The organism is Helicobacter mastomyrinus (assembly GCF_039555295.1).
GTDB classification, from domain to species: domain Bacteria; phylum Campylobacterota; class Campylobacteria; order Campylobacterales; family Helicobacteraceae; genus Helicobacter_C; species Helicobacter_C mastomyrinus.
The window spans coordinates 1,953,405-2,011,075 of sequence record NZ_CP145316.1 but is presented as its reverse complement, the minus strand read 5'-3'; the positions used below and the strand labels follow the sequence as shown (position 1 = coordinate 2,011,075).

General features: G+C 38.0%; 66 protein-coding genes (2 of these 66 cut by a window edge). 59 read left to right on the top strand and 7 right to left on the bottom strand.

Annotation, left to right across the window (positions count from 1 at the left end; genetic code table 11):
- The 26 genes from V3I05_RS10220 to neuC (V3I05_RS10095) form a co-directional block, all read left to right on the top strand.
- Positions 1-394: the end of an HAD-IIIC family phosphatase gene (locus V3I05_RS10220; RefSeq protein WP_343353552.1), read on the top strand. 719 nt of this gene lie to the left of the window's left edge; the window shows 394 of its 1,113 coding nt (coding positions 720-1,113); the start codon falls outside the window, past its left edge; the stop codon is at positions 392-394.
- 124 nt (positions 395-518) lie between these two features.
- Positions 519-1,013 (top strand): hypothetical protein, encoded by a 495-nt coding sequence (locus tag V3I05_RS10215; RefSeq protein WP_343353549.1) that lies wholly within the window; start codon positions 519-521, stop codon positions 1,011-1,013.
- A 12-nt stretch (positions 1,014-1,025) separates the two neighbouring features.
- Positions 1,026-1,766 carry an acyltransferase gene (locus tag V3I05_RS10210; RefSeq protein WP_300732885.1) on the top strand — a complete coding sequence of 247 codons (741 nt, stop codon included), beginning with the start codon at positions 1,026-1,028 and terminating at the stop codon, positions 1,764-1,766.
- Positions 1,763-2,851 (top strand): 3-oxoacyl-[acyl-carrier-protein] synthase III C-terminal domain-containing protein, encoded by a 1,089-nt coding sequence (locus V3I05_RS10205; protein WP_343353548.1) that lies wholly within the window; start codon positions 1,763-1,765, stop codon positions 2,849-2,851. The genes V3I05_RS10210 and V3I05_RS10205 overlap by 4 nt, the downstream gene beginning before the upstream one ends.
- A 20-nt stretch (positions 2,852-2,871) precedes the next feature.
- Positions 2,872-3,102: an acyl carrier protein gene (locus tag V3I05_RS10200; protein WP_300446941.1), complete on the top strand. Its 231-nt coding sequence runs from the start codon at positions 2,872-2,874 to the stop codon at positions 3,100-3,102.
- Between the two features lie 62 nt (positions 3,103-3,164).
- The gene (locus V3I05_RS10195; RefSeq protein ID WP_343353547.1) at positions 3,165-3,908 is read left to right on the top strand and encodes an SDR family oxidoreductase; all 744 of its coding nucleotides are present in this window, start codon (positions 3,165-3,167) and stop codon (positions 3,906-3,908) included.
- Positions 3,905-4,543 (top strand): galactoside O-acetyltransferase, encoded by a 639-nt coding sequence (locus V3I05_RS10190; RefSeq protein ID WP_343353545.1) that lies wholly within the window; start codon positions 3,905-3,907, stop codon positions 4,541-4,543. Before V3I05_RS10195 ends, V3I05_RS10190 begins: the two co-directional genes overlap by 4 nt.
- Positions 4,537-5,094, top strand: coding sequence for a hypothetical protein (locus V3I05_RS10185; protein ID WP_343353543.1), 558 nt, complete (start codon positions 4,537-4,539; stop codon positions 5,092-5,094). The genes V3I05_RS10190 and V3I05_RS10185 overlap by 7 nt, the downstream gene beginning before the upstream one ends.
- A 20-nt stretch (positions 5,095-5,114) precedes the next feature.
- Positions 5,115-5,438, top strand: a complete 324-nt coding sequence (locus V3I05_RS10180) for a hypothetical protein (protein ID WP_343353541.1) — start codon at positions 5,115-5,117, stop codon at positions 5,436-5,438.
- Between the two features lie 11 nt (positions 5,439-5,449).
- The gene (locus tag V3I05_RS10175; protein ID WP_300933198.1) at positions 5,450-5,668 is read left to right on the top strand and encodes an FkbM family methyltransferase; all 219 of its coding nucleotides are present in this window, start codon (positions 5,450-5,452) and stop codon (positions 5,666-5,668) included.
- A gap of 57 nt (positions 5,669-5,725) precedes the next feature.
- Complete coding sequence (gene neuB / locus V3I05_RS10170) at positions 5,726-6,733, top strand: N-acetylneuraminate synthase (RefSeq protein WP_343353540.1); 1,008 nt, start codon at positions 5,726-5,728, stop codon at positions 6,731-6,733.
- 9 nt (positions 6,734-6,742) lie between these two features.
- Positions 6,743-8,428, top strand: coding sequence for a hypothetical protein (locus V3I05_RS10165; RefSeq protein WP_343353539.1), 1,686 nt, complete (start codon positions 6,743-6,745; stop codon positions 8,426-8,428).
- A 43-nt stretch (positions 8,429-8,471) separates the two neighbouring features.
- Positions 8,472-9,629, top strand: a complete 1,158-nt coding sequence (gene neuC / locus V3I05_RS10160; protein WP_300450993.1) for a UDP-N-acetylglucosamine 2-epimerase — start codon at positions 8,472-8,474, stop codon at positions 9,627-9,629.
- A 48-nt stretch (positions 9,630-9,677) separates the two neighbouring features.
- A complete protein-coding gene (locus V3I05_RS10155) occupies positions 9,678-10,346 on the top strand; it encodes a formyltransferase family protein (RefSeq protein ID WP_295700441.1) in 669 nt (222 codons plus the stop codon).
- A complete protein-coding gene (locus V3I05_RS10150; protein ID WP_295700439.1) occupies positions 10,339-10,617 on the top strand; it encodes a hypothetical protein in 279 nt (92 codons plus the stop codon). The genes V3I05_RS10155 and V3I05_RS10150 overlap by 8 nt, the downstream gene beginning before the upstream one ends.
- 40 nt (positions 10,618-10,657) lie before the next feature.
- Positions 10,658-10,831, top strand: a complete 174-nt coding sequence (locus V3I05_RS10145; protein ID WP_295700436.1) for a hypothetical protein — start codon at positions 10,658-10,660, stop codon at positions 10,829-10,831.
- On the top strand, positions 10,828-11,619 hold the full coding sequence (locus V3I05_RS10140; RefSeq protein WP_343353537.1) for a class I SAM-dependent methyltransferase: 792 nt from the start codon (positions 10,828-10,830) through the stop codon (positions 11,617-11,619). The genes V3I05_RS10145 and V3I05_RS10140 overlap by 4 nt, the downstream gene beginning before the upstream one ends.
- Positions 11,609-12,115, top strand: a complete 507-nt coding sequence (locus V3I05_RS10135) for a hypothetical protein (protein WP_300856735.1) — start codon at positions 11,609-11,611, stop codon at positions 12,113-12,115. The genes V3I05_RS10140 and V3I05_RS10135 overlap by 11 nt, the downstream gene beginning before the upstream one ends.
- On the top strand, positions 12,087-12,548 hold the full coding sequence (locus V3I05_RS10130) for an ATP-grasp domain-containing protein (RefSeq protein WP_343354262.1): 462 nt from the start codon (positions 12,087-12,089) through the stop codon (positions 12,546-12,548). Before V3I05_RS10135 ends, V3I05_RS10130 begins: the two co-directional genes overlap by 29 nt.
- A gap of 30 nt (positions 12,549-12,578) precedes the next feature.
- A complete protein-coding gene (locus V3I05_RS10125) occupies positions 12,579-13,544 on the top strand; it encodes an NAD-dependent epimerase/dehydratase family protein (protein ID WP_295700427.1) in 966 nt (321 codons plus the stop codon).
- Positions 13,541-14,683 carry a DegT/DnrJ/EryC1/StrS family aminotransferase gene (locus V3I05_RS10120; protein ID WP_343353533.1) on the top strand — a complete coding sequence of 381 codons (1,143 nt, stop codon included), beginning with the start codon at positions 13,541-13,543 and terminating at the stop codon, positions 14,681-14,683. The genes V3I05_RS10125 and V3I05_RS10120 overlap by 4 nt, the downstream gene beginning before the upstream one ends.
- Positions 14,676-15,725, top strand: a complete 1,050-nt coding sequence (locus tag V3I05_RS10115; RefSeq protein WP_300446910.1) for an ATP-grasp domain-containing protein — start codon at positions 14,676-14,678, stop codon at positions 15,723-15,725. The genes V3I05_RS10120 and V3I05_RS10115 overlap by 8 nt, the downstream gene beginning before the upstream one ends.
- 25 nt (positions 15,726-15,750) lie before the next feature.
- Positions 15,751-16,392 carry an HAD family hydrolase gene (locus tag V3I05_RS10110; protein WP_295700419.1) on the top strand — a complete coding sequence of 214 codons (642 nt, stop codon included), beginning with the start codon at positions 15,751-15,753 and terminating at the stop codon, positions 16,390-16,392.
- A complete protein-coding gene (gene neuC / locus V3I05_RS10105) occupies positions 16,389-17,555 on the top strand; it encodes a UDP-N-acetylglucosamine 2-epimerase (RefSeq protein ID WP_343353531.1) in 1,167 nt (388 codons plus the stop codon). Before V3I05_RS10110 ends, neuC (V3I05_RS10105) begins: the two co-directional genes overlap by 4 nt.
- The gene (locus V3I05_RS10100; RefSeq protein ID WP_299136357.1) at positions 17,533-18,282 is read left to right on the top strand and encodes a PIG-L deacetylase family protein; all 750 of its coding nucleotides are present in this window, start codon (positions 17,533-17,535) and stop codon (positions 18,280-18,282) included. The genes neuC (V3I05_RS10105) and V3I05_RS10100 overlap by 23 nt, the downstream gene beginning before the upstream one ends.
- Entirely contained in the window at positions 18,230-19,486 is a 1,257-nt protein-coding gene (gene neuC / locus V3I05_RS10095; RefSeq protein WP_300732974.1) for a UDP-N-acetylglucosamine 2-epimerase, read from the top strand. The genes V3I05_RS10100 and neuC (V3I05_RS10095) overlap by 53 nt, the downstream gene beginning before the upstream one ends.
- 13 nt (positions 19,487-19,499) lie before the next feature.
- On the opposite strand, the gene V3I05_RS10090 is transcribed toward neuC (V3I05_RS10095), so the two are convergent.
- A complete protein-coding gene (locus V3I05_RS10090) occupies positions 19,500-20,183 on the bottom strand; it encodes a Crp/Fnr family transcriptional regulator (protein ID WP_343353530.1) in 684 nt (227 codons plus the stop codon).
- Between the two features lie 150 nt (positions 20,184-20,333).
- Between V3I05_RS10090 and mnmG the strand changes: the two genes are divergently transcribed.
- Genes mnmG through V3I05_RS10075 form a run of 3 tightly spaced genes read left to right on the top strand, consistent with a single transcriptional unit; the run spans position 20,334 to position 24,090 of the window.
- Positions 20,334-22,232: a tRNA uridine-5-carboxymethylaminomethyl(34) synthesis enzyme MnmG gene (gene mnmG / locus V3I05_RS10085; protein ID WP_343353528.1), complete on the top strand. Its 1,899-nt coding sequence runs from the start codon at positions 20,334-20,336 to the stop codon at positions 22,230-22,232.
- Positions 22,233-22,267: 35 nt separating this feature from the next.
- Complete coding sequence (locus V3I05_RS10080) at positions 22,268-22,876, top strand: UPF0323 family lipoprotein (RefSeq protein ID WP_343353527.1); 609 nt, start codon at positions 22,268-22,270, stop codon at positions 22,874-22,876.
- Between the two features lie 38 nt (positions 22,877-22,914).
- Positions 22,915-24,090, top strand: coding sequence for a glutathionylspermidine synthase family protein (locus tag V3I05_RS10075; RefSeq protein ID WP_343353526.1), 1,176 nt, complete (start codon positions 22,915-22,917; stop codon positions 24,088-24,090).
- Positions 24,091-24,842: 752 nt separating this feature from the next.
- Here V3I05_RS10075 and nadB read toward each other — a convergent pair.
- Together nadB and V3I05_RS10065 are read right to left on the bottom strand one after the other, a co-directional pair.
- Positions 24,843-26,279, bottom strand: coding sequence for an L-aspartate oxidase (gene nadB, locus V3I05_RS10070; protein WP_343353525.1), 1,437 nt, complete (start codon positions 26,277-26,279; stop codon positions 24,843-24,845).
- A 3-nt stretch (positions 26,280-26,282) separates the two neighbouring features.
- Positions 26,283-26,519, bottom strand: a complete 237-nt coding sequence (locus V3I05_RS10065) for a hypothetical protein (protein ID WP_295700394.1) — start codon at positions 26,517-26,519, stop codon at positions 26,283-26,285.
- Between V3I05_RS10065 and V3I05_RS10060 the strand changes: the two genes are divergently transcribed.
- The 11 genes from V3I05_RS10060 (at position 26,511) to V3I05_RS10010 (ending at position 36,350) form a co-directional block, all read left to right on the top strand.
- Positions 26,511-26,966: a hypothetical protein gene (locus V3I05_RS10060; protein ID WP_295700392.1), complete on the top strand. Its 456-nt coding sequence runs from the start codon at positions 26,511-26,513 to the stop codon at positions 26,964-26,966. The two genes, V3I05_RS10065 and V3I05_RS10060, sit on opposite strands and share 9 nt — an antisense overlap.
- Positions 26,956-28,785 carry an excinuclease ABC subunit UvrC gene (uvrC, locus tag V3I05_RS10055; protein ID WP_343353523.1) on the top strand — a complete coding sequence of 610 codons (1,830 nt, stop codon included), beginning with the start codon at positions 26,956-26,958 and terminating at the stop codon, positions 28,783-28,785. The genes V3I05_RS10060 and uvrC overlap by 11 nt, the downstream gene beginning before the upstream one ends.
- Positions 28,782-30,242 (top strand): hypothetical protein, encoded by a 1,461-nt coding sequence (locus tag V3I05_RS10050; protein WP_295700387.1) that lies wholly within the window; start codon positions 28,782-28,784, stop codon positions 30,240-30,242. The genes uvrC and V3I05_RS10050 overlap by 4 nt, the downstream gene beginning before the upstream one ends.
- On the top strand, positions 30,239-31,696 hold the full coding sequence (locus tag V3I05_RS10045; protein WP_295700384.1) for a sensor histidine kinase: 1,458 nt from the start codon (positions 30,239-30,241) through the stop codon (positions 31,694-31,696). Before V3I05_RS10050 ends, V3I05_RS10045 begins: the two co-directional genes overlap by 4 nt.
- Positions 31,686-32,360 carry a response regulator gene (locus tag V3I05_RS10040; protein WP_300451027.1) on the top strand — a complete coding sequence of 225 codons (675 nt, stop codon included), beginning with the start codon at positions 31,686-31,688 and terminating at the stop codon, positions 32,358-32,360. Before V3I05_RS10045 ends, V3I05_RS10040 begins: the two co-directional genes overlap by 11 nt.
- A gap of 147 nt (positions 32,361-32,507) precedes the next feature.
- Positions 32,508-33,800 (top strand): transcription termination factor Rho, encoded by a 1,293-nt coding sequence (gene rho, locus V3I05_RS10035; protein WP_300446892.1) that lies wholly within the window; start codon positions 32,508-32,510, stop codon positions 33,798-33,800.
- 7 nt (positions 33,801-33,807) lie between these two features.
- The gene (gene murI, locus V3I05_RS10030; RefSeq protein WP_295700377.1) at positions 33,808-34,551 is read left to right on the top strand and encodes a glutamate racemase; all 744 of its coding nucleotides are present in this window, start codon (positions 33,808-33,810) and stop codon (positions 34,549-34,551) included.
- Positions 34,552-34,607: 56 nt separating this feature from the next.
- A complete protein-coding gene (locus V3I05_RS10025) occupies positions 34,608-35,210 on the top strand; it encodes a radical SAM protein (protein WP_343353520.1) in 603 nt (200 codons plus the stop codon).
- Entirely contained in the window at positions 35,203-35,466 is a 264-nt protein-coding gene (locus V3I05_RS10020; RefSeq protein ID WP_343354261.1) for an SPASM domain-containing protein, read from the top strand. Before V3I05_RS10025 ends, V3I05_RS10020 begins: the two co-directional genes overlap by 8 nt.
- Positions 35,467-35,468: 2 nt before the next feature.
- The gene (locus V3I05_RS10015) at positions 35,469-36,116 is read left to right on the top strand and encodes an SGNH/GDSL hydrolase family protein (protein ID WP_343353518.1); all 648 of its coding nucleotides are present in this window, start codon (positions 35,469-35,471) and stop codon (positions 36,114-36,116) included.
- Positions 36,117-36,161: 45 nt separating this feature from the next.
- Positions 36,162-36,350 carry a hypothetical protein gene (locus V3I05_RS10010; protein WP_295702084.1) on the top strand — a complete coding sequence of 63 codons (189 nt, stop codon included), beginning with the start codon at positions 36,162-36,164 and terminating at the stop codon, positions 36,348-36,350.
- A 131-nt stretch (positions 36,351-36,481) separates the two neighbouring features.
- Here the strand turns inward: V3I05_RS10010 and V3I05_RS10005 are convergent, their stop codons facing one another.
- On the bottom strand, positions 36,482-37,357 hold the full coding sequence (locus V3I05_RS10005; protein WP_295702082.1) for a radical SAM/SPASM domain-containing protein: 876 nt from the start codon (positions 37,355-37,357) through the stop codon (positions 36,482-36,484).
- A 9-nt stretch (positions 37,358-37,366) separates the two neighbouring features.
- A complete protein-coding gene (locus V3I05_RS10000) occupies positions 37,367-38,593 on the bottom strand; it encodes a patatin-like phospholipase family protein (RefSeq protein ID WP_295702063.1) in 1,227 nt (408 codons plus the stop codon).
- 143 nt (positions 38,594-38,736) lie between these two features.
- Between V3I05_RS10000 and ccoG the strand changes: the two genes are divergently transcribed.
- From ccoG to V3I05_RS09905, 19 genes are all read left to right on the top strand, one after another.
- Positions 38,737-40,134, top strand: a complete 1,398-nt coding sequence (gene ccoG, locus V3I05_RS09995) for a cytochrome c oxidase accessory protein CcoG (RefSeq protein ID WP_300451043.1) — start codon at positions 38,737-38,739, stop codon at positions 40,132-40,134.
- A 148-nt stretch (positions 40,135-40,282) separates the two neighbouring features.
- A complete protein-coding gene (locus tag V3I05_RS09990) occupies positions 40,283-41,092 on the top strand; it encodes an oxidoreductase (protein ID WP_425531737.1) in 810 nt (269 codons plus the stop codon).
- Positions 41,092-42,039, top strand: coding sequence for a hypothetical protein (locus V3I05_RS09985; protein ID WP_300446884.1), 948 nt, complete (start codon positions 41,092-41,094; stop codon positions 42,037-42,039). Before V3I05_RS09990 ends, V3I05_RS09985 begins: the two co-directional genes overlap by 1 nt.
- Positions 42,029-42,976 carry a hypothetical protein gene (locus V3I05_RS09980; protein WP_300733252.1) on the top strand — a complete coding sequence of 316 codons (948 nt, stop codon included), beginning with the start codon at positions 42,029-42,031 and terminating at the stop codon, positions 42,974-42,976. Before V3I05_RS09985 ends, V3I05_RS09980 begins: the two co-directional genes overlap by 11 nt.
- Positions 42,973-43,689 carry an FkbM family methyltransferase gene (locus V3I05_RS09975; protein WP_343353515.1) on the top strand — a complete coding sequence of 239 codons (717 nt, stop codon included), beginning with the start codon at positions 42,973-42,975 and terminating at the stop codon, positions 43,687-43,689. The genes V3I05_RS09980 and V3I05_RS09975 overlap by 4 nt, the downstream gene beginning before the upstream one ends.
- Positions 43,686-45,188 (top strand): hypothetical protein, encoded by a 1,503-nt coding sequence (locus V3I05_RS09970; RefSeq protein WP_343353513.1) that lies wholly within the window; start codon positions 43,686-43,688, stop codon positions 45,186-45,188. Before V3I05_RS09975 ends, V3I05_RS09970 begins: the two co-directional genes overlap by 4 nt.
- Positions 45,181-46,569 carry a hypothetical protein gene (locus V3I05_RS09965; protein ID WP_343353511.1) on the top strand — a complete coding sequence of 463 codons (1,389 nt, stop codon included), beginning with the start codon at positions 45,181-45,183 and terminating at the stop codon, positions 46,567-46,569. Before V3I05_RS09970 ends, V3I05_RS09965 begins: the two co-directional genes overlap by 8 nt.
- The gene (locus V3I05_RS09960) at positions 46,566-47,558 is read left to right on the top strand and encodes a hypothetical protein (RefSeq protein WP_343353509.1); all 993 of its coding nucleotides are present in this window, start codon (positions 46,566-46,568) and stop codon (positions 47,556-47,558) included. The genes V3I05_RS09965 and V3I05_RS09960 overlap by 4 nt, the downstream gene beginning before the upstream one ends.
- 124 nt (positions 47,559-47,682) lie before the next feature.
- Positions 47,683-48,462 carry a glucose-1-phosphate cytidylyltransferase gene (gene rfbF, locus V3I05_RS09955; protein ID WP_300451059.1) on the top strand — a complete coding sequence of 260 codons (780 nt, stop codon included), beginning with the start codon at positions 47,683-47,685 and terminating at the stop codon, positions 48,460-48,462.
- Positions 48,462-48,626, top strand: a complete 165-nt coding sequence (locus V3I05_RS09950) for a hypothetical protein (RefSeq protein ID WP_295702046.1) — start codon at positions 48,462-48,464, stop codon at positions 48,624-48,626. Before rfbF ends, V3I05_RS09950 begins: the two co-directional genes overlap by 1 nt.
- Before the next feature lie 31 nt (positions 48,627-48,657).
- Positions 48,658-49,479 carry a radical SAM/SPASM domain-containing protein gene (locus V3I05_RS09945; protein WP_343353508.1) on the top strand — a complete coding sequence of 274 codons (822 nt, stop codon included), beginning with the start codon at positions 48,658-48,660 and terminating at the stop codon, positions 49,477-49,479.
- Positions 49,472-49,897: a hypothetical protein gene (locus V3I05_RS09940; protein ID WP_343353507.1), complete on the top strand. Its 426-nt coding sequence runs from the start codon at positions 49,472-49,474 to the stop codon at positions 49,895-49,897. Before V3I05_RS09945 ends, V3I05_RS09940 begins: the two co-directional genes overlap by 8 nt.
- Positions 49,860-50,456: a hypothetical protein gene (locus V3I05_RS09935; protein ID WP_300446865.1), complete on the top strand. Its 597-nt coding sequence runs from the start codon at positions 49,860-49,862 to the stop codon at positions 50,454-50,456. The genes V3I05_RS09940 and V3I05_RS09935 overlap by 38 nt, the downstream gene beginning before the upstream one ends.
- 272 nt (positions 50,457-50,728) lie before the next feature.
- The gene (locus V3I05_RS09930) at positions 50,729-52,825 is read left to right on the top strand and encodes a methyl-accepting chemotaxis protein (protein WP_343353506.1); all 2,097 of its coding nucleotides are present in this window, start codon (positions 50,729-50,731) and stop codon (positions 52,823-52,825) included.
- Positions 52,826-53,221: 396 nt separating this feature from the next.
- Positions 53,222-53,524 (top strand): hypothetical protein, encoded by a 303-nt coding sequence (locus V3I05_RS09925; RefSeq protein ID WP_343353504.1) that lies wholly within the window; start codon positions 53,222-53,224, stop codon positions 53,522-53,524.
- A 20-nt stretch (positions 53,525-53,544) separates the two neighbouring features.
- Complete coding sequence (locus V3I05_RS09920) at positions 53,545-54,258, top strand: hypothetical protein (RefSeq protein ID WP_343353503.1); 714 nt, start codon at positions 53,545-53,547, stop codon at positions 54,256-54,258.
- A gap of 392 nt (positions 54,259-54,650) precedes the next feature.
- The gene (locus tag V3I05_RS09915; protein ID WP_343353502.1) at positions 54,651-54,932 is read left to right on the top strand and encodes a hypothetical protein; all 282 of its coding nucleotides are present in this window, start codon (positions 54,651-54,653) and stop codon (positions 54,930-54,932) included.
- A gap of 103 nt (positions 54,933-55,035) precedes the next feature.
- A complete protein-coding gene (locus V3I05_RS09910) occupies positions 55,036-55,542 on the top strand; it encodes an outer membrane beta-barrel protein (protein ID WP_343353500.1) in 507 nt (168 codons plus the stop codon).
- Positions 55,542-56,222: a C39 family peptidase gene (locus tag V3I05_RS09905; protein WP_343353499.1), complete on the top strand. Its 681-nt coding sequence runs from the start codon at positions 55,542-55,544 to the stop codon at positions 56,220-56,222. The genes V3I05_RS09910 and V3I05_RS09905 overlap by 1 nt, the downstream gene beginning before the upstream one ends.
- Before the next feature lie 21 nt (positions 56,223-56,243).
- On the opposite strand, the gene V3I05_RS09900 is transcribed toward V3I05_RS09905, so the two are convergent.
- Both V3I05_RS09900 and V3I05_RS09895 read right to left on the bottom strand, forming a co-directional pair.
- Positions 56,244-56,834 (bottom strand): phosphatase PAP2 family protein, encoded by a 591-nt coding sequence (locus V3I05_RS09900; protein WP_343353498.1) that lies wholly within the window; start codon positions 56,832-56,834, stop codon positions 56,244-56,246.
- A 29-nt stretch (positions 56,835-56,863) separates the two neighbouring features.
- Positions 56,864-57,671: the 3' portion of an MBL fold metallo-hydrolase gene (locus tag V3I05_RS09895; protein WP_343353496.1), read on the bottom strand. Its footprint extends 29 nt past the window's final position; only the last 808 of its 837 coding nucleotides appear in the window; its start codon lies beyond the right edge, outside the window; it ends in the stop codon at positions 56,864-56,866.

Here is a 57,671-nt window from a genome sequence, read left to right as displayed (position 1 = left end):
ACCATCACATATTGCTCTACAAAAGCAGCTTTTAGAATACAAAAAGCAAGGCTTTCTCCTCGCCCTATGCTCAAAAAACGAATCTCAAGACGCAATGAATCTTTTTGCCACAAGAAAAGATTTCCCCCTATCTTGGAATGATTTTGACAATACGCAAGTGAATTGGAAACCAAAATATGAAAATCTTTTAAACATCGCTCAAAGCTTTAATATTGGGGTAGATTCTCTGCTCTTTATTGATGATAATATCGCTGAAATTGAATCGATAAAGCACATAGGGGCAAAATATATTCACGCCCTAAGCCCACAAAATGTGCTATGGAAGCTTTTTTTATTTCCTCAAATGACTAAACTCCACACAAATAAAGAAGATAGCTTACGAGCTAATGCATAGCAGCAAATACGCAACGCAAAAATTTGCAATCCCTTGATACAGAAACATACTTTGAGAATCTTGCTATCACGCTTAGCTTTTCTCTTAATAACACACACAGCACACGCAGCGCATCTATGAGCTTATGAATAAAACTAATCAGTTTATCGCTTCATACACACGACCCACACTCCCTCAAGCGCAAGAATGGCTAGATTCCAAACATTTCTGTGTGCTAAGTATTGCTATGAGCGACAGATTAAGTGATAGCGGGATTATTGGCATTATTATAGGTGAGTATAAAGAAGCGCAAAAAGAAATACATATTATTGATATTGTTGTGAGCTGTCGCGTTCTTGGGAGACGTTTAGAAACTCTAATGCTAAATTATGCCTTCTACCTCATCACAGAAAATCTAAGTCCTAGCATTAAAGATTCTAAGAAGAGAGAATCTACAAGCCACTCTGTATTTTTGCATTATCAAAAGGGCGAACGCAATGCGCCATTTTTGCAAACCCTTTCACAACTTGCACATCTTAGCAAGGAGCATTACACACACTTGCAGCCTATGTCTGCACAGACTATCTCCATACCTATCACTAAGCCCGATATGCAAGGGCTTCATATTCATCTCACATAAGGAGTAGCTACAATGGAATCTTTTAGTAATCCTATTATGAAAGCGCAATACAATACGAGCTTTTATACACGCAAGGAATTAGAATCTTTTGGCTTTAAATATTTAGGTGATAATGTGCTTATCTCTCGCTTAGCAAGAATCTACACGCCAGAACGTATGAGTATTGGTAATTGTGTCCGCATTGATGATTTTGCCATTTTAAGCGGTGCTATAAGCTTAGGGCAATTTATCCATATTTCCGCACATACAAACATTACAGGAGGGAATGGCAAAGATTCAAGTGTGAGTATGGGGGATTTTTGCTCCCTTTCATTAGGAAGCAGAATCTTAAGTGTAAGCGATGATTTAAGCGGGAGTATGCTATCAAATTCCTGTGTTGATGCAAAGTATCGCCATATTATTGCTAGTCATATCCATTTACCTGGGCATAATCATATCGGGGCTATGTCGCTTATTTTGCCACGCACGATTTTTAATATAGGGGCAAACCTAGGACCCCAAAGTCTCGTGTGCGATACTACACTTAAAGCCTATGGATATTACTTTGGCTCACCAGCACGATTACTGAAAAATCTCGATTCAAAGCAAATTCAAACCCTAGAATCGCAATTTTTACGTGATATAGCAGCAAGTAAGAAAGTAATGGGGGGGGGGGATAGAGAAACTCTAATTTATCCTCCCTACTCTCTATCTCACAAGAGAGCAATGCCCTTTGCAGTATCTTGCCCTACCCCTTTAAAGGAGGCAGTATGAAAGCCTCTTTTAGCAATGTCTCTTTAATGGGAATCCACACACTTGTGCCAGATCAGGTAATCAATATAGATTCCGAGCTTCACACTATCTATAAAGGCGATATTAAAGCTTTAGAACGTATCAAAAAAGTAATTGGCTTACAAACACGCCATATCGCTCCGCCGCACATCACCGCAAGTGATATAGGCGAGCTAGCAGCAATAAAACTTTTAGAATCTTTGCAAGTAAATAAAAAAGATATTGACGCGCTCATTTTTGTAACACAAACGCCAGATTATATCCTCCCAGCAAGTGCGTGCTATCTCCAAGGAAAGCTAAGGCTAAGCACACAATGCCTATGTTTTGACATAAACCAAGCTTGTGCGGGATATCTCTATGGGCTATATATCGCTCATAGTCTTATACAATCACGCGCTGCACGAAATGTCTTGCTTTTATGTGGTGATACTCTAAGCCATTATGTCAATCCCCTTGATTCTAATCTTGCTCCCGTGATTGGTGATGGGGTGAGCGCTAGTTTGCTCACCTATACAGAGGAAGCACAAGAAGCCTATTTTGAGCTAGGAAGCGATGGGAGCAGATTCTATGAACTTATCATACCAGAGGGAGCGAGTAGAAAGCCCACACGAGAGATCATCTCTGAATCTAAAGTATGGGATATAAGTGAAAGCAGAAATTTAAAGCAGCTCTATATGGACGGAGCGGCAATCTTTAGCTTTGCTATTAGCTGCGAACCAAAAGCTTTTAACTCACTTTTTGAATATACAGGGCATAGTATTGAAGATATGGACTACTTCTTCTTTCATCAGGCAAATAAATATATCGTAGATCATATTGCCCGAACTCTAAAGCTCCCTCAAGATAAAGTCCCCAATACCACGACAAACAAATATGGCAATCTTAGCGGCTGCTCTGTCCCTGCTACTATTTGCGACACATTAGGAGAGAAGGCAAGTGATGGCTTAGATTCTCACCTTAAGGTGCATTTAGCCGGGTTTGGCGCGGGACTAGCGTGGGGAAATGCCATCATTAGCCTAAAAAGTGGATTTAAAGCCCAAAAGGTGGGCTTATATAGCTGTTTATAAACTATCACAAGGAGAATACTATGACTACACAAGAGTTTTTAACACACTTAAGCGATGCAATGCAAAGAGATGAGGCTTTAAGCCCTGAAATGAGCTTAGATTCACTTGAGGAATGGGATAGCCTAGCTATCATCTCTCTTATCTCTTTATACGAACATCTCTTTCATATAAGCCTCACAGGCAATGCCCTCAAAGAATGCAAAAATGTAGCCGACCTCTTAGCCCTTGCTAAAGATAAATTAGAGGATTAATATGAATACACAAGATTCTCAAGCAAGTATCTTGCATAGCCATATCTTTAAACCTCAATGTTTTGCAAACAAATGCTTTTTTGGTAAGTGGAGGCAGTAGCGGTATAGGCGCAGATATAGCCTTAAGTCTTAATGCGCTTGGTGCTAAAATCATTGCCATAGGGAGAGATAGCGCTAAATTAGAATCTAAGCGCAAAAAGGCTATCAATCCTCATCTTTTTATCCCCATCAGTAAGGATATTAGTCAATTTTATGAGTTGGACAAATGGGCTTTAAATCTCGCTAAAGAATATGGTAGCTTTGATGGTGCGGTGCTATCTGCTGGATCCCAGCAGATAGCACCAATTACATCGGTGCTATCTGTGGAGAACGCGCTCGAAATTTTTAATATTAACTATTTTGGCAATTTGCAGCTCATAAAAGGCTTACTTGATAGGAGGGCAAAAAGCAATATAGGGGCGAGTTTTATATGGATAAGCTCAAATGCAAGTATCAAGGCACAAAAGGGCTTATGTAATTATAGTGCGTCTAAGGCAGGAGTGAATGCAAGTGTGCGGAGCTTAGCTCTTGAGATCGCACCTAAATATCGAATCAATGCCATAAGTCCGGGCTTTACAATGACAGAAATGATAGAAAATTGGAGTAGCATATATGACAAAGATTATATAGAATCTATGGATAAGTCTTACCCGCTAGGCATTGGTAAGCCATCGCAAATCACGCCCTTAGTATGCTTCCTCCTTAGTGAAGATTCTACTTGGATAACTGGACAAAATATTATAATTGATGGAGGGGGCAGCTTATGAAAGCAGCACATACGCAAACTACCCTTATGGAATCACAGCGGAACAATGGGCATTACACACAAAGCGAATTAGAATCCTTTGGCTTTAAAAGCCTAGGTAAATGCGTCCTTATCTCTCGCCTAGCACAAATCTACACCCCTAGCCTCATAAGCATTGACGATTATGTGCGTATTGATGATTTTGTTATCTTAAGCGGAGCGATACACCTAGGAAGATTCTTGCATATTGGGGCTTATGCGAGTATCACAGGAGGAAATGGCAAAGATTCAAGTGTAAGTATGGGGGATTTTTGCGGTATGAGTAGTTATAGTAAGATTTTTGCTACTACTGATGATTTTGCCGGAGGCTATCTTGTATGTCCTTGTGTGCCTTTTACCTTGCGTAATGTAAGAGCCTCACATATCCAGCTAGAGCGGCATTGCCATATTGGAAGTCATAGTCTTATTTTACCTCAAAGCCATTTTTGTATAGGAGCGAGTTTGGGACCTATGAGTCTTAATATGGGGCGTAAATTTAAGGCTTGGCATTACTATTATGGCAATCCAGCAAAGCCCATCTACAAGATAGATTCACACAATGTCTTAGATAAAGAGACAATCTTATTAAACTCAACTCTAAAGGAGCAATTATGCTAGAAAAAATGATATGCACACAAACTTACCCCGATACGTATGCAATTCTCTCACAACTAAAGGCACAAAAGAAAGATATTTATCTTTTTGGTGGCACACACGGAGGGCATTCTCTAGGCTCTATGGTAAGAGATTTTTACGATAAAGAGGGGCTTGAGATAAAAGGACACATTGCTAATAAAGCCTTTAGCAAGCAAGATTCATACAAAGGCAAGCCCATTTTAGCCATTGAAGAATGGAGTGGAAGCAAAGATATATGTATCATCATTGCTATGGCAGATGTAAAGGCGAAAGCACAGCTTTTAAAAAGCTATGGCTTCAAACATTTATATTTTATGAATACCTTTCGTGATGTGAGCTATATTAGCGGCTGCACGAATGGATTTGAATCCTTTTTTAAATCCCATCTTAGTGAATTTGAAAGCACATATAATCTTTTAAGCGATGATTTAAGCAAAGAAGTGATGATAGGCTACTTGCAAGATAGAATCTATAATAATTACGCCACACTTACACGTACACAAGACAAAAAGGGCTTTTTAGTGATATTTTAGGGCTTGGTCAAAATGAGATAATGATAGATTGCGGAGCTTATGATGGCGATACTTGCTTAGAATTTGTCCGCTATGTCCCTGAATATGAAAAAACCTATGCCCTTGAGCCAGATTCAAAGCTTGTGCCACAACTCATAGAAAACACCAAGCACCTACGTTGTGAAGTAATACCCAAAGGTGCTTCTCATACAAAAGAAATTATCTATTTTGCAGAGGAGAATTCTGGCACGTCGCGCATTAGTGAAAATAATGGCATAGCTTTAGAATGTGATAGTATTGATAATATTTTAAAAACAAATAGTATGAATATGGGGGGGGGCATAAGAACAACTCTAAACCTGTAAGTTTTATCAAAATGGATATAGAAGGAGGGGAGCTAAACGCCCTCAAAGGCGCAAAAGAAACGATTACTACCTATCGTCCAAAACTTGCTATTTGTATGTATCACAGACGTGAGGACTTTATCACCTTGCCACAATTTATACTTTCGCTTAATCCGCACTATAAGCTCTATTTGCGTAATCGCAATCCTCTAGCAGAAGATACTATACTCTTTGCCATTAATGATACTTAAAGTTCAAACAAGATAGAATCGCTCTTTTTATTTTAAGGACAAGCTAAAAGGATAAATATGACAAAAGTTACCATTATTGCTGAAGCGGGAGTAAATCATAATGGTGATATGGCTCTTGCAAAACAGCTTATTGACGTAGCAGCAGAAGCTGGAGCGGATATTGTAAAATTCCAAACAGCCAAGGCTGAAAATGTCGTAAGTCGCTTTGCGCAAAAAGCAGAATATCAAATAGAAAATACCGGTAATGCAGAGCAATCTCAACTTGAAATGATACAAAAACTCGTGCTTGATGATAGCGCGTGGCAGCCCCTTATGGAGTATTGTGATAAAAAGGGGATAACATTTCTCTCTACACCTTTTGATATCAAAAGTATAGATTTACTGCATAAGTTTGGATTACAAACCTTTAAGATTCCAAGTGGAGAAATCACAAATCTCCCATATCTCCGCCGCATAGGTGCTTTAAATAAAAAAGTAATCCTCTCTACAGGTATGGCGAATCTAGGAGAAATAGAATCTGCTATTGATGTATTAACACAATGTGGCACCAAACGTGAAAATATCACACTTTTGCAGTGCAATACTGAATACCCCACACCATTTTGTGATGTCAATCTCAAAGCAATGAATACCCTACACAATGCCTTTCATTTGCCCGTTGGCTATTCTGATCACACACCGGGTATTTCAATCCCTCTAGCCGCTGTCGGTATGGGAGCAACGATAATAGAAAAGCATTTCACTCTTGATAAAAATATGGAGGGTCCTGACCACAAGGCAAGCCTTGAGCCACACGAGCTTAAGGCAATGGTGCAAGGCATACGTGAAATAGAACTTGCCCTTGGTGATGGTATCAAAAGAACAAGCCCAAGTGAAGCAAAAAATAAGCCTATTGCGCGTAAATCTATTGTCGCAAATTGTGCGATTAAAAAAGGTGAGATTCTAAGCGAGGTAAATCTCTATGCTAAACGTCCCGCGGGCGGTATCTCTCCGATGGAATGGGATAATGTAGTTGGCAAAAAAGCTATCCGCGATTTCGCTCCTGATGAAATGATAGAGCTCTAAAGGATAATTATGGAAACTATAAAGACAATGGGGGGGGGGGATAATGTAAATTCCCCGCTTAATACTGCCTCACAAAACTCTTCTATATGTGATAGATTCTGCGCATTTTTTACCCCTACAGGTAAGCTTAAACACGACTTCATACTACTTTTTATCCCTTATTTTATAGCCTTTTTCCTTATGCTTTTAAATACTAAGGGATACTATTGGGACGATTGGGGGCTTATTGGTGGATTTAGCTTTGATGAGATGAATCTTCAATTTAAGCAAAATGCTAATATATGGTATGGCTATTTTGAATGGATTTTTATCTCTTTGCAGCCCTATGGTATCCCGCTTTTCCGCTTTTTTACATTTGTGGGCTTTTTTATATGTGGCTTATTGGTATATAAAATCTCTCAAAGATTAGAAATTCTAACCCCCATAGAGCTTGTCTTTATTACCCTACTCTTTTTGCTCTTGCCTTTTAATATTATCTCACGCAATATTCTTATCAACTCCCCTTATACATTATGCTATATACTCTTTTGGCTAGGGTTTTATATCTTAAGCCTTTATATGAGAAATAGCCATTTCTTGCTTCGTATAGCTGCCCTATTATGCTTCTTTGTCTCTTTTACTATGAACTCTTTGCTTGTATATTTTGCTCTGCCTCTTGCATATATGATATATGTAAGTCGCGCTTATATCTCTCTCAAGGCATTCTGCCAATGGAGCATAAAGCATATTGATTTTATTATCTTACCTATTGTATTTTATGTTTTAAAACAACTCTATTTTAAGCCTTATGGTATGTATGAGGGCTACAATGAAGTGCATTTAGACGCCTTCTTTAAAGCTATTATCAAAACACCTATTTTTTCTATACTCCACTTTGGAGAAATGAGCTATATACTCTTAGGAGCTATAAGCTTCTTTTTACTCCTTCTCATTCCTGTGTCTTTTTACTATGCTTATAAACATAATAGAATCTATATGCGCGATATAGTGGGCGTAGGATTGGGGCTACTTATCCTATGGTGTGGTATGTTTAGCTATGTTGTTGTATATAAGTATAATGAATTTCTAAATGCAGAGGATAGATTTAGCATTTTAGAATCTTTGGGTGCCGGGATTGTGATTGTCTTTTTACTCAATATACTTTGCAAAAGTCAAAAGCTCAAAACAGGCATTTTGCTTATACTTATCCTCTGTGCTATTAATGTCAATATCAACGCTCTCAATCAAGTTTTTACAGCCTATATAAGACAAGTAGGTATTTTCGAACATCTTAAAGAAAATCCCACATTTTTGCAACACGATACTTTTAGAGTATATGGCGATATGTGTGGTAATAAAGATATTTGCGGAGAGAGCTTCTACCAGCTCAATGGTATTTATAAAAAAATATTCAATAAAAGTGATAAATTTATCAGTATGGAAATTCAAGCAGAGACAGAAGCCACAGAGTATTGCCACAAAAGCCCTACCTATAATTGCACACAATACAAAGGCAATATTAATGTCTATGGAAGCATTTATGTCATACACAGAATGTTTGTGCAGGATTACACTCGATTTAGAGGCTTTCTCTCAATGGGCAAATTATATATGCTTAATATTTTTGCACCCCAAAAATTTGCGCAAAAGGCAAAAGAACGTTATGATGTAGTTGTCTTCCCGCCTACGCACACCCCAACTCTGCCTTCTACATAGAGAGTTTTGCTATAATGCGCATATTTCTCCTCAAAGGAATAATATGCGTAAAATTTGTATCATCACAGGCACACGCGCAGAATGGGGGCTGCTCGCTCCTCTTGCGCATAAAATTTATGCCGACAATGAATTACAACTCCAGCTTATCGCCACAGGTATGCACCTAAGCACAGAATTTGGCTTAACTTACCGCGATATTAATCTCCCCATTGATAAAAAATGCGAGATTATCCTTAGCGCAGATACACCCACTGGCATTTGTAAGTCAATGGGATTAGCCCAAATCTCCATTTGCGAGACTTATGAAGAATTAAAACCTGATATTATCGTTGTGCTTGGTGATCGATATGAAATATTTGCCTGTGTAGCGAGTGCGATGATATGCCGTATCCCTGTGGCTCACTTGCACGGCGGAGAGGCGACACAAGGATTGATTGATGAAGCCATTAGACATAGCATTACTAAAATGAGTCATTTGCATTTTGTCGCCACAGAAGCGTATAGAAAACGAGTAATTCAACTTGGTGAAAGTCCAAATAGAGTATTTAATGTCGGTGGCTTTGGCATTGATAGTATTAAGGTATTAAACTTACTAGATAAACCCGCTTTAGAGGAATCATTACAATTTCAATTTGCCACTTATAATTTTCTCATCACCTTTCACCCTGTTACCCTTGAAAATAATTCCTCCCAAGAACAATTTCAAGCCCTTCTAAACGCACTTGAGATATTCGCTCAAACCCACCAAGTAGGCTTTATCTTCACTAAATCAAATGCCGATACAGATGGACGTATCATCAATGAAATGATTGATAATTTTATCCATTCTCATCCGCATTCAATCGCCTTTACCTCTATGGGGCAATTACGATACTTAAGTACAATGCGCTATGTTGATGCCCTGATAGGTAATAGCTCTAGTGGCTTAGGAGAAGCACCAAGCTTCAAAGTCGCTACAATCGATATAGGAGATAGGCAAAAAGGGCGTATTAAGGCAGATTCTGTGCTTTCGTGTGCTCCTGATACAGATGAAATCCTCTCTTGTATCAAACACGCCATCTCTCCAAGCTTTAAAGCCATACTTAAAAATGTCAAAAATCCTTACGGAGAAGGCGGTGCGAGTGAAAAAACAATAGAGATTCTTAAAAGCTATCCGCTTGAGGGTATCTTGAAAAAAGCCTTTTACGATATAGAATTTTAAAACCTTGTGCTATAATCACACATAAGAGCAAGGAATAAAGGATAGGGCTTGAATATCTTTTTTATTGGTTGTGTAGCATTCTCTCACACATCACTTCAAACACTCATTGATATGTCAGCTACTACTGATATACACATCGTAGGCGTAGCAACAAAAGCAGAATCCTCGTTTAATGCTGATTTTTGTAATCTTGCTCCATTATGTGAGGAAAATCATATCCCCTATATCTATGCGCCTGATATTAATGCTCCGCATATATTTGATTTTATAGAATCTTGTGCTCCTGATGTGATATATTGCCTAGGCTGGAGCTCACTTATTAAAGAAAAGTTTTTAACCTCCTATCCTATCATCGGTTATCACCCCACCGCCCTACCTCATAATCGCGGACGCCACCCTATCATTTGGGCATTAGCCTTAGGATTGGATAAAAGTGCTTCAAGCTTCTTTCTAATGGATAAAGGTGCTGATAGCGGAGATATTATCTCGCAAGTGCCTTTTGATATTGCCTTTACAGATAATGCCGCAAGTGTATGTGAGAAAGTAGAAAAAATAGCCCAGCAGCAAATCTATGACTTCACTACAAAGATTCTTGCTTTAAAAGCAAAAAATATTGTGGGGGGGGGGGCTATACACATATCGCTCCATCATTTCCTCAATGGCAACCCCTCAAGAGCATACCTATGCCAATCTTTGGCGAAAGCGAGGTATGCGTGATGGCATAATCGATTTTAGAATGAGCGCATTGGGTATTTATAACCTTATCCGTGCTTTAAGCAAACCCTATGTTGGAGCAGAAGTACTTTATAATGATACATATTATAAAGTATGGGAAGCAAAAATCATAGAAATAGACCTACCTCATATCGAATCGGGCAAGATTCTCAAAGTGGATTCTCAAGGCATTTTAGTCAAAGCCTATGACAAAGGGCTTCTACTTACCAAACACGAATTGAATCCATTGCCAAAGGAGGGTAGCTACTTCTAATCCCTCCCCCTGCTCCTCAAAATAAGTAAAAGGAGCAGAAATGACACAAACAGCCGCCTACAAAACGTATTTTCACATTCAGCAATCATTAGCAAGGCGATACATTTCTTTGCCCTCTTTTTTTCAAATCTATCCATACACCTTACCACAACTGCAAAAATCACACCAAATCTTTTGCAACATCTTTATCAATCTACCTAAGGAGCAAAAATGAAAGATATGAAAGTTACACAATGGAATGAAAGCTACGCACGAGGAGAAAATGCGATTTTTTACCCACACGAAGAGGTAGTGCGCTTTCTCAATCGCTTTATACGCAAGAGAATAGATTCTCATCGCTTTAGCGATGTGATATATCGTGGAGATTTTTACCGCTCTGGCATTGGTATTACGCAAGGTGATAAGCTTATAGAAGCTGTGGGGGGGGGGGATAATGCACTTTATCCTATCAAAGCACTTGATTTTGGCTGTGGTATTGGGAGGCAGAGTATGTTAATGAGTGAATTTGGGATAGAAACCTGTGGTATTGATATTAGTGAATATGCTATCTCTCAAGCTAAACACTTAGCACAAAATGCAAATTTAGATATTGATTTTAGAGTGTATGACGGAGAGCATATACCTTTTAAACATAATACTTTTGACTTTACTATAAGCTATGGGGTGCTAGATTCCCTCCCTTTTGATTTAGCACAAAATTTAGTAAGTCAAATTGCCTATGTGAGTAAAACCTACTTTTTTTGCTCGCTCATTGGGGAAGATTCTACAAGTGGCTTTAGCAATATACAAGAATCTACCTTTACTGATGAAATAGAAGTGCAAGAATCCCACGAAAAAGGCACTATACAAAGCTTTTTTGATTATCCCAAAATACAAAGATTATTTAAAAAAAGCACTTTTGAAATCATTTGGGGTGAAAAGAAATCATCAGTAAATCTTATCGATGGCAGTATTCAAAGCCGCTATTACATCGTATGTAAAAAGGCAGAATATGAGCAATAAAAAACCTTTGAAAATCTTAATTGAAGCAAGTGGCTGCCTCACAAGCTCATATATGATAGAAGCAATCAAAAATGCAGGGCATATCGTATGCGGAAGTGATATTGATAGCTTCAATACTGCCTTTATAGAATGCGATGATTTTATCATTATGCCAAAAGTAAGCGACGCTCATTTATGGGATAAAACACTCCATCTATGCCGCGCTCATCATATCGATATAGTCATTCCCACACTTGATGAAAGTCTTTTAGGCTGGAGTGAGCAAAAAGCACATTTTGCACAATATGGAATCCTAGTTATCATCTCTGCACCTCATACAATACAAACATTCTTAGATAAATGGCAAACATATCAATTTTTTTGCCAGATAGGAATCCCCACGCCCAAAAGCAGCCTTTATAAACATTATGGTGTCTTAAAACCCCGTTTTGGACGTGGAGGTAGTGGAATCGAGCTAGCACAAATAGATAGATTTTTTAACGGGGGGGGGGGATAATGATGAAGATTCTCTCTCATTTATCACACAAGAGCATATCATTGGTGAAGAATACACTATCGATTGCCTCTTTAATGCACAAGGTGAAGCCATATATATCATTCCTCGTCGCCGTATTGGTGTGCAAGGAGGTAAATCCACTAAAGGCGAGGTGTGTGATGTCAAGTGCTTAGAATCTCACATTCAATACATAGCCTCACATATCCATTTTATAGGGGCTATCAATATACAAGCATTTATTACCAAGGAAAATAAACCCATACTTATCGAGGTTAATCCCCGATTAGGTGGTGGTTCAGCCCTAAGCTTTGCAGCAAGTGAAAATTGGGTGGAGGCGATGATAGAAATGTTTGTCTATCATCGCACCATTACACCAAAACCTATTCGATATGGGCTAAAAATGGCAAGGAGCTATAAAGAAATCTACTTCTAAATCTCTCCTTGCTATAAGCAAGGAGAGAATATGCAATACATCTTAGTAACAGGAGCAAGCGGCTTTGTTGGCTCAAGCCTTTGTGAAGCCCTCTTAACTCAAGGCTATAAGGTGCTAGGTATAGGGAGGAAAAATCCCTATAATGCGAATTTAAGCCCCAAAGAAAGAGGTTTCTTAAGTGCCGATACACTCGCTCATAAAAACTTCAAATATGAGCAACTAGAACTAAAGAATCTTGATAAAGATTCACTAAAAAATTATGAGTTTTCTCTTGCCTTTCATCTCGCTTCTATGGTAGAATACGCTAGTCTTGAATATACTGAATATACTGAATATACGATTAACGCTACAATTAACCTTATTGATTTTACCATCACTCGCCATATTCCAAAAATCATTTTTTCATCAACCGCCTCAGTATTTGCACAGCCAGATTCTAAACAGAATTATATTATTACAGAACGCTCCCCTATCTCTCCTATGAGTTATTACTCACTTGCCAAATATACTTGTGAAAAACTCTTAGAAATCGCTACATTTAAATCAAATCAGCTTCAAGCCATTACATTGCGCTTTCCTGCTCTTTTTGGGGTCAATCACCTTGGTGGTGTCGTCTATGAGTTTGCTAAAAATGCGTGGCAAAATAAAGATATTGTGCTTTTCAATAATGGTCAAGTTTTACGCAATATTTTATATATTAATGACGCTATCAAGGCTCTTATATCCGCAGCACAAGCTCAAAATCTACAACAATATGAAGCATTTGTGATAGGGAGTAAAGATTCTCAAAATACAGCCTTTATAGCACAACAACTTATAGAATCCCTTCATTCACGCTCTAAGCTTATCCTAAGCCCCAAGCCATCGCCAAATCCCTTTAATGCAATCCTTGATACTACCAAAGCACAGCAGCTACTCCACTTCACTCCCCCTAGCATACAGGCGGGATTAGAATCTTATGCAAAAGACATCATATTACAAGGAGGTATACTATGAAAAAATATTTTAGCGCGTGTCCATACTTTACCCAAAGACAAATTCATCATATTCTTAAAGAGACACGCTCTATGCTTAGAGGGGATTCTAAACTTTCTATGGGAGAGGCTGTAGTGCGCTTTGAAAATGAATTTGCCGCATATTGCAAGGCAAATAATGCCATTGCTACAAATTCCTGCACAAGCGCATTAGATGTCGTCTTTAAGGCATTAGAGCTAAAACATAATGATGAAGTTATCGTGCCAACACAGACATTTTTTGCCAATGCAAGCAGTGTGTTGGCAAATAACATTAGACTTAGACTAGTCGATGTAGATAAAGACTTTATGCTAAGCGCACACACCATAGAATCCGCCATCACCCCACAGACTAAAGCCATAGTTATCGTGCATTTTGCCGGGCTTATTAGCCCTGATATTTTTGCCATTGCCACATTATGCAAGCAAAGGCATATTACACTTATTGAAGACTGCTCCCACGCACACGGCGCAATCGCCATAGATTCTAAAGGCAAATCACACAAGGCAGGGAGCATTGGTGATATCGCTGTGTTTAGCTTTTATAGCACCAAGATTCTTACCTGTGGCGAGGGAGGAATAATAGTGTGCAAAAACAAAGATTTTGCCTTTACTTGTCGCTCATTAGCTAATCGCGGATTAAAACCCTATGAGGAACAAGAGCAGTTTATCACACTTGGTAGTAATTATAGATTGCCTGAATTTAACGCTATTATGGGGCTTAGCGGATTAGCAGCTTTAGAATCTCAACTTGCCTATCGTCAAAAACTTAGCCTTGCATACAAACAATATCTGCATACTTTTATCAAAAATAAAACTATCAGCCCACAGGCAATTCCATCGGGCTTTAGGCATAGTTTTTGGCGTTTTATTATTTTCCTCCATAAGCATAGCCCAGATAATATCATCAAATATCTTAAATCCTATCATATTTATGCAGACGCACCCTATAAACCACTTTTGCATAAACAGCCACTTTTAGCAAATCACCCTTTAGTATCTTATGTCCCCTCTACTCAACCCACCATAGAAAATCATATATCACTCCCCATACATATGGGTATTAAGCTTAAAGATGTGCGCTTTATCACTTCAAAACTCAAGGAGGCATTCAATGAATAAACTAAGAATTTTCATTACCACCATAGGGGGATTAACCAGCCCTGATTGTCTATTAGCTCTAAGAAACAATGGTGAAAGAGAAGTATTTTTATACGGAAGCGATAGCTTTAGCGGAGCTTGTGGAAGAAAGTTTGTAGATATATTTGAGCAATCTCCAGATAGCGCAAAAGATACAAAAGGATTTATTGATTTTATGCTAAGTATGGTTAAAAAATATCAAATTGATGTCATTATACCCTGTGGCAATGATGATAATCTCGCACTTTCTCAATACAAAAAGCATTTTGATATTCCTATTATGGTAGGAGAATATGAGGATTTAGTTATTGCTTATGATAAGCTTGCCGTATATGAGAATCTCAAAAAAGAGCTTCCACAATATGCACCTAAATATCATCTTGTATCTACTTTTGAAGACTTCTTGAAGGCTATTTTTTCACTCGGCTATCCGCATAAAAAATGTGTTATCAAACCACGATTAGGGAGAGGTGGCAGGGGCGTATATATCTTAAGTGATTCATTACTTCAAAAAGAGGTTTTTAGCATTAAGCCAGCCAATGAAATGCCTCTGAGCTTTTTTGAATCTATCTTAAAAGATAAAAGATCTTTTGATGACCTTATCATTATGGAATATTTACAAGAACCCTTTGTTTCGGCTTATTCACTTTGTCAAAAAGGTAAGAATATCATTACAATGGAGCATATACGTGAATGGGGTAATGCCTCTCAAACATATCGTGGCTATGTCCGCTATAATGAGTCTCTAGAAGAGCTTTGTTCTCATATCATTCAAACTTTTTCATTAGATTACACAAATAATATGGAACTAGCGCATAATGAAAACGCCTCTCTTGTGCTTTTTGATTTAAATCCAAGACTAGGTGCTAGTAGCGGGGTAGATACATACTTTGGGCTAAATTTTCCCTACCTTGCTTTAAAACTTGCATTAGGTGAAAACATACATATAGACAAAAATCTCTACAAAGATAAGCAATACAGATTCTATCGCTATTTTACTCAATGGTGGGAAAATATGCTATGATGTCAAACTCACTAAAAGGATAGTAATGCGCTTTGAAGCTTTCATTTGTGATTTAGACAATACACTCTATGATGAAAATATCTTTCTAAAAGCCATTTGTGAAAGCTTTTGCCACCGCTATGGGTGCGATATACAGCTTATTAATACTATTCTTGATGATAATTTTCGTCTGCACTCAAAAGATATTTTTGGCGATTGGCTCAAAAGCTTTGATTTTTATACCTCACAGAAGCAAGAAGAATTATTTTCACTCTACCAAAGTATGCCAACCTCTTTGCAACTCTATGATGACGCTAAAGATTTTTTGAATCTGCTTCAAACAAAAAATATCAAATATGGCATTTTAACAAATGGCGATATAAAAGCGCAGTCTCATAAGATTAGCCTATTAGGGCTTAAAAACATTCCTATTGTCTATGCTAGGGCTTATGGGAAAGAGTATGAGAAGCCACATATAAGCGCGTTTCACAGGATTCTAGAAATCTTGCAGCTTAGTCCTCAATCTTGTGCTTTCATAGGGGATAATCCAACAACAGACATCAAAGGGGCAAATAATGCAGGCATATATAGCATATGGCTCAAACGCAGATATGGGAGACTTATCCCGTGTGATTATGCTTCCTTAAGTATTACAAACTTTAAGGAATTACGGGAGTTGCAAATATGAAAAAAATTTTAGCAGTCAGTGGAATCCGTAGCGAATATGATATTTTATATCCCATTTTAAAAGCTTTTGAAAAAGAGGGCTTTGATGTGTGCATAGCCGTAGCTAACGCTCATTTAAGTGATATACACGGCAATACATATAAAAAAATAGAATCCGATGGATTCCGCATAGCCGATAAGATTGATTGTCTTTTAAGCACTGATAGACTTACCCAAAGAAGTAAGGGGGTGGGATTGCTCATCACTGCCCTTACGCAAACAGCCGAAAGAGAAAAGCCTGATTTTCTACTCGTCCTAGGCGATAGGGAGGAAAGTATTGCTACTTGTGTAGTTGGCAATTATATGGATATTCTTACGATTCATTGTGGTGGAGGCGACCCCGTATATGGGAATGCTGATGATCCTATCCGCTTTGCTTGTTCTAAATTAGGCCATATTCATTGCACTACCACCGAGCAATACGCACAGAATCTGCTTAAAATTGGTGAAGATGAATGGAGGATTGTATGCAGTGGTAATACCTCTTATGCTAATATTGCCAACACTCCGCATTTATCACGCAAAGAATTAAGCGATTTTTTACATTTTGATATAGCTACATCTAACTACATCGTGCTACTTAAACACCCACTAAGCTCGGAGGTATATGATGCCTATTATCAAATGCAAGTTGCCATAGAATCCTGCGCAGAATTTGCCACAGCACATAACCTTAAAGTCGTAGGTATTTACCCTAACACAGACCCGGGCAGTTATAAAATTCTAGAAGCTATACAAGAAGCAGAGCAGAAATATTCTCATATCAGATTCTTTAAAACCCTCCCGCGTGAATTCTTTATAAATCTTATCCGTCATACACTTGCACTTGCTGGTAATTCAAGTATGGGAATCTTAGAAGCCCCATTTTACAAGCTCCCTGTTGTTAATATTGGCAATCGTCAAAAGGGACGCCTCAATGCAGGAAATGTATGCTTTGTCCCGCATAAAAAGCAAGACATTATACAAGCTTTACAAAAGGCGTGTTTTGATGAATCTTACCGCACACAAATAGCCAATCTCCCCAATCCCTATGGTGATGAAAATGCGTGTGAGCGCATTGTTCATTTTGTCAAAAATATAGACACGACACAAAGGAAGTGGTATGTTAAAACACAGCTCTGCTAAAGATATTGTAGTGATTGCCACTCACCCCGATGATGAGACATTGGGCGCTGGTGGGACACTTTTAAAGCACAAGGCACAAGGTGATAGAATCCATTGCATTTTTTGCACTGATATATTTGAAGAGGAGGGATTCACCCCTCAAACAATTGCCAAAAGAGAGCAAGAAATAAAAGCTGTAAGTGCCGCATATAATTTTGATAGTGTCCATAGGCTAGGCTTAAAAACAACCAAATGCGATGAATATCCAAAAAGTATGATTATTGCTCAATTCTCTAAAATCTTTTTGCACATCTCTCCACAGATTCTTTATCTCCCCTTTGCATACGATGTGCATAGTGACCACCGCATTATTTTTGAATGTGCTTTTGCCTGCACAAAGTCATTCCGCTATCCAAGTATAGAAAAAATCTTAATGATGGAAACATTAAGTGAAAGTGAATTTGCCCCTGCTTTAAACATACAAAGCTTTGTGCCAAATGTATTTGTAGATATAAGTGAGTTTTTCAAACAAAAATGTGCCATTATGTCCTTATATGAAAGCGAAGTTGGACTTTCCCCTTTTCCACGTTCCCTGAAAAATATAGAATCTTTAGCCATCTATCGCGGAAGCACTCGCGGTGCAGATGATTCTAGCTTAAAAGATGCAAAAATATGTAGCGGGGGGGGGGGCATAAGTGAAACTCCTCTCTACGCTGAAGCCTTTATGCTCCTCAAAGAAAAATGCTAATGTTTCTCAAACCATAGCTATTGTTACAGGTACACGTGCAGAATGGGGGCTGCTCTACCCTCTTGCAAAAGCGATACAAAATCATCAATATTTGAAACTCCATCTTATTGTTACCGGAGCACATTTAAGCCCATCTCTTGGAAATACTTATCAAGAAATAGAAAATGATGGATTTTCTATAAATAAAAAAATCCCTATCTTGCATAATGACAACACAAATGCCCTTAACACAGCGCATACTCTAGCAAATACCATTATAAACTTTAGCAAATATTTTTCAAAAAATAGACCCGATATGGTTATACTTTTAGGAGATAGATATGAAGCATTTGGAGTAGCTATAAGTGCTGCTAATCTTAATATTCCTATTGCTCATATCAGTGGTGGAGAAAGCACGCAAGGTGCAAATGATGAGTATATGCGGCATTGTATCACTAAAATGAGTTATCTGCACTTTCCTAGCACTCATTTCTATGCTAAACGTATTATTCAATTAGGAGAGGATCCACAAAGGGTATTTAACGTAGGTTCTCTAGCAGTAGAAAATATCCACAATACCCCCTTTATGAGCAAAACAAATTTAGCGCAAAAAATTCAGGTAAAAAAAGCGTTTTTAGATAGATTTTGCGTCCTTACTTTTCATTCTACAACCCTAGATAACACAAATCCATCTAAAGAAATAACACTTATCTTACAAAGCCTACTTCAAAGCAATTTTAATATCCTTGCCACAAAAGCAAATGCCGACGCAGAAGGGCATAGCATTAATCTTATTCTTGAAGAATATGCGAAAAAATATCCTGATAAAATTACGCTTTGCGCGAGTTTAGGCAGAGTGATGTATCTCTCAAGCCTTAAATTTGCTGCTTTTGTGATTGGCAATAGCTCAAGTGGCTTGAGTGAAGCGCCGATTCTAGGCATACCAACGATAAATATAGGAGATAGACAAAAAGGTCGTTTTATGCCTCAATCTGTTGTATCTATCACACCAAACCAACAAGAACCACAGCAATACACACAGACTATCTTAAACACTATTACTTATGTAACAAATAATGCCTTTCTATCACAGATGACACACTCTCACCCATTTGGTGAAGGGAAAACCGCAGAGCACATCACAGATATTATAGAATCTACACTTAAAAATAATACAATTAATCTCAAGAAAGCATTTTATATGCTAGAAAATCCTAACTTCTAGCACAATCTAAGTCTTAAGATACATCACAAGATTTTATATCTCCATAGAGTGCTTCAAAAGCTTGTTTGTCTTTAATATACACATCGCCGTGTTCATCTTTAGCAATCAAACCCTGTGTCATCATTTTTTGCAAGATTCTGCTAAGCGTTTCTAGCTTGATATTTAGCTCGTGAGCGATTGTTTGCCGCTGCACTTGATTAAAATACTTTAAACTTGTGCCAAGGATATATGCTACACGCGATGTGCTATCATAAATCTCATTAAAATTAATAAAATTCTTAAAAGTAATCATTCGATTCATTACTTCGCTTAATATAGCATTACTGATTTCAATATTTTTCGTTACAAGCTGATGGAGCTGCTGCAAATCAAGCAAAACTATCTCGCTTGGCTCCACCCCGCGCACACTTGCATTTGCTTCATAGGGGGTAAATGTCCCAAACGCATTAATAAGCCTACCATCACTTAAATGCGAATCCACATAGCACAAAAATAATTCATTATCATTCTTATCCATTTCATATACTTCAACCTTGCCTCGTGCTAAAAAATAAGCAGATTCTATATACTCGCCTTCATAATGCAAAATGCCATTTTTTTCGATATATCGTAATTTCGTGATAGCCTCTAAAGATTCTAAACTCCCCTCACTGATATTTGCAAATGCTCCAATGGAACGCAAGGCTTTCTCTTTCATCGGTTATCCTTTATTTTATCCCCGTCATAGTAGCAAAAAAATAACCAAATAATAATAAAATGCGCTCGTTTTTCTCCTAAAACACTCTTATGGGATTTTTAACACTTTTCTTAAAATTACAATATCAAAAGCAAATAAGGAGTGCAGGGTATGGAATATGATGTCTTAGTCATTGGGGGCGGACACGCGGGATTAGAAGCAGGTATCGCAAGTGCAAAAATGGGCGCAAAAACGCATCTTATCACCCTCCTTATACAGAATCTCGCCCTTGCAAGTTGTAACCCAGCAGTAGGCGGACTAGGCAAGGGACATCTCGTCAAAGAGATAGACGCGCTTGGGGGCGTTATGGGAGAAATTACCGATAAATGCGGGATTCAGTTTAGAATCTTAAATGCCTCAAAAGGTCCTGCTGTGCGTGGCACTAGAGCACAAATTGATATGGATAGATATAGTATTATCGCTAAAGATATTGCTCTTCACACACCTAATCTCACCCTCTCGCAAGAAAGCGCCCAAAGCCTCATCTATGAGCAAGATTCACAAGGGCGATACATCGCAAAGGGTGTGAAAACAAACATTGGCAAAACCTATTTTGCAAAAAAGATTATCCTCACCACCGGCACATTTCTTAAGGGCTTAGTGCATATCGGGGAGACTAAGCTAAGCAATGGACGTTTTGGCGAGATGAGCGCAGAACATTTAAGCACATCGCTTAAAGAAATGGACTTAAAGGTGGGGCGGTTAAAAACAGGCACTTGCGCGAGGATTGATGGGCGGAGCATTGATTTTAGCGCACTTGAGGTGCATAATGGTGATAGCAATCCACCGCATTTTAGTCATAGGACGCACTCCTTTGCCCCCGTGCAGCTCCCCTGCTTTGTTACTTATACCAATGAAAACACACATCGCATTATACGTGAAAATTTCCATTGTGCGCCACTTTTCACAGGGCAAATTGAGGGTGTGGGACCACGATATTGCCCAAGTATCGAGGATAAAGTCAATCGCTTTGCTGATAAAGAACGTCATCAGCTATTCCTAGAGCCACAAACACGCGAAGCAGTAGAATACTACATTAATGGACTTTCTACTTCTTTACCAATTGATGTGCAAGAGCAGCTAATCCACACGATTAAGGGCTTAGAAAACGCCCGTATTACGCGATATGGCTATGCGATTGAATATGATTATGTAGAGCCAACCGAGCTTTATCATACATTAGAGACAAAAAAATGCGCTAATCTCTTTCTAGCCGGGCAAATCAATGGCACAACAGGCTATGAGGAAGCTGCAGCACAAGGCATTATGGCGGGTATTAATGCCGCACTCTCGCTTAAGGGTGAATCCTTTTGTCTTTCAAGAAGTGAAAGCTACATTGGCGTGATGATTGATGACTTAGTAACAAAAGGCACGAAAGAGCCTTATCGTCTCTTTACCTCACGTGCAGAATACCGCCTCCTTTTGCGAGAGGATAATGCCCCTTTACGTCTTTGCCATTATGCGCATTCCTTTGGGTTGATTGAAGATTCATATTACAAGCAAATAATGCGTGATAAGGCACATATAGAGCAGACTTTAGAGCATTTGCAAAATCGATACATCACGCCAAGTATGGAAAATCTCACTATGCTACAAGCCCTAAACCTCCCTCCCATTAGCGATAAAACACGTCTTATACATATCATTGGTAGGGAGGAGCTGCCCTTACACACTTTACGTGAATTGCTTAAGCAATGTCAAATCCCGCATATAGAGGAAATGAGCGATTATGCACTTATGCAAATTTTTATAGAATCTAAATATTTTGACTACATTCACAAACAAAAGGCGCAAATCGCACAAATGGAGCAAATGCTGCAAGTGGAGATTCCAAGGGATTTTATCTTTGACAATATCCCGGGGCTAAGCCTTGAAGTGATTGAAAAACTGAAAACTTTCACCCCCAAAAGCCTTTTTGAAGCAAGTGAGATTAGCGGTATCACACCAGCAAGTCTTGATGTCCTGCATTTATATATCCATTTACACCATAAAAAAATGGCAAAGATTTGATACAATTTTAAACATTTAAACAGAGGAGCAAAGGAATGAAACATATCCACACAATTAAGAATTATGCGATGGTTGGGGGGCTTGGCGTGATGGCAGTTTTTGCTCTCAATGCGTGTAATCAGAATGATAATGAGCTTAACACCACCTTGCAAAATAGTCAAAAAAATGGTGCGTTTGTAGTTATCGAAGAGCAGCCCGATGGCACTTATAAAGTGCTTGAAGAATACCCTAGTGAGCAAACCCGCGTAATGCTTAAAGATATTAATGGACAGGAGAGAATGCTCTCTCAAGCCGAGATTGATGGACTTATTAAACAAGAGGAGATAGCAATCAATGCCGGGCAAAGTGAGCTTACTAATCCTAATGGCGGAGGATTAGGACTTGGTGGGGCGATTCTAGCGAGTGCGGCAGGGGCGATTCTAGGAAGCTATATTGGCAATAAATTATTCAATAACCCAAACTATCAAGCTAACGCGCAGCGCAACTACAAATCCCCTCAAGCTTATGAGCGAAGTAAAAATAGCTTTACTAACAAATCCACCACGACAAGTAGGAGCGGCTCTAGCGCGGATAAAACTGGATTCTTTGGCAATACAGGCAATGCCTCTAAGCCTAGCACAAGTATGGGAAGCGCGGGCGGCTGAAAAAACACATTCACAAAAACAAAAATAAAGGAGATATGATGACTATCACTAGCCTTTCGCTGCCGGATAAAAATGCCCTAGAATCTATGGGGCTTACTTGGCATACCGATATGGATAATACCTCTTACCTAAGCGATGAGCTCATACACATTAGCGAGGCGGAGGCGGAGGCATACTATGAGGCGGGAAATACGCTTTATGATATGTTTGTAGAAGCCGGAGAATATGTGATAGAAAATGATTTATTCTTCGAGCTTGATATTCCTCCAAGCCTCATTGGTGCGATTAAGCAAAGTTGGGAGGAAGATATACATTGGCACTTATATGGGCGATTTGATTTAAGCGGCGGACTTGATGGTAAGCCTATCAAGCTCCTTGAATTTAACGCCGATACGCCCACTATGCTTTATGAAAGTGCATTGGTGCAATGGGCTTTACTCAAATACAATAACCTTAATGAGGAAGCACAATTTAACAATATCCATAATGCCTTAAGTGAAAATTTCAAACGTCTTATCACGCTAGAGGCAGATACTTCACGATTTGATGAACTCTATGAGGGCTGGAAGATTCTATTCTCTTGTATCACAAGCTTTAATGAAGATCTCACTACTACGCGATTTTTAGAGTATCTCGCTAGAGAATCTGGCTTTACGTGCGATTTTGCACCTATTGATGAAGTGCATTTCTCGCCCACAGAGGGTTTAAGCCACAATGGTGTAAATTATGAATTTTTATTCAAGCTCATTCCATGGGAGAATATCGCTATTGATGAGCCTGAACTTGTGCTTTTAATGAGTGAGATGATGCAAAATCATAATACGATTTTTTTAAACCCCGCTTATACGCTACTCTTTCAAAGCAAGGCAATGCTAAAGATTCTATGGGATTTGTTTCCTAATCACCCCTTATTACTTCCTGCTTCTTACACACCTTTGGCAAATACTAAGCAAGTCTGCAAAAGGGCATTTGGGCGTGAAGGTGCAAATATCGATATTTTAGATACCAATGGCGGTATTATAGAATCTAAGAGTGGCATATATGGCAATCATAAAAGTGTCTATCAAGCCTTTTATGAGCTAAATAGCCATAATGGCGCATATTATCAACCTAATGTATTTTTTGCTTATGAATCTTGTGGCTTGGGATTCCGCAAAGGAGGATTAATCATCGATAATTTTTCAAAATTTGTAAGCCATTGTATCAAGCACTAATTTATATGCCTACGCTACTGCTCTTCCACCAAACCGCACTTTGTTTGGTTATCAGGTGAGTTTCTAAAGTTAGATTCTCTAGTCCATCCTATGCCCTTGCTGTTGCGATGTAATCGCCGTATTCGCACGAAGTGCTAATCCACACTTGCAAAGGGTCTTGCTTTGCAGATATAAAATCTGCTTTGCACCATTCAATCCCGAAGGGATTTAATCTCGCAAAGGGCGATAGCCCTTGAGGACAAAAGGATACACTTGATGACTAAGACGTTGTCTTATTCATCAAGTTAGTTTTTAGGGGTTAGATTCTCTAGTCTATCTTTCTCCTAGCAAGTGAGGTATATCCTCGAACCGACTTTTTCAACCCTTCCCCTTTATAAAAAAGAAAGAAATTTGAATAGAGAATCTATATCCCATTGTTCCTAAATTATAAGGAGAGTTTCAGTTTTGACTGCCCTTCCACCGCTCAAGGTTATGCCTCACTTGTAGGATATGTGTAATTTTAAACTTTTTAAGATTTTAATAGCTATTTCCCCTCCCCACGAGGGGGGCTATAATTGCTTCCCCCTCCCTTGCGGAGGGGGTAAGGGGGTGAGGATTAGATTGGCGATTCTATACCTTAAAACTCACTTGATGAATAAAGCGTTAGCTTTAGTCATAAGTGCGTCCTTTAGGTGCATACGAGAGGCTTTACCTTAAGTGTATAAGATACGCGGTGGTGAAACCACAATAGAGCATAGGCATAAATAGATTCTCTAATCCACTCGATAATGTGCGCCCTTGCTTTGAGTGCGATTTAAAGCTGATTGCACGATTTTACGCGCTACAAGCAGCCTCAATCGCAGCATACGCCCGATATTAGATTCCAGCATTACTTCAATCCCACCCAACGCAGAATCTAAGCCACTTTTAGAGCGGATAATCCCCACCTTGTCCCACATAATATCACGCAACACATTCTTAAGCTTACTATCGCCATCTTTTTCAAGTACCTCATCACATAATGGGAAATGCGCTATACGTGTGCGTGTGGGATTTTCCACAATATGATGTGCGACACTCCTTCCAAATACAAGACCCTCTAAAAGTGAGTTAGATGCAAGGCGATTAGCCCCGTGCAAACCATTACAAGCACATTCTCCCACAGCATAGAGATTACTCATACCTTTCACAAGCCCATTTGTATCCACCGCAATACCGCCCATTGAATAATGAAAAGCCGGTGAAATAGGAATAGGCTCAAAAGGAATGTTAAGATAAGGGCTTAAATCACGATAAATATTAGGAAAACGATTTTTGAATCCACCATCAAAGGCACTCACATCTAAAAATGCCTTTCTTTGATGTTTAGCGCAATAATCCATAATCCCACGTGCCACAATATCACGCGGGGCAAGCTCTCCACGACTATCATAATCAAACAAAAATCGCTTCCCCAAATCATCGACTATCACGCCTCCCTCTCCCCTCACAGCTTCAGAAATAAGATATTTCCTAGCCTGTGGATTATCCACATAGGCAGTAGGGTGGAATTGCAACATTTCCATATCCTGCAAGGCAAGATGATGCTCTAAGATGATTCCGTGTAGGTCGCTACTAATCGTATAGGCGTTGGTATGGTATTTAAACAATCCTCCCACGCCTCCACTTGCAATAACGATATGATGGGCATAAAGATTATGTGTGCCTAGCTTTGTCTGTACACACACACCATAGCATTTATCCTCCTCAATGAGTAAATCCACTACCTCTGCATTTTTCCACAGCCTCGCGCGGAGTTTGCCTATAAGATATGTATGCAGACTTCTCCCTGTGGCGTCCCCTCCTGAATGCACGATACGAGCCCTACTATGCCCTCCCTCTTTAGCATAGAGTAATGCGCCATTTTCATCTCTATCCAGCATAAAGCCGCCCTCTATCAATTCATTTAGCACTAAAATGCTATTGTTTGTAAGCGTCTCTACACATTCTTTATTATTTAACTCTGCTCCAGCTGAAAGAGTATCTTGCGTATGTGAGGATATATCGCTCTCATCTCTTGCCACGCTAATGCCCCCTTGCGCGTAGAATGTATTACACTCCCAAGGTTGAGCCTTGCACAAAATCAACACCTTTAAATGCGGAGGTAAGGCAACCGCACAATACAGCCCTGCCACTCCCGCACCGATAATTATCACATCATATTGCCTCATACCCTACTCCCCATCTGCCTCATAACTCGCTGTGGGTTTAGAATCTATCTCTTCAAAAAGCACTTTTTTCTTTTGATTTTGGGCTGCATTTACACTTGAGCTTGTATCAACTTGATTTGAGGGCTTATAAAATGGGTCTGCCTTATAGCCACAACCGGTATTTATCCCCATACCAACGATGGCAAAAATAAACGCTAAATATGCTAAAATATGCCTATGAAAACAACTACTATGGCTCATATACTCTCCCATATCGGGCGGGAATTTCCATCTCTGGCTCACAGACTGCAGCAGCAAAGTGAAATCACGCGCTTTAAAAATACCTTTCTTACGCCACTTGAAAGAGATCAGATTCTCTTTATTACCATTAAAAATAATCGATTGCTTTTTGCCTTTAAACACAAGGCTTTGTGCGTAGAATTTAATCATTATAAGCATAAACACATAACAGAGAGTTTAAAAAGCCACAAAGCACTTTTCCCTAGGCTTAGTTCTATCCAAAAAATACACGCTTATGTGCCAAGCCACATTCTTACTCCACCATTACCACCAAGCACCAATCCCGCCTTTTATGAGCATTCCAATGGAGAGTTTGAAAATCGCGCCACCAATAAAGAGATTTATGACAAAATCGAAGCCTTACGTTTAAGCATTAAGCGACAATGGGAAGCTCAAAATGCCACCTGAAAATCCCTCTCTCCTTTTCACATTAAAGCATTTGCCTACACAATCAGGCATTTATCAATACTTTGATAATGCGGGAAATCTCCTCTATATAGGCAAGGCAAAGCATCTTAGAAATCGCATTAAAAGCTATTTTAGCATTCATAACGAATCTATCTCCCCAAAGCCCAATCTTAGCCCCAGAATCGGGCTTATGGTATCCCAAATAGCGCAGATTCACACGCTTTTAACCAATAACGAACAAGACGCACTCATACTTGAAAACTCCCTTATCAAAAGCCTAAAGCCTAAATACAATATCCTTCTGCGCGATGATAAAACCTATCCGTATATTTATATTGATAAATCCCTCCACTACCCCCGCTTTGACATCACAAGACAAGTGCTAAAATCGCCTAAGATTCAGTATTTTGGACCATTTGCAAGTGGGGCTAGAGAATTGCTTGATAGCCTTTATGATGTGCTACCGCTTGTGCAGAAAAAATCCTGTGTGAAAGGCAAAAAAGCTTGTATGTTTTATGCGATTAATAAATGTCTCGCCCCCTGTGAGGGCAAAATCTCCACAATAGAATATGCTAAGCTCATCACGCAGGGCATTGCATTACTTGAAAATAAAAAAGAACTCGCACGTATTTTAGAATCAAAAATGCAAAAACTCTCTACTTCCTTGCAGTTTGAGGAAGCTGCTAAAATCCGCGATAGAATCCGCAAAATCACACAGATGAAAAATCAATCCATAATCGACATACGAAGCGGAAATTATGATGTATTTACCCTTGTTAAAGATGATGAGAGCCTTAATACGCACATTCTTATGGTGCTCTTTATCCGCAATGGACGCATTGTCTCTAGCGATTTTTCACTGCTCCACCAAGATATTTATGATGATAATCTCCCTGAACTCTACACACAAGCCCTGCTTAATCATTATAAAAATATAACGCCTCTAATGCCTGATGAGATTCTTATCCCCCATTTTGCATTTGCAGACTTAGTGCATTTGCAGCAGCTCATTAGTAGCCAAACCCAAAGCCATATTAAGATTATCCAGCCCCAAAAAGGCAAGAAAAGAGAGCTTCTTACCCTTGCCTATCAAAATGCCCTTGAGATATTGCGCCTCCATAAGCAGCAGCATAGCGATGAGCCAACTCTCATAGCCTTAAAAGAACTCTGCGCCCTCCAAAGAGTGCCCTACAGAATTGAGGTGTTTGATACCTCTCATCATAGCGGGGTGCATAATGTAGGCGGTATGATTGTGTATGAAAATAATGCCTTTCTCTCATCGCATTATCGGCGATATACCCTCGAAGGTAGCGATGAATACACGCAAATGCGGCAAATGCTTGAACGTAGGGCAGCTAAGTTTGAATCTAATCCTCCGCCGGATTTATGGCTGCTTGATGGCGGAAAGGCACAAATTCATATCGCGTGTGAGATTCTCCAAAGTGTGGGTGCAAATGTCGATGTGGTGGCGATTGCAAAAATGAAACATAATGCTAAAGCCTATCGGGCAAAGGGCAATGCACTTGATATATTGCGCACAAACCAAGCGGAATTTAAACTAAAAGCAAATGACAAAAGACTACAATTCTGCCAGAAGCTACGTGATGAGGCGCATAAATATGCTATTACCTATCATCGCTATAGGAAAACAAAAGACACAAATAAGGTGCAAATAATGGGAGAGAAGCAATACAGCAAGGCACAGATAAAGCGACTTTTAGAATATTTTGGCTCATTTCAAACATTGCAAAATGCCTCACAAGAGCAGATTCAATCCGTGCTAAAAAGCAGACAATTCCACACTAAAGAATCCCTATGAATAGCCATACGCTCTATGATGAAGCCTTGCAAATACTGCAAAAATATTTTAGTGAATCTGTGAATATTACAGAGGCTAAAATGAAGAGTGAAAAGGCGCTTTTTACACTTTTACAGGATAATCCTAGCGCGGAAAATGATATTCGCTTAGCGATTTTGCATTTTTATGATCAAAAAGGCTTAGGCTGCTTCGTGCATTATGATAAAAAGCAGCTTCAAATCATCACGCGGATTAAAAACTACACGCATAATCTTTATGTGCAGAGAATCTGCGATTTTCTTAAAATGCATAAAAGCACTCTCTACACGCAAGAGCCTTCAAAAGCGGATTTTGATGAGCTATTTAGCTTTGTAAATTCTATGCTTGATTTGCAAAATCAAAGCACAAAAAGAGATATGATAAAAGTGGCTTTGAGAAATGTCTTTGGCATACAGCCGCGTGATGGGCTATTTTTCAAGGATGGGAATATAAAGCTGCGTAAATTTGATAATGAAATGGTGCAAATCAGCAATGAAATACGGCAAATCAATAATAGAATGCACATCAATGTTCTAAGCAATGCCGATAAACAAAGTATTGATGATATGTTGCAATCAGTCAATATTCAAGATGTGATTATGCAAAACACCTCACAGATATTGCAAAATGATATTGACCTCACACATATTGATAATATTCTTTTTAACCAGCGATTTGGGTTTTTTGCCATACAGAAGTTACGACTATTTTTAGAAAAGCTGCCGCTTAAACGTGTTGATTCTATTGCAAAAAGTATGTATTGCTTGACATTAGTTCAGCAATATTCGTGGGTGATGTTTGAAATAGTGGCAAAAGAGCTCCTAGACCTCTGCATAAAGGATAATGCCAATGCGATTAGCTTTATTGAATTTTATAATGGTGGTTCGATTGAGCTAGGGGGGAAAATCTACACAAAGCCCCTTATTATTGATAAAAATGGCAAACCTTGGACACTAGCACTCATCAAAGAAGCCTTACATAATAAAATCAGTGTAGAATTTGACATACAAAGTATGCAAAAACAAGCCAATAAGCTTGAGGAGCGCATTCATAACCTCACAAATCAAATCGCACAAGATAAATTGCGACAAAAGGGATATGAAGCAGACGCACAAACCTACAATGATATATTGGAAAATAAAAATAAGACATTGCGATTACTTGTGGATAAAAAAGCCCCTAAAGTAGAGATTATCGCTCTAGGCAGTGAGATTAATAAGCTGATAGTGGATAAATCTCATACGCTCAATACTCTAGAAGAAACACAAAAAAATATCGCTACCCTACATAAAGAGCATAATACACTCCTTAGCTCACAAAAAACGCTGCAAGAGCAGATTAGCTATTCCCTTAAGAAACATAAAGAACGATTTTTGCAATATGATTTACTTTTGCGTGCTTTAGGCGATGCAATTGCTAATGGAAAAGAGCTTGTATGAAACATATAATGTCTTCTTTAATGAATAATATCTCCTTTCGCGCAAAAACTACAATTTTAATGTGGATTATTGTCATAGGATTTGCACTTGTAGCAAGTGTGGGGATACTTGCACTAATGGGGCTAAAAAGTGAGTTTGATATAAACTCACTACATAATCACAATATCCACACGCTTATGCTCCTTACAGAAAGTGATGCACGCAATAAGCAGAATCTCCCGTATTTGCTTGAAATGTGGGAGCAACACAAGATTCACGATACGAGTAGAAATATAGAATCTGCTATTGTGCATTTACGCCGATGGTATGCCAAAACCTTTATGCCTAATGAATATTGGCAGATTCAAACTCTTTTACAAGCAGAGAGCGCTCTTATAGAATCTATTGATAGAGCCTTTATCAATAGTGATACCCTCTCGATGCCCTCTTTACTTAAAGAGCAGGTTTTACTCTCTTTTGACATTGCTTTTTATGGGAAAAAGATTACAGATTCTCTTTACAAAAATACTTATATTATCTTAGCTATTTTTATGTTTATCGTGATTGCTACGATTATTATCCTTGCCCTATCTATCGGGCATTCTATCAATACCAATCACTTGCTTTTAGAACAACTTGTGCAATCTAAGACAAAAGAGCTTCAAGCACTTAATGCCAATTTACAAAAGTCCATTGAATACGAGGTAGAGCAGAATCGCAAGAAAGATTTGATTATGTATCAACAGGCTAGACTTGCCTCTATGGGGGAGATGATACAAAATATCGCTCATCAATGGCGGCAACCACTTAATTCTCTAATGATGCTGATACAGAGCTTTAAAAGCAAGGCTATGCAAAATAAGCTTGATAATGAATTTGTCCTGCAACAAACGCAATATGGTATGAAAATCGCCACTGAAATGTCAAATACGATTGAAAATTTCCGCAATTTCTTCCGCCCAGAGACAAGCACGGAAGTGTTTGAACCTGCTACAAGCATTTGGGATTCTCTAGAACTCCTTAAAGAACAGATTAAAGAAAATCATATATATATTGATGTATTAATCAAAAAAGCAAATCTTAGTGTAAATGGCTATCAAAACTCTTTTATGCAAGTGATTTTAATCCTTATTAATAACGCCATTGACGCCCTAAAACTCAAAGCACAAAGCAATGAGGACTTTAAAGCACATATAGAAATTTTATTAGATAAGGTAGGATATAATATTGTCCTTTGTATCAAGGATAATGCGGGAGGCATTGGCTTAGAGGACAAGACAAAGGTGTTTGAGCCTTATTTTACCACTAAGCATAAATCTGTAGGCACAGGTGTTGGGCTATATATGGCAAAGCAAATCATTGAGAGACATTTTAATGGTAGCATTGATGTATCAAATACACAATGGAAAGAACACTTTTTTGGAGCAGAATTTAACATTCACATACCAACACAAGGCAGCGATAATGAAATTTGATACTCTTAATAAACTTACTATTCTTTATGTAGAAGATGATATAGATACCGCTAACCTCACAAGTATGGTGCTTGAAGATTATGTAGGGCGTCTATTTGTGGCTAAAAATGGACAAGAAGCGCTTGATCTTTTTAAACGACATAAAATTGATTTAATATTGACAGATATTCTTATGCCTAAAATGAATGGAATTGAGCTCATTAATGCCATACGCAACTCAAGCACCCACCCTGATATCCCTGTAGTCATCACTACTGCGCACACAGAGACAAAATACCTCCTTGATGCGATACGTTTGCGCGTAGATGGCTATATCTTAAAGCCTATCAATATTGAAGAATTACTCCATACGCTCAATAAGGCTATTTTGCCATTTTTGCAAGCTGATGAGATTGCCTCAAAGAATCTACTCATTAATGCTATCTCCACCTTTGTAGGAGGCAAAAAAATTGCCATTATTCAATTTTTACTCGCGAATTGCGATGAGGATAATATCTTTTATGGCTCTTATGAAAACATTATCGCTCATCTTAATGTCAGCAAGCCCACGATTGTAAAGACATTTAAGCAACTTATTGACACGGGCATTTTGATTAAGATTAAAAACAAAGTATATAAGATTCACCCTGATTTGAACAAAAATGTTAAAAACAATATTGTTTAAAGCATGTAAGATATTGACACACAAGGAACTTTTCTATAAAATCGACTTTCACTTTTTCACAAAAGACTTCTTAGAGAAGATAAGATCTTATAGCACAGATTTTATCTTCTTAACTTTCTTAAATCTTCATTTGAACTAAGGAATTTTATGGCAGATAATAAACGAACTCACACGCCTGTGGAAGGTTACCAGCTTGAAGAATTACGCACCAAAAGCATTAAACAGCTTATCAGTATTGCCGAAGAGGTAGGAGTAGAGAATCCTAGCGATTATCGTAGACAGGATTTGATTTTTGAGATTCTCAAAGCCCAAGTCAACCAAGGCGGCTATATACTCTTTTCAGGTATTTTAGAAATCACCAATGAGGGCTATGGATTCTTACGGGCATTGACCGAAAGTCTCGCAGATAGTCAAAATGACACCTATGTATCGCAATCCCAAATCCGCCGTTTCGCCCTACGTAATGGCGATATTGTAACCGGGCAAGTGCGCCCCCCTAAAGACCAAGAGCGATATTATGCACTTTTAAAGATTGAAGCGATTAATTATATGTCGCTTGAAGAGATTAAGAATCGTCCGCTTTTTGATAATCTCACGCCTCTTTTCCCACACGAACAGCTCAAACTCGAATATGAGCAAAGCAAAGTTACAGGCAGAATGCTAGATTTATTTAGCCCTATTGGCAAGGGGCAGCGTGCTCTTATTGTCGCTCCTCCGCGCACGGGTAAAACAGAATTAATGAAGGAATTAGCCCACGGCATCACCAAAAATCACCCTGAAGTAGAGCTAATGGTGCTTTTAGTCGATGAGCGCCCAGAGGAAGTTACAGATATGGAGCGAAGCGTGCGAGGACAAGTCTTTAGCTCTACTTTTGATATGCCAGCGACAAACCATATCCGCGTGGCAGATTTGGTTATTGAAAGTGCCAAACGTAAGGTAGAAATGGGTAAAGATGTGGTGATACTGCTAGATTCTATCACGCGTCTAGCTCGTGCCTATAATGCCGCTACGCCATCAAGTGGCAAGGTGCTAAGTGGAGGGGTTGATGCAAATGCTCTGCATAAGCCCAAACGCTTTTTTGGTGCAGCACGTAATATCGAGCAAGGCGGCAGCCTTACTATCATTGCTACCGCCCTCATTGAAACAGGCTCAAGAATGGACGAAGTGATTTTTGAAGAATTTAAAGGCACGGGCAATAGCGAAATCGTCCTTGCACGTTCCATCGCTGACCGCAGAATCTACCCTGCCTTTGATGTATTAAAAAGCGGCACACGCAAAGATGATTTACTCCTTGGCAAAGATAATCTTACAAAAATATGGATGCTACGTAATGTAATGCACACGATGGATGATGTCGAGGCACTTACATTTATTTACTCAAAAATGAAACAAACGCAGGATAATGCAGAGTTTTTAAATATGATGAACTCTCAAGAATAGGATTTTAATGCGCGCGGGTGTCTTTGATAGCGGTGTTGGCGGCTTAAGTGTGTTAAAAAGCCTCATTAATGCTAAACTTTTTGATGAGATTATCTACTATGGCGATACCGCGCGTGTGCCTTATGGTGTCAAAGATAAGCAAACAATTGTGCGCTTTTCCCTTGAAGCCCTTGATTTCTTTGCTCCACATCATATCGATATTCTTATTGTGGCGTGCAATACTGTGAGTGCTTACGCTTTAGCCGAAATGCAGGCAAAGAGCAAAATTCCTATTGTTGGGGTGATTGAGCCCGGTGTCCTTGCCGTACAAAATAAGCTTTCAAATACAGATTCTCAAATCCTTATCATCGCCACACGTGCGACAATCAATTCCGGTGAATACGAAATGCGATTACGCAAAATTGGCTTTTGGAATCTCAAAAGTCTTGCCACAGGGCTTTTTGTGCCTATCGTGGAAGAGGGACTGCTAGAGGGGGCAATAGTAGAGGATATTTTTGAATACTATTTTAGCTCCCTTAGTAATCCTCCTAAGGCTATTATTCTAGGCTGCACGCACTTCCCGCTTATCGCCCCCGCGCTTGATAAATATTTTAAACACCAAAGTATTCTAATCCATTCAGGCGAGGCGATTGTAGAATATTTAGAATCCCGCTTGCACCTCACTTCAGGCGATTCACTTAAATCTTTGCAATTTTATGCAAGTGATAATCCCGCAATGCTTACAAAAATAGCCCAAAAATGGTTGAGCTAATCTTAAAACTTTAAGGAGAAAAAATATGGATAAAATAAAACGAAAAATTAATTTTGATGTTTGCACTTTCTGCAATCATAAGTGTAATTTTTGCTCAAACACAGACAAACGCACCAAAAAAAAATAAAACAAGCTATGAGGACTTTGTAAAATCTATGGATAATGTCTTAAAATATGTGCAAACAGATGAATTAGGTTTGAGTGCTAAAGGTGAAGTATTGTTAAACAAAGACCTAGAGGCTATTATTTGGCATTGCAAAAATGTCTATAAAATTCCTTATGTGTATATAAGCTCTAATGGAGCACTTATGGATAAGACAAGGGCAGAGTCTCTGCTGCAAAATGGCTTAGATTCTATAAAATTTTCTATTAATGCTTTAGATTCTACAAATTACAATGCCGTGCATGGTAAAGATGACTTCCAAAAAGTAATTGAAAACTTTGCTGCCCTCCTAGAGTTAAAACAAAAGCATTATCCGCACGTTAAGCTGCTCATAAGCTCTGTTTTAACGCCACACAATGTAGAAAATCCACAAGAATCTTTTAAAGATATTTTTGGTTCTAAAGCGTATTTAATCAATGCGATTTTGCCATACAAACGTGTAATTACGCATAAAGAGCATATAACGGGGGGGGGGGCTAGAACAAGAGCTGCCTAAAAACACACCTCTCAAATCTCCAATCACACACTCTAAACCCTTATGTCATAGCCCATTTGATGAAATTTGGATTAATGCTGATTGCTCACTTATTTTATGTTGCAAAGATTATTTTGATAGTATCAATTTTGGTTCATTGCTTACAACCGATTTTTTAGAAATTTATCAAGGCATTGAGGTTGAAAAAATTAGAAATATGCACAAAAATGGCATTTTTCCACCATATCATCTTTGTAAGCAATGTTTGGGAATATAATTATGAAACATCATATAAAAACCCTAACAATTATTACTGATTCTTTATCTTTAAGCAGGGATTGCACTCCTATAGAATCCACTTGGGTGGATAGATTTATGCAAACAATGGGGGGGGGGGCTAAAATATACTTCTTTCCCCAAAGGGGCAGACATACTAAAGACATCATACTTCAAAAACAAGACCTTTTGACATATCAAAAAGCAGATATTGTTATTATACAAGTTGGCGTAGTTGATGCGTGCAGACGAATCATTAAGCGGGGTTGGGAAAGAATACTATTGACACTCCCTATCACAAGATACTTGTATAAAATTATCTCTAAGAGATTAATGTTTCATCTCACATCTTTATATGAATTTCATTATGTTAGCCCCACTTGCTTTAAAGAAAATATCTATCATATTGCTCCACCCGGCAAGAAACTGATTGAAAAAGTATATAACATACAGGAGGATATAAACCATTACAATGCAATCTTAGAAGAATGCAGTCTTGAAAAACATTTTACCATAGCACAAGCATTTAAAGATTGCGATAAAAATCATATTACCATCGCTGATGGACATCATCTTAGCAGGTATGGGCATTCATTAGTATTAAATTGTCTAGTAAAAATCTTAAAAAGTAGGGCTTTTGAGAGAATCTAAAATCATCGCTAGTGAGCACGGAAGCAGCTCAAACAATGTATCCTTTTGCCAAAAAATACAATTATCTTTGAAATATTTCCACAATACTTTTGTTATAGGAATCCACAGCTTATTACCATATCACGAAGCTACTATTACTCTATGGCAGGAGAAAGCAATGGCACGAGTATGCACCCGCAACTTGAGCATATATACCTCTGCCCTAGCAAACTTCTAAAGCCCTATCTATATTGACAAAGCTCCCTTAAAGCAAAGCAATGTCCATTTGCAAATCCATAGGATACCCTTATGTGATACATCTTGCTTTGCCTAGAAGCGGTGGATTATCCATTTGCATCTAGCGTCTATCTCAAGCTATAAAGCTTTTATAAAATCATCTTATATCCGCATTTCTCACATAGTTCGCAAGGGGCTATGCCATCTTTTAGATTCTGTGCGAACTGCAAAAAACGCACAGAATCTAAAATGCCCTCCATACTTTGTGTTCTTACATTGCCAAAACTCGCCCTCCCGTTATAATCAATACAACAAGGCACAAGCTCACCATTGCTTAAGATTCCAAACTGCTTGTGCGCCCCATAACACAAAGGCTTTGAATCTTTGCTCTCGCTCTTATATGTGCGCTGCTCTAGCATACTTTGCTCCCATTCAAATGAAGGCATAGGATTCAAAAATATTTTAGGAGCAAGTTTGATGCGTCCTTGCCTTAAATCACACGAAGGCAACCCAAAATACGCCCTTATGGTCTCAAGCATTACCTTAAATTTCTCACTTTCCTGCATAATATCATTTTGGTGAAAGCGGAGATTGATAAAAATAGGTGCATTGCGCTGTATATGCGCCCCGCAAAAGTCCAAAATACGATGTAAATGCGCCATTTTTAGCACATTAGCATTTGCCAAAAACGCGCTAAGAGAGAAAGAAACCTGCACAAAGGGATTTTGAAGCAAGAGCTCAAAATCCCGCTCTTTTAAGAATAACCCCGTACTTACCAAATCTACCTTAAGCCCATAATGTGCTAAGATTCTCACATAAGCCGCAAAATCCCCAACACCTAGCGGGTCGCCCAAAATATGCAAACACACGCGTTTTGCCTTGCCCTGAATCTGCTCACATATAGATGTAAAAAGCCCTAAGTCCATCTCACCCCGCTTTGTCTGTCTCAAACCACTCGGGCAGAATCCACATGAAAGGGCGCAATAATCGCTTATTTCAATATAAATTTTTTCAAATACTTTCATTCTAGTCCATTATTGCATATATGCTAAAAATAGCCCAAAAAATGCGCCAAGCAGCGCTTTATCGCTCTCTTGTGCCATTTGTACCTCAACATCAAATGCCTCAAAATCCTGCTTTGCTAGCACCTCGCATACCGCCTCAAGCTCATAAATCTTAGTCCTCTCAAAGTCTCCAAAATACGCCATTGCAGATTCTATAAGATGTAAAGCCATACGATAGGAGCTATTGTGATGGATATTACTCAAATCCTCCCCACACACCCTTTCAATATGCGATATATACGGAGAATCCTCACTTAAGAGATAAAAGATTCTATTTGATAAAGCGGGGGTGAAAATCTCAAATGCCTTATGGAGACTAAAAGGTAATGTCCTTGTGCCTTGCAGCTCACTTTGTAGCACAAAGGCAAAAGCACGATTAAATCCAAAGGCACATTTTTGCATAAAATTCTTGCAGATTCTAAAGCTATATGCTCTACCCCACAGCTTCCCAAAGCTTTTTAACGTATCTAAATAACCAATCTCTACATTTTCACTCATACTCACCTTATCAAAATCAAGCATACCTCCAAGAGAAGCGATAGGCTGGATAGTCCGCACAAGCGGGTGATGGCTATAAATATGCGGATTAGGATTAAGCGCTATGGCTATCACTTCCTCAGCCCCAAGCTCAAAGGCAAAATTTACAGGTAGCTTGTCATAATATCCGCCATCGATATAATCCTCCCCCTCAATCTCACACACGGGAAACGCCGGAAAGCACGAAGCAGAGGCGAGAATCCACAAGGCGAGATTCTGCAAATTTAGCTCTGCTTTGGGCTTTTGTATAGGTGCAAAAGATGGAATCTTCACGCTTACTAAGCCATAATTAATAGGAGAGGTGAAAAATGAATCATTAAGCGAAGATTCTATAATCTGCTTAAGCGGCGTAATATCCATACCTTTATTATTTGCATAGCTTTTAATAAAAGGTAGGAGCTTATCAAGATTGGCTTTATAGTAGTTTAAATCCGTGCGGAGGTTAAGCCCATTAAGCGCGACTTTATCAATATCAATCTCGCGCCACAAAGCTAATGCTTTGTCATAATCGCCCTGCACCATCATCGCACCATTAAACGCTCCTATACTCGTGCCTGTGATGATGTGATATGCTATGCCTAGCTCTCTTAAAGCCCTCCACGCACCGATTTGATACGCACCCTTTGACCCACCGCCACCAAGCACAATAGCCCGTTTCATTATCCTGCTCCTTTTTGTGTTTTTCAAAAATAGAGATTCATAAAATTTTACAGAATCAATGTATTTTATTTAATTTAAGTCAAAAAATGTTATATTCCCATTTTTCACTCAACAATACAATAAGAACAACTAAGGAGAGAGTGATGACCACCACATCTCAAGCACCATTGCTAAAAATATCGCATTATCGCTACAAACGCTATATCGTTTATGCCATAGCCACTTTTGTTTTTCTTCTTTTCCCCTTTATACAGATTAATGGCAATCAGCTCTTTTTACTCTCTTTTGACCACAAGCAGCTGCATTTGCTCGGTGTCGTATTTGATATGCAAGAATTTTATCTTATGCCATTTTTGCTGATTTTAATGTTTGTAGGAATCTTTTTTATGACAACCCTTGCTGGGCGGATATGGTGTGGCTGGGCGTGTCCACAGACGATATTCCGCGTTTTGTATAGGGATTTACTACAAACAAAAATCTTTGGTTTGCGTAAAAAAATTAGCAATAAGCAAGAAAAGATGGATTTAAGCACCTTTAGTGCGAAAATTAAAGCCCTGTGCGCGTTTCTCATCATTTCTGTGCTTTGCCTTGTAGCCTCTGCTAGTTTAATGTTTTTCTTCACGCCTCCTAGTGATTTTTTTGCCTATATGAGCGACCCACTCAATCATCGAATCTTGCTTGGATTCTGGCTTGGATTTGGGCTATTTTTTATCCTTGATATTACCTTTATACAAGAAAATTTTTGCATTTATATGTGTCCGTATTGCCGCATACAAAGCGTGCTTTATGATAATGATACACTTATGGCGCTCTATAACTATAAGCGTGGTGGGGCTGTATATGATGCAAAGGGTATAAAATATAGCCTAGCTCCCAAAAAGCAAGATATAAATAATGAATGCACAAACTGCTCTGCTTGTGTGCGTGTCTGCCCTACGCATATTGATATTAGAAAGGGTATGCAGCTTGAGTGTATCAACTGCCTTGAATGTGTCGATGCGTGTGCAAGTGTGATGGGCAAACTCGGCAAACCTTCGCTTGTAGTGTGGAAGTCTTCTGCTTCGCTTGATAATAATGGCAAGGTGCAGTTTGTCCGCTTTAGGACGATTGGCTATGTGGTTGTGCTAGCACTTGTCTTTGTGCTACTGCTCTTTATGGGAACAACCAAAGAATCTATGCTGCTTGATATTAGCCGCACTGCTGAGCTATACGAAGTAAGAGCAAATCATATCGTGGAAAATCACTACATAATGATATTTAATAATACCGATTCCAAAGACCACGAAATGTATTTTGAAATCTATAATACAAAAGGTGGCAATATCGCCCAATCTCTGCAGATTCTCCAACCTAAAGCACCTTTTAAAGTCAAAGCCGGAGATAAGGTGAAAAAAATCGTAACCCTCCGTACGAGAGAGAGCTTGCAAGCAGGGCATTATGATATCATCATTCACGCTTTTGCAGTAGATGAAAAAGAGAGAGTATTTGTAGAGCGAAAGACAAACTTTGTCTATCCACCAAGCGATAAGATTAGGGATTAGCTTAAAACTATGAAAAACAAAATCTATGCGATATAAGTCTTTCAAGAACGCCTATTGCAGCAAGCCTGTCAATGGGTCTTAAGCTATATCTTAGTGTATTTTGCTTATAATGAGCGGCTTTAAACATTACAAAATGGAGCAAATCAATATGATTCTACAAGATAAAGTCGTTGTTGTAACTGGCGGAGCTGGTCTCATTGGCAAGGGCTTTATCGAATCTATTGTGCAGCATGGCGGCATTGGCGTGATTGCAGATATTAACCTAGAAGCTGCCAAAGCAGCAAAACAAGCTATTTGCGAAAAGCTTACAAACTCATCTTCTCAACAACTTGCAAGTGATATATCTACTCGTATTGATTGTGTTATGCTTGATATTATTTCTAAAACAAGTTTAGAGCAAGCCATAGAAACAATTCACACACATTATGGTAAAATAGATGCACTCGTCAATAATGCGTATCCTCGCACAGCAATGTGGGGTAAAAAAAATTTTTTTGAGGTAGAATATGAAGATTTTTGCGCAAATATCAATCTTCAAATGGGCGGCTACTTTCTTAGCTCACAGCAATTTGCAAAGTATTTTAAAAAACAAGGATTTGGCAATATCATCTCAATGAGTAGCATACAGGGCGTATATGCTCCAAAATTTGACACATACATTGGCACACAAATGGATAGTCCTATTGAATATAGTATGATTAAGGCTGGTATATGCCATATGACGCGCTATATGGCAAAGTATCTTGCCAATACGGGCATTAGAGCTAATGCTATCGCGCCCGGGGGTATTTTAGACAATCAGCCTCAAAGTTTTTTGGCTCGATATAGAAAGCATTGCACAAGTAAGGGTATGCTCGATCCCCAAGACTTAAGTGGCACACTTATTTTTTTGCTTAGTGATGCAAGCTTATATATCAATGGACAAGTGATTGTTGTCGATGATGGATGGGGACTATAATGCAGCGAAAATATCACCTAAAGTCAAAAGTCAATAAAACCGCGCAATTTTTGTGGTATTTACAAAACTTTATTCGACACGGCACATTTAGCCCCTCTATCAAGCAAATTGTGCCCATCAAAGATAGAATTTTTGTTATAGGTAATGGTCCTAGCCTCAATACTGACATCACATCACATATTAAAGATCTATGTCTTGAAGACATAATGATGGTCAATCAAGCGCTTACCCATACTCTTGCCTTTGAGCTAAAACCCAAATATTATATGCTTATGGATCCTGCATACTGGGGCTTTTACACCGATAAAGAGGATATAGATGGGGGATTAACTCAATGTGTAAAATGCCTCAATGAAGCTTTTTCTCGAGTAGATTGGGAAATGAATGTTTTTGCGCCATATCACTACTACCATAAGCGCACTGCCAAATCCCTTGTATTAAACAACCCTAAGCTTCACATATATACTTTTAATGCCGTTGAACTTTATACATTTAGCATATTACAACGATGGCTTTATAGACATAATTTTGCTATTCCAAGCGGTATTAATGTCCTACTTGCTGGGCTATGCTGTGCTGTAACAATGGGCTATAAAGAAATTTATTTGCTTGGGGCAGATAGCACTTGGCATAAACAGCTTGAAGTCGATGAAAACAATAGAATATATTCGCTTGAGACACATTACTATCACAATCAAAAAGAAAAAATCTATACTCCATATCCGCTTTCATTTCATATGCAGTGTATAGCTGAAGCTTTTAAAGCCTATGATACATTAGGGGTGGCATTCCCCTATATCTATAATCTCTCATCGGTTTCAATGATTGATGCCTTTAAACGAAAAAATATAGATTCTATTTTAGGCAGCGGGGGGGGGGATACTAAACATCTTGTAATCCTACTTTATTCCCTTTTCCTCATCAAAAGGGGTGCTTATGTCTCTTAAGCACCTTTGTTTAAACACCCTTTACACAGCCTATCACTTATATGCCTTTATAAGAAATGCTGCCTATACTTCTAGCGTATCCTCACTTTCAAAATCTACCAGCAATCATATTTTTATTCTTGCTAATGGTCCAAGTCTCAAAAAAGATATACAAAGATATGCTTCCTTGCTTAACGAACATAACACACTAATGATGAATCACTCAATCACAAAGCCTATACATCACGCCATTCAACCAAAATATCACATCTTGATGGATTCTGTATATTTCATAGGAGATACCTACAATGTAGCATCACAGGCTTATTATCAAAAAGTAGAGCAAGAGGTAAAGGAAATATTGAGTGTCTTAGAGTATATATCTTATCCGTTCGCTTTGCTTGTGCCTAATGTTTGGGAACATTTAATAGATATTAAAAATCATCATATTAATATCCAAACCTTTGGCATTGCAAAATTTAAAGGCTTTGACTTCATCGCTCATTTTCTCTTTCAAAAGGCTCTTGCCCTGCCCTCATATTGCAATGTGTTAATTCCCTCTATTATCTGCTGTATTGCTATGGGATGCAAATATATCTATCTTTTAGACTGCGATCATAATTGGTTCAAAAACTACTTTGTAGATACTAACAATACGCTTTTTAATGACTATAAGTGCTTTTACAATGAAGATGAAACACTTTGTGCCCTAGAAAAGATACATCTGCATAATATTTTACATACAGATGCTGAAATCTTGCAGTCTTATCATATTTTGCAACGTCTTTTTGCATCGACTACGATTTATAATCTCTCCTCTCATTCTGCCATTGACGCTTTCCCAAGAAGCACACTAGCTGATATTTTAGCTGGGGGAGGGGATAGAGTAAAACTTCTTGCTTTTTTAATCTTACTGCATTCCTTCATATTGTATAGATTGCATAGGAGGAAACAATGATAAAATCCATCATTAAAGCAATCCTCCCGCGCAAATTACGCTCACTGCTTATCACATATAAGAATCTTTATATCACACGTTTTCATATCAAATCCTACGCAATTCAAGGGGAAGACCTCATTTTGCGCGAAATGCTTCAATACGCGCAAAATGGATTTTATGTCGATGTTGGGGCTCACCACCCATTTAGATTCTCAAATACTTATCTTTTTTACAAGCAGGGCTGGAGCGGTATCAATATTGACGCAATGCCTAACTCTATGAATTTATTTAATCGATTCCGTCCTAGGGATATTAACATTGAGTGCGGTATATCTAATGGGGGGGGGGGCATAATGACATATTACAGCTTTAATGAACCCGCCCTCAATGGCTTTTCCCCTGTTTTGGAGACAAAATATAATCACCATCCGCTTTATCATCTCATTGACAAGATTCCTATTCTTATGCGAACTTTAAAATCTATCCTTGATGAACATCTCCCAGCACACACACAAATTGACTTTATGACTATTGATGTTGAAGGCTTAGATTTAGAAGTGCTGCAGTCTAATAACTGGGAAAAATATCGCCCCAAAATTATACTCGTAGAATCTTGGGATAGCACATTAGATAATCTTTTTTCTAACCCAATCTATCTTTTTCTTTCTTCAAGAAATTATGAACTCCTAGCTAAAACTATCAACACACTCATATTTAAGGAAGCGATATGAAAAATATTATTCTTGTTGATAGAGACCTTACGTTCATTGATACATTTTTAGAGCTTCAATATCGCATTGTAGTCTTAATCGTAGATTCAGATTCTATGGCAGCAGATTGTAAATCAAAATACAAAAATCACCCGCAAATCACGCATATTATGTCTATGCAGGAATTAGAATATGTAGATGGGACGCCTTATCTTGACTATAATCTCTTACATAACTTTATAAGAGCGCAGTATAAAATTGAATTTGTCGCGCATAGATGGCTCAATGATGGTATGCTCTCAAGCAATAAGTTTATTAATGCGCTATGCTTTTGGAATCATATCTTTGATACTTTTCATATCGATTTAGTTTTGATTGGTTGTATTGAACACGGGGCAACTTATGATATTCCTGCTTATATTGCTAAACATAGAGATATTCCTGCATTTTTTATACCCCCTACCCTCGTTTATGGCATCTCTATTTTACATTTTAATACAAATACATACATTCCTTTTGTAAGTGGGAATCTTAATGAAGAGCAGATACAAGAAAGTCTTTTTTATCACTTCAATCCCGATGATATTGTCTTACCCACAGCAAATAAAACCCTATGGGGCAAGCAAAAAACATTTATAAGACAAATGCTCCTCAAAATAGGTGGGCAAGTTTTAGTAGATTTTATAATATGTCTTGTAAAACGAGATTTTACTATCAAGCAACACCCAGGGTATTTTCCCGTATCATTTTGGCATAGACTTTTATGCCTTATATACACTAAAAAGCTAAAAAAATACTATAAGAAAATTTCACAAAGTCCAAATTACAATGAGCCTTTTATTTTCTATGCAATGCACTTTGAACCAGAAGGTGGGACTTCTGTATGTGTGCCTTTGCAAAATCAGCTTACTATTATTCAAATGCTTCATAATGCCTTGCCTAGTGGCTGGAAACTCTATATTAAAGAACATCCCCATCAATTTATGCTTAACAATCCTGAAATGGTATATTTTCTCTATAATCTCAAATGGTGGAAATCTCTCGCTTTTTATGAGGAAATACATAAACTTCAGCATACAAAACTTATTGATTTTGATACCCCATCAAAAGAGCTTATTCAATATGCTAAAGCCTTAGCTACCATCAATGGGACAATCCATATTGAATCAACCTTTCATAACAAGCCGTGCATTGTATTTGGTGGCAAAAACCTTATTCTACATAAGGCAAAAAATATCATTTGTGTAGAAAATTTTACCCATTTAAAGGGACAATTAGAGCTTTTAGAAGCTAAGCCCTCTCATTTTAGCAATGAGACAATACCCCCCCCCTGCATTTATTCAAAATTTACGCCACACATTACCAATCCAAAACAAGAGCAAAAGATATTATCCGCTCAATACAAGCGTATCTCTTATGGTAAAAGCATACTCCATCTACCGCATTTACAGCACTGCTTTGTCTTTGCTTGTCCTCCTGTATATACGAAATGTAATAATAGGGGTGAAATCTATGCATAACCCTATTATTTTATTAGACAGAGATGGGAAGCTACTCTCTCATATTTTAAATCATACAGATTTTCATATTGCCGTCTTAGTCTGTGAATTGCATCAAAAAACTTTATTACTTGTAGAAGCATATAGACATAGAATCATTCATTGCCTTGACTATCAAAATCTCCTCCAAATACAGCACACCACATATATAGACTATGAACTCATCAAACAGATGAAGCATATTCAAATTGATGTAGAAACTATGCTACATCGTGTTATGTTAAACAACCCACTTGCAAAAGATATTTACTATCAATATCTTTCATTTTTTGCTGAAGTTTTTGCAAAGTATCCTATATCATTTGTCCTTAATGCAGAAATGATACTTGCTACACCACACCACTTGATTCCATTTGGTTTAGCTCATTTGCACAATATTCCAAGCTACACACTTGAGGGCATTATGGACGATATGTCCCTTGTATATTATAATAAGAAAACTTGTATTCCTTTTGATACCCATAATAAGCCAACATCCTCTATTAAGCAACGATGTTTTTATCGCTATGAAACACACTCAAATAAACCTCCCCACAGATTAAAAGATAAAATTAAATCCTTGCTTTACAATCTTGGTGGTTCTATATTAATAGAATTTATAGTTTGCCTTAAACATATGAGCTTTAAATGTAGCTTTATGGGGATAGAATACAACTTTTTTTCCAAACTTTATTCGTTCATCAAGCATAAAAGAATGCATAATTTTTACAAAAAATATGCTCGTAAGCCCAATCTTGATGAAAAATTTATTTACTTTAATCTCCATCTTGAACCCGAAGCAGCCATTATAGGCAGAGCCACCCTCGAAGCTCAACTTACTCTTATCAAAATGACCGCTCAAGCCCTGCCAAAAGGTTGGAAACTCTATGTAAAAGAACATCCCCATCAATTACAATTTAACAATGACTTAACAAATTATTTTCTCCATAATATTGCATTTTTTAAAAATATTACATTCTACAAGCACATTATGAATGTCCCGAACACAACGCTCATCTCACTTGAAATAAGCTCAAAACAACTTATTCAAAAAGCTCAAGCCATCGCTACTTTTAATGGAACCGTTACTTTAGAATCTATCCAATTTAATAAGCCTGTTATTTTATTTAATGCTACTACAACCGCCTATAAGTTCTTAAGTCACACGCTCCATATCTTCTCATATAAAGATTTGCAAAATGCTATTTCTCGCATACAAGATGGATTTCCCTATAAACTTGATGAGCAAAAAGAATTTTCTCGTATTGAGCCATATCTCTCAAATATACAAAATACAAATTTTTATAACAATCTCCTTACAACAATTATGAAGCATACTCAAGCATTAAAAGAGAAGTTATGATGTTACAATCTTATGCTCCCATTATCCTTTTTACTTACAATCGCCCTAAACACACCCAACAAGTGCTTGAAGCTCTAATCGCCAATTCTCTTGCCTCAAAAAGTGATCTTTATATCTATCAAGATGGGGCAAAACCTCAAGCCACCTATAATGATAAAAATGCCATACAAGAAGTAAAAACATTCATTAAAGAGATTATTGTAAAAAACGCACAAACTCCTCTATTTGGCTCTATCACTTTTATTGAGCGGGAAAGTAATCTAGGACTAGCAGATTCAATCATTGATGGCGTTACTTATGTGATGAGTAAATATGGCAAAGCAATCATTTTAGAAGATGATATTGTAGTATCACCGGTCTTTTTAAACTATATGAATGCGGCATTATCAAAATATGAAAATGAGCCAAAAGTATGGGGGATCTCCGCTTGGAGCTACCCGATAGATACTACTCATTTGGGAGATTGTTATTTTTGGCGTCTCTTTCACTGCTGGGGCTGGGCTAGCTGGGAAAATAGATGGCAGCACTATAAACGCGATATTACTTGGGCATTGGAAAATTTCTCGCAAGAAGATATCAACTACATCAACCTTGATGGTATTGCGCCTTACTTTAATCAAGTCATTGATAATGCAAAGGGCAAAATCAAAACTTGGGCTATTTTTAACTGCCTCATTGCATACAAACACAATGCGCTTGTTCTCTGCCCTAGCACATCATACATTCAGCAGATTGGCTTTGATGGAAGCGGTGTGCATTGTGGTCAAGAGGGAGAAATCTTTAACCCCGCTCATATCAATACAAAATTTCCCATCACCTACCCAAATGAAATTATAGAATCTGCTACAGCCCTAGAGCGTATCAAAGCTTTTGAGCTTTCGCTTAAGAAGCCTATCCATATACGTGCCTATGGCAAACTTATAAGAATCTCACAAAGCCTCGGGCAAAAAGTGAATCAATTTATTAACGGGGGGGGGGGCAGAACATAATATTATAATCTCTTATCCTGCATTAACTCACACTTATCCATTCTCTTATAATCACACCGCCTCTACTTTATCTTTATACATACTACAACCACCCCCTACCTTACCCAAACAAAAAGGAGCATAAATGAAAGCATTAATCTTAGCTGGTAGCTTAGGCACACGTCTTGCAGAAGAAACTTCAATAAAACCAAAGCCTATGGTAGAAATAGGAGGATTCCCAATCCTCTGGCATATTATGGAGCTATACAGCCACTATGGGTTTAACGACTTTATTATTTTACTAGGCTACAAAGGATATGTTATCAAAGAGTATTTTGCTAATTTTTTCCTGCATAATAGTGATATAAGCATTAATCTTAAGGATAATTCTATTGAGATTCTTAATTCTCAATCGCAAAATTGGAAAGTAACGCTCCTTGATACCGGTAAAGACACGATGACTGGCGGTAGAATCTTACAAGCCAAACCTTATATCAATAATCAAACGTTTATGCTTACTTATGGCGATGGACTATGTGATATTAATCTCCAATCCCTTCTTAAGTTTCACAAATCGCATCAAAAAGCAATTACCCTCACTGCCATACAACCAGAAGGAAGATATGGGGCAATCACTTTTGGAGAAAATAATAGAGTAGAACATTTTTTAGAAAAACCAAAGGGAGATTCCCAAAATGACAAAGGTTGGGTTAATGGAGGATTCTTTGTATGTGAGCCCGACATATTTACATATATTAAAGACTTGCAAACTATTTTTGAACAAGAACCACTTATTAGACTAGCCCAAAATAAAGAGCTTGTTGCTTTTAAGCATTATGGATTCTGGCAGTGTATGGATACATTAAGAGACAAACAAATGCTTGAAGACCTATGGCTCAACAATCCCAAATGGAAGGTATGGTAATGAAACTCAAACGCAATAAAACGGAACTTACAGGTATACTGGGTATAGAAAAAATTAATCTTTTAGAGAATCTTAAAGATGTAACCCGATGGAGAGAGTATCGTCATATTTATCAACAAGCCTCAACATTAGAGATTATCACTCCCTACACAAATCGACTTTGAACTTAATGCTACTTGCAATCTTAAATGTCCTATGTATCCGCTATCTGTGGAAAATAATAATGAAAAAAAGCATTTGCTTTTCCCATTTGAACTATTCTGTCATATCATAGATGATGGTATAAAGAAAAATGCACTTAAAGCTATCAAACTTAATTATTTAAACGAACCACTTTTACGCAAAGACCTTGAAAAATTTATTCTCTATGCTAAGAACGCAGGTGTGCTTGATATTTATTTCTCAAGTAATGGCTTACTTCTTACAAAAGATAGGGCAAAATCTCTCATTGAAGCAGGACTTGATAGGATACAAATATCCATTGACGCCTATTCTAAAGATGTGTATGACAAAATACGCCCCGGAAGCAACTATCATCAGGTTGTAAATAATGTATTGGGGCTTATTGAGCTTAAAAAAGAGCTTAAAAGCCTCACACCGCTTATTCGAGTAAATTTTGTCCGCACAGAAATTAATGAACATCAGCTTGATGATTTTATCGCATTTTGGCAGGATAAAGTTGAGATGATAGGATCGCAAGAGATGGTTAAACCACCCGAAAGATCAAAAGAACTGAGTTCAAAAACAACTCAAGCAAAACCAAATTTTCAATGTTCATTTCCCTACAAGCAGCTTGTAATCACTGCTGAAGGAAACGTTTTGCCTTGCTGCACCTTCTATGGTGAGCAAATGGTGCTTGGCAATATCTTACAAGCCTACAATAGCCAAAAAAATATTTCCTTACAAACATTTTGGCAAAGCAAAAGTATGCAGACATTAAGAAAACTCCATAAAAATCACTCTTATGCCACAAACCCTATTTGTAAAAAGTGTATAGAGGGAGCCATTAATGGATAGTTATCGCATTCAAAACCCTATATTGCTTATAGTATATAAACGCATAGACACACTCCAAGAGATAATAAAGCAACTTGCAAAGCTAAAGCCGAGTTCAATATATATCGCCGCTAACTCCCACAAAAACAAAGAAGAAGAAGAACAACAAGTAAAAGAAGTAAGAAACTTTTTAGAATCCACCATACAATGGCAATGCAATATACATAGGTTTTATAGAGAATCGCATTTGAGTGCAAAACTCTCCATAAGCTCTGGAATATCTTGGTTTTTCTCCCACGAAAAACAAGGCATTATATTAGAAGATAATTGTCTGCCTACGCTTAGCTTTTTTAGATTCTGTGATGAATTACTAGAAATATCGGGCAAACGAAGAGGTTTTTATGATAAGTGGCTGGAGTGCGCTAGACTTCGCCCCTAATCTCTCGACACAAACCCTCTGCCCTAAAGCCTCTCTCAAAGAAGATTATTACTTCTCAAAATATAATCATATATGGGGCTGGGCGTCGTGGGCAAGGGCTTGGAGCAAATACCAACTCGAATTTGGCAAAGAGGATATCAAAACACTTGATAATTTTTGCTCCAAACGTGAAAAAACTATATGGCATAGAATCTTTAAAACATACGCACAAGACAAAATAGACACTTGGGACTATCCGTGGACATATAGCATTTGGAAACAAAAAGGCTTGTGTATATATCCAAAAAACAATATGATAAGCAACATTGGATTTAACAGAACTGATGCCACCCACACCACAGGGGATTCTAAATTTGCCACTATGCCTAGCTATGAGCTACATTTTCCCTTAACACACCCTCGTACAATAGAGCAAAACAAAACACTTGATACAATAAATTTTCACATCATATTTAGCACTATGCCACTTTACAAAAGAATTATCCGCAAATTCAAATACCTATATAAGCACTATTTCAAGCTACGCATATCAAACAATAAAACCATAGTGAAAACATAAACCTTTACCCAACTGCTGTCATTTTTACTTTATTTGCAAATAACAAAATCCTATGCTTACTCTGTTTTAGAACGAGCAAAAATCATCATATCTCCATCACCAAAACCTAACAAAATCTTCTTAGCATACACAACAAGGGTATAACAATGTATATTTTTGTAATACTCCCGCACGATAAATAAGTTTATAAGAACTATTTTATTTTTTAATATATTTAAATACAGCACACTTTAGGTATTATTTCCTTAAAAATATAATTTTTGGAGATTTTAATGCTATCTCGTTTAAAATTTGGTATCAAGCTTAACCTTATTATAGGAATTGTTGTGTTTCTATGTATTGGCGCTATGGCATCTATCACACTTATACAATCCCGAAAAACGCTCGATAAAGAAGCCCATAAGCTCCTCACGAATGTAGCTCAACGTCACGCAAACAATATCGCACCTATTTTTAATGAAACCTTTGCCATTTTAGAAAACACACAAGGTATCGTTAATAATTTTCTCAAAACTGGTGTATCACTCGATGATAATTTTATCGATGAGGTAATGACATCTTTGCTTGATAGTGCTAATTGGGCTAAACATGCTTATGTGCTTATTTTTAAATCCTCTATGCCACAAGGCAAGCAAGAAAATTATGTCATCAAAGATGAAAAAAGTGGTTATTTGGTGCTTTACCGCAATAACGAACTTTATCAAGTAGGTGGTGTGCAACGTATCAAATCCGATAGCCAAGTGCTTAGCTTCCCCGCTGTTGATCACGCGATCAAAGAAAAACGCTCTATCATTGGTATCCCTATAAAAATCACACTTGAAAATGAAGAGTTTCATTCTGTTAATGCTATAGTTCCGCTTTTTAATGGTGATACATTAATCGGTGTTATTGGTATGTCTATTGACCTTGATTCTATTATTGATAAGATTGTTACAAACAAAGAGAACAGCGTATATGAAAATGATTTTATCAGTATCCTCTCGCAAGGGGGTGTGATCGCTGTAACAGATGATATGTCCTTATTTGGCAAAAAGTTTTCGGAAACAAATTCTGACAAATCCATTAATCAAGCTATTAATGCGCACGATACACACGCTCACGATGTTATAGAATATCATAATCGATATGGACAAAAAGCTATCGTAGGTATTAGCACATTTGAAATATGGCGTAACACAGGGGCTTTTTGGACTGTGCTTGTATCAGCACCCAAAGATTCTGTATATGCACCTTTATATGAGATTACCTTTACTATAATAGTTTCTGTATGTATTACTTTTATAACAATTCTGCTTGTCATTTGGCTTTTTGTGAAACGCACATTAATAGTGCGCCTCAAAGAGATTTCCCACACCCTCTTTGAATTCTTCAAATTCTTAAATCACGAGAGACAAACAGCGCCAGAACCTTTACGCATTATTGCAAAAGATGAATTAGGAGAAATGGGTTCAGCCATTAATGAAAACATAGAAAAAACAAGAATAGGCTTAGCACAAGATGCTAAAGCCGTAGAGCAATCTGTGGCTACAGCTAAAACCATCGAAGAAGGAAACCTAAAAGCAAGAATCACAGAAACTCCTCATAACCCACAGCTTAATGAACTCAAAAATGTGCTTAATCATATGCTTGATGATTTACAAAGAAAAATAGGCAGTGATACCAATGAAATAGCAAGGGTCTTTGACACCTACACCAAGTTAGATTTCACCACAGAAGTAAAAGATGCAAAAGGACGAGTAGAAGTTGTTACAAATACTCTAGGAGAAGAAATTAGAAAAATGCTTACCACTTCTGCAAACTTTGCTCATACATTAAGTAAAGAAGCACAAAGTCTCCAAGAAGCAGTGAATAATCTCACAAATCTCACTAACTCTCAAGCAAGTAGCTTAGAGCAAACTGCTCAAGCTGTAGAAGAGATTACTTCATCTATGCAAAATGTAAGTGGTAAAACAGGAGAAGTCATTCAACAAAGTGAAGATATTAAAAATGTTATAGGTATTATTAGAGATATAGCAGACCAAACAAACTTACTTGCTCTTAATGCAGCAATAGAAGCAGCAAGAGCAGGAGAACACGGCAGAGGATTTGCAGTGGTAGCTGATGAAGTAAGAAAGCTAGCAGAGAGAACTCAAAAATCTCTAGGAGAGATAGAAGCGAATACAAATCTTTTAGTGCAAAGTATTAATGATATGGGAGAATCTATTAGAGAGCAAACTACAGGTGTTACTCAAATCAATGAAGCTATCTCTCATTTAGAATCTGTAACACAAGAGAATGTAGAAATAGCGAATGCAAGTGCTCAAATCAGTGAGAGAGTAGATAGTGTAGCTAGAGATATACTTGATGATGTGAATAAGAAGAAGTTTTAGGGGGGATAAACTTTTATTGATTTAACTCCTTTTAGTTATTTATTTAACTCTCTTTATTGAGTTAACTATTTAACTAACTAACTTAATATTTAACTAACTAACTCTTTACTTGCTTAGCCATTTATCTATATTAATTAGCACTATCTAGTAGCTATTTTATTTATTTATCTTATTTATTCTATCTATCCGCTTCCTGCCATTATTTTTGCACCTGCAACATTTCATAATACAAAACAAGAACCGAGATAAAAAATCTTTCAGTTTTATGTAAGATAAATCTTATATAATAGTAATTGTTCCTACTTGATAAGGTTTGGTAACTTCAATAATCTTAGGTTTGGTTGCTTAAACACTTAAAGGAGGGGAACAAAAATTTTACTTTTGAAAGGAGTCTTAATGAAAAAGACATTAGCTGTTTTTGTTGTTTGCTCTGTTTTGGGAGCAAATTTTTGTTTAGGAGCTGGAGTAAGTGGAGTTAAGGGTAATACATTGCCTCAAAATGTAAGTGAAGTATCTAAACTTTCGTCAGCTGATATAGAAGCACTCTTTGCTTCGAATAATGTCAATGCTGTGATTCTCTCACAAGAGGAGATGGAAGCCACAGAGGGAGAGGCGGATCCGGCTACTCTTATTATTGCTACTGGTGCTGCCATAGGAGTCTATGAGGGCATCAAACATATATTTAAAAAATGGTTCTAATTTCTACATAGGAGGCGTTAATGAAAAGATTGTTTAGATACATCTGTTTTGCTTTTCTCTTAAGTAGCACTAGCTATGCCCAGGGTAGAGATGATTATCGCATTAGCATAGGTGGAGTATATGGACTTTATCAAGCAAATGGTGAAAAAGACGCTACGGATATAGGTGCTTCACTCGCGTTTAATTATAGAAGCATTTATAATAGAGTGTTTTATTCAACTGCCGTTGAATGGAGTGGAGGAAGTTTTACAAGAAAAGATGAAAAAGCAAGTGCTTTTTGGCTTGGAAACTACCATATTAAGCTTGGGTTTAATCCATTCTCACAGGCAAATCCGCTTTTTGTAAATGTAGGATATTCTTGGGATTATGAATTTACAGGTTATGTAGCAGATCCAAAGAAGCCATTAGAAACAGGTCTCCATATGGTGGGCTTAGATTTGCAAGGCTTTATTAAAGCAAATGAAAAACTTACCTATGAATATAATGTGGGTTATCACTATGTATTTCACGGCTATCATTATTTAGAGGAAACCCGCTCGGGCATTAATGATTATAGCTATGCCATTAAAGGCTATGTGGGATATACCTACCAGCTTTCGCCTAAGGTAGCATATTTCCTTAACCTTAAGGCAAAATACTATGACTTAGCTACTTCTAAGTTTAACACACCTGATTTTAATCGTCCCAAAACGAAGCATTTAATCGGTATGGTAGAGCTAGGGCTTCAGTTTTAGTTTATCTTAGTATGGCTTAAAAGAGAGGAGCTCTCCTCTCTTTTTGGTGTGAATTTTAATCTCTTTTGAAGGGTATTTTTATGAAAAAGATATGTATTTGTTTTGCGCTCTGCTCTATTTTGGGGCAATTTTTTGTCTAGGAGCAGATATGAATCAAACAAAACATAATGCCCTATCTCATAATGAAAATAGAGCAACTTCACCCTTACAAGCAGATATGGAAGCACTCTTTTTCAAGTAATGTCAATGCTGTGATTCTCTCCCAAACAGAGACAAAGGCGACAGAGGGAGAGTTTTTGACAAGTTTGCTTTTCGCTCTCTGCAAAAAATGCCTTACAAGCACACGCCCACCATACTACCCAACAAAATACTAACCATCAGCGGAGGGGGATATGACAAAAAAAGTGATAAATACAATCATTTTATGCCTGTGTTTGCCTTTTATACTCTATGACAAACCTGTGAGTGTCGATGAAATCTTCACACCAAAGAGACAATTTAAGCTTATTGGCTCATTTTCATACATAAATCTCTTACGCAAGGACACCTCCATGCAGTCTGTCCCCGTCCAAATGTCCGATAGCACATTTATCAATATCCCCTTTGTAGGCTATCAGCATACTAAATCAAGACTACCTTACCCTTTCATTCAATGCCCGTTATGGAATCCATAGCAGGGTAGAACTCTTTAGCACTATTTATGGCTTCTGGCAGCAGAGCCACATACAAAGTGCTAATGGCACATTCTCCACACAAAGCAATGGGGATTTTAGCACTATGAATCTTGGCTTTTTGATTGAGGCAAAAAAGGAGGGGAAAGTCCCTGCCCTATTCATTGGTGGTAATGCCGATATAATCGAGCAAGTGTATTTCTCCCGCACACAAAAATCCCTACAATATGGCAAGGGCTATTCCGTCTTTGCCCTAAGCTTTTATACCATTGACCCCATCGTGTTTTTACTTCAGGCACAATATAGATTCAATCTCCCTAAAAGCTTCGAGGATAGAAATATTCATAATGGCGATGTATTTGTCCTATCTCCTATGATATATTTTGCTATCAATCCCTATGTATCGCTTAATGCTGGTGTAAAGTATCAATATCAAAGTAGAGATAAGCTCAATAGCAGCACTATCTCCTATGCGGCTTCATCGGTAGGGTATGTCTTTGGCGTGGCGTATGAAATCAAAAGTAGGTTCATTGTCTTTACCGATGTGGAAACCTTTAATACGCTTTCATACTCAAGCAACACCATAAATCTCTCCTTTTCATATAGAATCTAATGCGCTTATGGCTATTTATAGGGCTTCTATCACACATTTGCGTTGCTGATGTGTATATGCAGAATGAATTTATCTCCAAGCAAAGCCCCGCTACCTCTTGGATAGCCCTACGTGATAGCAATCTCACCAAACAACAATACGATTATAGCTGCGGAAGCGCCTCCCTCTCGACAATCCTTACTTATTATTATCAATACAACATAAGCGAGAAAGATATTTTAGACTCTTTGCTTACCCTAAAGGGCATTGATACTACGCAAAAAGAAGCCCTACAGGATAATCAAGCCCTAAGAGATGGCATAGGATTTTCATTTGCAGACCTAGCGGCATTTGCCCAAGAAAAAGGATTCAAAGCCACAGGATTAGCCCTAGACTTGCCCTCCCTCTCTCAGCTCAAAATCCCTGTGATTATCTATGTCAATGTGCGTGATATGGAGCATTTTAGCGTATATAAGGGTATGGATTCTCAATTTGTCTATCTCGCAGATCCTAGCTTTGGGAATATTAAAGTCAAACTTGCCAAATTCCAAGAAATGTTTTATCAAAGAGCGGATTTAACCCACCTGGGCAAGATTCTAGCTATCCTCCCCGCACAGAGTGATACCCCCATAAACGTGGAATTTTTCCATCAAATCCCCTCTACCCTCACCTATGAACTTATCAAGCAAAAGTTGCGTTAGCCTAAGATTCTAACAATGCCCTTAAAACGTCTTTTTGTAAGCTATATGATAGCTTAATGTGTTATCTCCCCCTCTATCTATCCACACACTTATAGGCGGAGGGGCAACATCATTTTTTGAAGCAAAGAGATAAGAGACGCCAAAACCTAAAATCGCCCCGGCTATGACTTGCATAATCGTGTGTCTTTGAGCGTAGATTCTACTTATGCCCACAGATGTAGCAATAAGCGCTGTGGGAAGTCCAAACTTCCAGCCATAGCGCTTGAAGGAAAATCCCACCGCGCTAAAAGTCCAAGAAGTATGCCCGGAGGGAAATCCATCAAAACTCCCATTATTGGGACGTTGGGAGATTCTAGCAGATGATGGGTATGAATCTGCAAGAAGAATAAATCCTTGCTTAATAATATGTGTGCTAAGTAATGTTACCCCAGCACCCAAGGCTTGCTCTTTCACGCCCTGCATATCATCGATAGCATAGCTATATGCCATCATTGCTAAAGGCAGAATCTGCATTACATCACCATATATTTCAAACGCCCCCTTTTCGCTACCAAAGCCCTGCCTTAGCAGCATACACAACATAAGCAATATCACTTTATGTTTCAAGACCACTCCTTTATTTTAAAAGGAATGAGAGTGCATTATTCAAGAACAACAGGCTTTGTAAATGGTGTATGTGCTCCCACCACAGGTATTTTTTCACTCTTAAACTGCTTTAAAAATTTCGCCCTAACCTGTGCTGCAAGTGTAGGATTCACATCATAAACAGCTGAGATTTGCGGATTTTGACTTTGAATATCATAAATATGCAGTATATCTGCCCAGAATACGAGACTTTGAGCCATATCTTTTTGCGCCTTTTTATCACTTGGGCGCATAAGTATAAAATTATGCCCGGGAGTATGTCCATAAGCAGGGACTGCGAGGATTTCTAATGTGTTAGACAAAATGGCTTTCTTATGGTTAAAAAATGCTTTTTTTGTAAAAATATTAAGAGAATCTTTTGTGCGTTGATTATCCTGCTTTTGCCAATATGCAAACTCCTTTTCATCAATAAGCAATGTCGCATTGGGGAAGTTATTTTCCCCTCTCTCATTCAAAATCCCACCGATATGGTCGCCGTGTGCGTGTGAGATGATAAGATAATTAATATCGTTATATGAAACGCCCAGTGAAGCTAAAGAAGCTTTAAGTATGCCTTGCGTATGTGGAAATCCAGAGTCTACCAATGCGATAAATTGCGGATTCTTAATCAGCACGACATTATGCTGATTTAGCTGCACTTTTGCTTCCTGTATGAGCTGCTTTTCTTTCTCGTTTTGCGGGAGCAAAATATCCTTATTCATATCTTTTTCCTGCAACGAAATAATGTAAATATCGCTATTTGCAATCTTTTGGTGATATATATTTGCCTTTTGTGCAGCCTCACAAGTAATAAATGCACACAAT

Coding starts and splice junctions, on each gene's coding strand:
- V3I05_RS10215 (WP_343353549.1), top strand. CDS start 519: ATGAATAAAACTAATCAGTTTATCGCTTCATACACACGACCCACACTC.
- V3I05_RS10210 (WP_300732885.1), top strand. CDS start 1,026: ATGGAATCTTTTAGTAATCCTATTATGAAAGCGCAATACAATACGAGC.
- V3I05_RS10205 (WP_343353548.1), top strand. CDS start 1,763: ATGAAAGCCTCTTTTAGCAATGTCTCTTTAATGGGAATCCACACACTT.
- V3I05_RS10200 (WP_300446941.1), top strand. CDS start 2,872: ATGACTACACAAGAGTTTTTAACACACTTAAGCGATGCAATGCAAAGA.
- V3I05_RS10190 (WP_343353545.1), top strand. CDS start 3,905: ATGAAAGCAGCACATACGCAAACTACCCTTATGGAATCACAGCGGAAC.
- V3I05_RS10185 (WP_343353543.1), top strand. CDS start 4,537: ATGCTAGAAAAAATGATATGCACACAAACTTACCCCGATACGTATGCA.
- V3I05_RS10180 (WP_343353541.1), top strand. CDS start 5,115: ATGATAGATTGCGGAGCTTATGATGGCGATACTTGCTTAGAATTTGTC.
- V3I05_RS10175 (WP_300933198.1), top strand. CDS start 5,450: ATGGATATAGAAGGAGGGGAGCTAAACGCCCTCAAAGGCGCAAAAGAA.
- neuB (WP_343353540.1), top strand. CDS start 5,726: ATGACAAAAGTTACCATTATTGCTGAAGCGGGAGTAAATCATAATGGT.
- V3I05_RS10165 (WP_343353539.1), top strand. CDS start 6,743: ATGGAAACTATAAAGACAATGGGGGGGGGGGATAATGTAAATTCCCCG.
- neuC (WP_300450993.1), top strand. CDS start 8,472: ATGCGTAAAATTTGTATCATCACAGGCACACGCGCAGAATGGGGGCTG.
- V3I05_RS10150 (WP_295700439.1), top strand. CDS start 10,339: ATGCGTGATGGCATAATCGATTTTAGAATGAGCGCATTGGGTATTTAT.
- V3I05_RS10145 (WP_295700436.1), top strand. CDS start 10,658: ATGACACAAACAGCCGCCTACAAAACGTATTTTCACATTCAGCAATCA.
- V3I05_RS10140 (WP_343353537.1), top strand. CDS start 10,828: ATGAAAGATATGAAAGTTACACAATGGAATGAAAGCTACGCACGAGGA.
- V3I05_RS10135 (WP_300856735.1), top strand. CDS start 11,609: ATGAGCAATAAAAAACCTTTGAAAATCTTAATTGAAGCAAGTGGCTGC.
- V3I05_RS10125 (WP_295700427.1), top strand. CDS start 12,579: ATGCAATACATCTTAGTAACAGGAGCAAGCGGCTTTGTTGGCTCAAGC.
- V3I05_RS10120 (WP_343353533.1), top strand. CDS start 13,541: ATGAAAAAATATTTTAGCGCGTGTCCATACTTTACCCAAAGACAAATT.
- V3I05_RS10115 (WP_300446910.1), top strand. CDS start 14,676: ATGAATAAACTAAGAATTTTCATTACCACCATAGGGGGATTAACCAGC.
- V3I05_RS10110 (WP_295700419.1), top strand. CDS start 15,751: ATGCGCTTTGAAGCTTTCATTTGTGATTTAGACAATACACTCTATGAT.
- neuC (WP_343353531.1), top strand. CDS start 16,389: ATGAAAAAAATTTTAGCAGTCAGTGGAATCCGTAGCGAATATGATATT.
- V3I05_RS10100 (WP_299136357.1), top strand. CDS start 17,533: ATGTTAAAACACAGCTCTGCTAAAGATATTGTAGTGATTGCCACTCAC.
- V3I05_RS10090 (WP_343353530.1), bottom strand. CDS start 20,183: ATGAAAGAGAAAGCCTTGCGTTCCATTGGAGCATTTGCAAATATCAGT.
- mnmG (WP_343353528.1), top strand. CDS start 20,334: ATGGAATATGATGTCTTAGTCATTGGGGGCGGACACGCGGGATTAGAA.
- V3I05_RS10080 (WP_343353527.1), top strand. CDS start 22,268: ATGAAACATATCCACACAATTAAGAATTATGCGATGGTTGGGGGGCTT.
- V3I05_RS10075 (WP_343353526.1), top strand. CDS start 22,915: ATGACTATCACTAGCCTTTCGCTGCCGGATAAAAATGCCCTAGAATCT.
- nadB (WP_343353525.1), bottom strand. CDS start 26,279: ATGAGGCAATATGATGTGATAATTATCGGTGCGGGAGTGGCAGGGCTG.
- V3I05_RS10060 (WP_295700392.1), top strand. CDS start 26,511: ATGGCTCATATACTCTCCCATATCGGGCGGGAATTTCCATCTCTGGCT.
- V3I05_RS10065 (WP_295700394.1), bottom strand. CDS start 26,519: ATGAGCCATAGTAGTTGTTTTCATAGGCATATTTTAGCATATTTAGCG.
- uvrC (WP_343353523.1), top strand. CDS start 26,956: ATGCCACCTGAAAATCCCTCTCTCCTTTTCACATTAAAGCATTTGCCT.
- V3I05_RS10050 (WP_295700387.1), top strand. CDS start 28,782: ATGAATAGCCATACGCTCTATGATGAAGCCTTGCAAATACTGCAAAAA.
- V3I05_RS10045 (WP_295700384.1), top strand. CDS start 30,239: ATGAAACATATAATGTCTTCTTTAATGAATAATATCTCCTTTCGCGCA.
- V3I05_RS10040 (WP_300451027.1), top strand. CDS start 31,686: ATGAAATTTGATACTCTTAATAAACTTACTATTCTTTATGTAGAAGAT.
- rho (WP_300446892.1), top strand. CDS start 32,508: ATGGCAGATAATAAACGAACTCACACGCCTGTGGAAGGTTACCAGCTT.
- murI (WP_295700377.1), top strand. CDS start 33,808: ATGCGCGCGGGTGTCTTTGATAGCGGTGTTGGCGGCTTAAGTGTGTTA.
- V3I05_RS10025 (WP_343353520.1), top strand. CDS start 34,608: ATGTTTGCACTTTCTGCAATCATAAGTGTAATTTTTGCTCAAACACAG.
- V3I05_RS10015 (WP_343353518.1), top strand. CDS start 35,469: ATGAAACATCATATAAAAACCCTAACAATTATTACTGATTCTTTATCT.
- V3I05_RS10005 (WP_295702082.1), bottom strand. CDS start 37,357: ATGAAAGTATTTGAAAAAATTTATATTGAAATAAGCGATTATTGCGCC.
- V3I05_RS10000 (WP_295702063.1), bottom strand. CDS start 38,593: ATGAAACGGGCTATTGTGCTTGGTGGCGGTGGGTCAAAGGGTGCGTAT.
- ccoG (WP_300451043.1), top strand. CDS start 38,737: ATGACCACCACATCTCAAGCACCATTGCTAAAAATATCGCATTATCGC.
- V3I05_RS09990 (WP_425531737.1), top strand. CDS start 40,283: ATGATTCTACAAGATAAAGTCGTTGTTGTAACTGGCGGAGCTGGTCTC.
- V3I05_RS09985 (WP_300446884.1), top strand. CDS start 41,092: ATGCAGCGAAAATATCACCTAAAGTCAAAAGTCAATAAAACCGCGCAA.
- V3I05_RS09980 (WP_300733252.1), top strand. CDS start 42,029: ATGTCTCTTAAGCACCTTTGTTTAAACACCCTTTACACAGCCTATCAC.
- V3I05_RS09975 (WP_343353515.1), top strand. CDS start 42,973: ATGATAAAATCCATCATTAAAGCAATCCTCCCGCGCAAATTACGCTCA.
- V3I05_RS09970 (WP_343353513.1), top strand. CDS start 43,686: ATGAAAAATATTATTCTTGTTGATAGAGACCTTACGTTCATTGATACA.
- V3I05_RS09965 (WP_343353511.1), top strand. CDS start 45,181: ATGCATAACCCTATTATTTTATTAGACAGAGATGGGAAGCTACTCTCT.
- V3I05_RS09960 (WP_343353509.1), top strand. CDS start 46,566: ATGATGTTACAATCTTATGCTCCCATTATCCTTTTTACTTACAATCGC.
- rfbF (WP_300451059.1), top strand. CDS start 47,683: ATGAAAGCATTAATCTTAGCTGGTAGCTTAGGCACACGTCTTGCAGAA.
- V3I05_RS09950 (WP_295702046.1), top strand. CDS start 48,462: ATGAAACTCAAACGCAATAAAACGGAACTTACAGGTATACTGGGTATA.
- V3I05_RS09945 (WP_343353508.1), top strand. CDS start 48,658: ATGTATCCGCTATCTGTGGAAAATAATAATGAAAAAAAGCATTTGCTT.
- V3I05_RS09940 (WP_343353507.1), top strand. CDS start 49,472: ATGGATAGTTATCGCATTCAAAACCCTATATTGCTTATAGTATATAAA.
- V3I05_RS09935 (WP_300446865.1), top strand. CDS start 49,860: ATGATAAGTGGCTGGAGTGCGCTAGACTTCGCCCCTAATCTCTCGACA.
- V3I05_RS09930 (WP_343353506.1), top strand. CDS start 50,729: ATGCTATCTCGTTTAAAATTTGGTATCAAGCTTAACCTTATTATAGGA.
- V3I05_RS09925 (WP_343353504.1), top strand. CDS start 53,222: ATGAAAAAGACATTAGCTGTTTTTGTTGTTTGCTCTGTTTTGGGAGCA.
- V3I05_RS09920 (WP_343353503.1), top strand. CDS start 53,545: ATGAAAAGATTGTTTAGATACATCTGTTTTGCTTTTCTCTTAAGTAGC.
- V3I05_RS09915 (WP_343353502.1), top strand. CDS start 54,651: ATGACAAAAAAAGTGATAAATACAATCATTTTATGCCTGTGTTTGCCT.
- V3I05_RS09910 (WP_343353500.1), top strand. CDS start 55,036: ATGAATCTTGGCTTTTTGATTGAGGCAAAAAAGGAGGGGAAAGTCCCT.
- V3I05_RS09905 (WP_343353499.1), top strand. CDS start 55,542: ATGCGCTTATGGCTATTTATAGGGCTTCTATCACACATTTGCGTTGCT.